This is a genomic window from Gemmatimonadaceae bacterium, assembly GCA_040882285.1.
Lineage (GTDB): Bacteria > Gemmatimonadota > Gemmatimonadetes > Gemmatimonadales > Gemmatimonadaceae > JACDCY01.
The window spans coordinates 57,672-115,342 of record JBBEBQ010000006.1 but is presented as its reverse complement, the minus strand read 5'-3'; the positions used below and the strand labels follow the sequence as shown (position 1 = coordinate 115,342).

Sequence of the window (57,671 nt, the reverse complement as noted above, 5' to 3'; positions counted from 1 at the left end):
GGCGCTGCGCGATCTCGCGGGACGCAACCGCGTCCTGGACGACGATGAACTGGTCGCCCGCCATCGCGACGCCCGTCATGCCCAGCACCTGCACCGGGATCGCCGGTCCCGCTTCCTTCACAGCCTTACCGCGCTCGTCCAGCAGCGCACGCACGCGGCCGCTGAACATGCCGCAGATGAAGTCGTCGCCCACGCGCAGGGTGCCCGAGGACACCAGCACCGTCGCGACCGGCCCCTTGCCCGCGTCGAGCGACGCCTCGACCACCGCGCCGATCGCCGGCCGGTCCGGGTTCGCCTTCAGCTCCAGCAGCTCCGCCTGCAGCAGAATCTGCTCGAGCAGCGCGTCGATCCCCGCGCCGGTCTTGGCCGAGATCTCGGACGAGAGCGTGGTGCCGCCGAACTCCTCCAGCACGACGCCGTGCTGCAGCAGGTCCTGCTTCACCTTGAGCGCGTTCGCCGACGGCAGGTCCACCTTGTTGATGGCCACGATCATCGGGACGCTCGCGTTCTTCGCGTGCGAGATCGCCTCGATGGTCTGCGGCATCACCTGGTCGTCGGCCGCGATCACGAGCACGACGATGTCGGTCACCTGGGCGCCGCGCGCGCGCATCGCCGTGAACGCCTCGTGCCCCGGCGTGTCGAGGAACGTGAGGTTCCTGCCGCCCGGCAGCAACACGTGGTACGCGCCGATGTGCTGCGTGATGCCGCCCGCCTCCCCGGCGACGACGTTCGCCTTGCGGATGTGGTCGAGCAGCGAGGTCTTGCCGTGATCGACGTGTCCCATGATCGTCACGACCGGCGGGCGCGGCTTGAGGTCCTCCGCCTTGTCGGCGGGGACGTCCCCCGCGTCCGCGGCGAACTCCTCCTCGCGCACGGCCCGGAAGCCGAACTCGCTGGCGATCAGCTCGATCTGATCGAAGTCGAGCCGCTGGTTGATCGTCACCATGAAGCCGAGGTTCTTGAGCGCGAACCCGACGATCTGCGTGGGCGGGATCTTCAGGATCTCCGCGAGCTCGCTGACGCTGATGAACTCGTTCACGCGAACGGTCTTCTTCTCGCGCTCCTGCTCCGCGGTCCGCTGCGCTTCGATCTCCTCGCGCGACAGCGCGTCGTCGGCGCGGCGCGCTCCGCCGCGGCGCGGGGGCGCGCCGCGGATGGCGGTCATCGTCTTGAAGATGTTGTCGGACACCGCCTGCTGATCGACGGCGCCGCGCTTACCGCGCTTGCCGCGGCCGCGCGTGTCGTCGGTGCGGGCGCCGCCCGTGGGGCGGTCGTCCCGCCGCGTCGGAGTGCCGGCGCCGGGTGAGGCGGAGGCGATAGGGCGCGCGCCGTACGGAGTGCCGCTCGCAACCGGGCGCGGGCGCGGAGCGCCGGGCACGATCGGACGCGGGCGCTGGCGCTCGGGAATGGGCGGCACCGTCGGGGCCTGCGTCCCACCGGCCGCGGCCGGTGGCGGCGCGGCTGGCGGCGCTGCGCGTGGAGGCGGCGGCGCCGCGGCGGCCGGTGCGGGCGCGGCAGGCGCGGCGGCGGCCGCGGGTTGAGTCGGAGCGGGCGCGGCCGGCGCCGCGGCCGCCCGCCGGCGCACGGCGGGCGCTTCCTCGACCGGCGCGGGCGGAGGCGGGGCCGCTTCGACTTCAGGGGCGACCTCCGCGGTCTCGGTCACGGGCGGTGCGGCGCGGCGTCTCCGGCGCGGGCCGCCCTCGGCTTTCGGCTCCGGAGCGGGGGGCGCTGCTTTCTCCGCCGCGGCCGAGCTGCGGCGGCGGCGCGACGTGGTGGCTGGCTTCTCCGCGCGAGCGCGCTTCTCGCGCTCCCAGCGCGCCCTCAGCCGCGCGACCTGATCGTCGGTCAACGCGCTGACATGGCTGCGCACGGGCACGTCCATCTGTCGCAGGAGGGTCAGAACCTCCTCGCTCGAGATGCCGAACTCGGCCGCCATTTCGTGAACTCGAAGTTTGCTCAACTGGTGGTTCTCCACTGCTTAGAAATGTGACTAGTGACTAGTCACCAGCATGCCCTTCAGTCACCAACATCCCCCTCGCCAGCTGCGCATCGAGAACCCCGACCGCAGCCGTTGATGCTCTACCCACCGCCGCGCCCAGCTCCCGCGCGCTCGGCGCTTCCATCACCCGCACGTGCCGCGCTTCCAGCAGCGGCAGCACCTTGTCCAAGCTGTTGCGCGCGGCGTCAGGCGCCACCACCGCCAGCTTCACTTTCCCCTTCAGCACCGAGCGCCTCACCTGGTCCACGCCGATCACGACCGTGCGGCCGCGGACGCCCAGCCCGATGAGACGAAGCAGCTTCGCGGAATCGGTGGCGATCAGCCCTCCGCCTTCACTTTGCCTTTCGCCTTCGGCTTCGCCTTGGGCTCGGCTTCAGCCAGCGGCTCGTCCTTGGCCATCTCGTTCGCGTCCTCTCCTCCGGGGACCGGCGGACCGAAGTCCTCGGTGTCGGCGGTTCCTTCGTTGATCTCGCGCAGCGCTTCCTCGTTGCCGGGGAGCGGCGCCGCGCGCGGATCGATCCCGACGGCGGACTCCCCGGCCGGATCCTCCGCCATCCCTTCGTTTTCCGCCGCCTCGCCCGCGGCGCCGGCCGCCGCTTCGGCCGCGGCGTCGGCCGCGGCGTCGTCGGTGGTCAGCTCGTTGATGATGGACATGAGGCGGTCGGCCTCCTCGGGCGCGATTCCCGCGAGTCGCAGGAAATCTTCCCGCTCGAGATCGATAATGTCGTCCAATCTCTTGTAACCCGCTTCCTCCAGCACGGCCGACGTCGCCGCGGAGATACCGTCGATCTCGGCGAGACGCGGGTTGACCGCGGAATCCTCGGGGAGCGGCGCGAAGATCGGCTGATCGCCGGCGCGCTCCATCCACTCGCGGCTGGAGTAGAGATCGATCTTCCACTCGGTGAGCTCGGACGCGAGCCGCACGTTCTGCCCGTTGCGGCCGATCGCGAGCGACAGCTGGTCCTCGTCCACGACGGCCTGGATCGTCTTGGTGGCGGGATCGCTGAACACGCGCGCAACGCGCGCGGGCGCGAGCGCCAGCTTGGCGAACCGCTCGGGGTCCTGCGACCAGGGCACGATGTCTATCCGCTCGCCGGCCAGCTCGTTCACCACGGCCTGTACGCGCGAGCCCTTGATGCCGACGCACGCGCCCACGGGATCAACGGCGTCGTCCCGGGAGAACACCGCGATCTTGGTGCGGCTGCCCACTTCACGGGCCGCGGCGCGAATCTCCACGATTCCCTGCTGGATCTCCGGGACCTCGAGCTTGAACAGCGCCTGCACGAACATCGCGTCCGAGCGGCTGAGCACGAGGCGCGGCCCCTTGGGCGTCTCCTCGACGCGCTTCAGCACGGCGCGCACGGGCTCGCCCTGATGGAAGTGCTCGCGGTGGTTCTGCTCGCGGTACGGAATGATTGCCTCCGCCTCGCGGAACTTGTTCAGCATGACGACGAGCTTGCCGCGCTCGATCTGCTGGACTTCCCCGGAGAGCAGCTCGCCGACGCGGCTGGTGAACTCGTCGCGGATGCGGGTGCGCTCGCCTTCGCGCACGCGCTGGATGATGCGCTGCTTGGCCGCCTGCACCGCCGTGCGCCCGAACTCGGCGAAGTTCACCGGCTCCTCCATCATGTCGCCGACCTGGAACTCCTCGTCGGTCATCCGCGCTTCCTCGAGCGCGATCTCGCGCGCGGGGTCGGTGACTTCCTCCACGACCGTCTTGAGCAGCACGATCTTGATCGACCCCTTCGACTCGTCGATGTCCACTTCGGCCTGGACCGTAGGCCCGTGCCGCTTGGCGAGGGCGGCATAGATGCCGTCCTGAATCAGTCCGTGCAGCTCCGAGCGGTCCAGCTGCTTCGAGTTGGTCAGCTCGCGGAGCGCGATCAAAATATCTGCCGACATCTGGGCCTCTATCGATTCCAGTTAAACGCGAGGCGCGCTTCCCGCACTTCGTTGAGCGGCAGCCGCAGCTCCTCGCCCTTCGCCGTGCGCACGACCGCGATCTCGCGCCAATCATCGTGCTCGATTCCCACTATCTCGACCTCGGCCAATCCGCCAAGCAGGTCGCTCTTCACGTTCGCCTTCTTCCCCACGAACCGCTTCCAGTCCGCCGCGTCCCGCAGCGGCCGTTCGATCCCCGGCGACGACACCTCCAGCACGTACCGCAGCCCGTCCTCGTCCACGTCCAGCTTCGCCTCGATCGCCCGCGACGCCCGCGCGCAATCCTCGATACTGATGTTCTGCCCGTCGGTCCGGTCGATCCGCACGTCGACGATCGGGCGATTCCGGGTGCCCCCGCGACGTAGCTCAAAAAGCTCAAGCCCAACCTCTGCAAGTGCGTCCTTCACAATTGGTTCCAGCTCTGACTTCATTTACTTTATGATGTAGTTCCAGAGAACAAAAAAATGTGGGGCGAACTTCCCCCACATTCGTCTCGCAACGATCAGCGCGACAACCTTAATAATAGTCTTCGAGCGGCGTTGCCGCAATCAGGGGAAGAGCGCTGCGTGCTGCGCTTTTCCCCGAGCCCTCTACAATCTCAGCGTCATCACCGCGACCTGTCGGCCTGCATCCCCCGCCCGGTACGAGAAGAACCGCTCATTGTCATGCCGCGTGCACCACGGGCTCATGCTGATTTGCCGCACGCCGGCGGCCGAGGCTTGCTCCGCGAGGAGTGACCGCAGATCCACCTGCCCCGGCCGGGTGGCCGGGTTCCCCGTGAGCTGCTCCCTGACGTCCGCGCCGACCTCGTAGCAGCGCCCGCAGATAGCCGGGCCCAGGTGCACGCGCAACTCCTCCGGCGGCTTGCCGAGCATCGAGAACGCGGCAGCGGCGCGCGTCACGAAGCCCGCGGCGGTCGCTTTCCATCCGGAATGCAGCAGCGCGATCGTCCCCGACGGGTGCGCCATGAACACCGGGACGCAATCCCCGATCGACACCGCGAGCGCGAGGCCGCGCTCCGAGGTGATGTGCCCGTCGCCTTCTCCCACGCGGACCCAGCCCTGCTTGCCGCCGTCGTGCTCGAGGATCTTCGTGCCGTGCACCTGCCGCGCGAGCACGATGGCCGTAGCCTCACCGGCTATCTCCCGCTCCAGCGCCGCCCAGCGCCCCAGCGCCTCGCTCTCGGGGTCGCCGCCGGACAGGCCGAACGTCCCGGCCTCGCGGGTCGTCGTGAAGGCGCGGATGCCGAGCTCATCGAGCTCGGCGACTGGCTCGTGCGGGACCGTCAGACTACGCGCCCGGCGGGCGGCTCCCCGCGCCGATCCTCCACCCGGCGGATGTTGGCGCCGAGCGCGTTCAGCCGCTCGTCGATCCGCTCGTAGCCGCGCTCGATCTGCTGCACGTTGTTGATCCGGCTGGTCCCGTCCGCGCACATCGCCGCGAGCAGCAGCGCCATGCCTGCGCGGATGTCGGGCGAGTCCATGTACGCGCCGTGCAGCCGCTGCGGCCCGGTGATGAGCGCCCGGTGCGGGTCGCACAGCACGATGCGCGCGCCCATCGCGATCAGCTTGTCGACGAAGAAGAGCCGCGACTCGAACATCTTCTCGTGCATCATGATCAGCCCCTTGCACTGCGTCGCCGTCACGATCGCGATCGACATGGTGTCGGCGGGAAACGCGGGCCACGGCTGGTCCTCGAGCTTCGAGATGTGCCCGCCGTGATCCGGCTGAATCTCCTTGGACTGCGTCGCCGGCACGATCAGGTCGTCGCCTTCCACGACGCACTCGACGCCCATCTTGGCGAAGCCCATGCGCGTCGAGCGAAGGTGCTCCACGCCGGCGTCCACGATCCGGAGCTCCGAGCCGGTCACCGCCGCGAGCCCGATGAAGGAGCCGACCTCGATGTGGTCGGGGCCGATGGCGTGCGTGACGGGCCCGTTGCCGAGCTCCTGCTGGCCGTGAATGGTCATCGTGTTGGTGCCTATGCCGTCGATCTTCGCTCCCAGCTTCCCGAGAAACCACGCCAGGTCCTGCACGTGCGGCTCGCTCGCGCAGTTCCGGAGGACCGTGGTCCCCTCGGCGGCCGCGGCGGCCATCAGCGCGTTCTCGGTGGCGGTCACGCTCGGCTCGTCGAGGAAAACGTCCGCGCCCGTGAACTGCTTGGCGGAAAGCTCGAACTGGTCGCTCGCGTTGATCTTCGCGCCCAGCGCCTGGAGGGCAAGGAAGTGGGTGTCGAGCCGCCGGCGCCCGATCACGTCGCCCCCGGGCGCGGGAAGCGAGACCTCGCCGCACCGCGCCAGCAGCGGCGCCGCAAGCAGAATCGACGCGCGGATCGTGGCGCACAGAACCGGGTCCAGGTTGCCGCCGTCCAGCTTGGCCGCGTGCACCTCGAGCGTGTTCCGTCCCTCCCAGTCGATGGTCACTCCCATCGAGCGGATCAGCGCGACGAGCGTCTCCATGTCGCGGATCCGGGGGACGTTCTCGAGCCGGACCGGATGGCGCGACAGGAGCGCGGCCGCGAGTATCGGCAGTGCCGCGTTCTTGTTGCCCGACGGCCGGATGGATCCCTTGAGTGTCGCCCTGCCTTCGACTACGTACTGGACTGCGGGCATGGATTTCTGGATGGAGGTGATGCTGAAATATCTACGAGAAGCAGCCGTTGGCTATTGGCTCTTGGCTATTGGCTTGACTGCGCCGCGGACCGCAGCCAGTAGATTTCGTCGCGGAGACCAACAGCTAACAGCCAACAGCCAAGAGCTTCAAGTGGCCCTTCCCTTGCACACATCGTGCGCGTGAACACCTGGACGATGGCGATCATCGATTTGCTCGCGCAGCAGGCCGCGGCGCTGCCCGACACGATCTTCACCAAGCAGGTCGCGGAGGACCCGAGCTGGTGGCAACGCGTCACGGGCATCGCGAGCTTCGTCCTGTCGCTGACCGTCCTGGCGCTCGCGGCCGCGCTCATCCCGGCCGCGCTGAACGTGAGGAAGACGCAGAAGAAGATCAGCGACATGTTGGACCGGATTTACGGCGACATCAATCCGATCATGCGCCACGCCAGCTCGATCACCGACAACCTGGACTACATCTCGACGTCGCTCCGGGTGGACGTGCAGCAGGTGAATCAGACGGTCGCGTCGGCGAACCAGAAGCTGCTGAAAGCGGCGGAGCTGGCCGAGGACAGGATCAACGAGCTGAACGCGCTTCTGGAAGTGGCGCAGGAGGAGATCGAAGCGGTGTTCGTCGCGTCGGTCTCGACGATCAAGGGCGTCGGCACGGGCGCGGCGACGTTCGCCAAGGGGCGGGCGCGGAAGGGCCGGCGGCGGCGCACGCTGCGCGATCCGGGGCTGGTGGAGGCGGTGGAGCGGGTGGGTGACGCGCTCGATGAATCTTTCGCAGACGAGTCTTTTGACGAGGAGGGGCTGGACAATGGTGGCATCATCGGAGACCAAGGGGCCGACGGCCGGTCAGAAACGCCGCGCATCCGCCCCCGTGGATGATTTCAGCGACGACGATCGCGAAGAGCAGTTCGATCTCCTGACCGCGGCGGTCATCGGAGTGGCGATCGGCGCCGGCATCGCGCTGCTGGTGCGCCGAGGGCCGAGCGGAAACCGGCCGCTGCGGCCGGTGATGGACGCGGTCGGCCGCGGCGCGAAGTGGAGCGGGGCGATGGGACTCGAGGGCGCGCGGTGGGCGGGCGACACGATCCCGCCGTACGCCAGGCGCGCGCGCAAGACCGCGACCCGCGGCGCGCGCTGGGCCCGCGAGCACAGCGAGCCGTTGCTCGAGCGGCTGCCCGCACTGGACGAGGTGACGGATACGGTGCGTGATTACGTGGATGCGGCGCGCGAAGCCATCAACGAGACGGTCGAGCACGAAGCGCGTGATCTGCGCAAAGCCATCCGGCGGCAGCGAAAGCGGATCGGGATTTAGGGTTCGTCGCGCAGGCCGGCACCGGCGCCATCCCCTTCGGTCGCTACGCTCGCAAACCGCGCGAGCTAAGACGCGACCTGCGGGGACGGAGCCGGTGCCGGCCCTCCGCATCGTAGCATTGTCCAGACTTTTCGCGTTCGCGGGCCTTGCCGCGGTAGCTCTCCTCGCCCTCACGCCCGACGTCGCGTACGCGTGGACCCCGGGCACGCACATCTTCCTCGGCGAGGCGCTGCTGAAGTCGCTGCACCTCGTGCCGGGGAACATCGCGGCTCTGATCTCCGCGTTTCCCCACGACTTCCTGTACGGGTCCATCGCAGCCGACACGAGCATGGCCAAGAAGTACGCGCTGGCGGGCCGGCACTGTCACTCGTGGAAGGTCGGGCTGGAGATTCACGAGCGCGCGCGGAACGACCCTGTCCGCAGCTTCGCGCTGGGCTACCTGGCGCACCTCGCCGCCGATTCCGTGGCGCACAACTACTTCGTCCCGCGCCAGCTCACCGTCACCTCCACTACCAGCGCCATCGGGCACAGCTACTGGGAGAGCCGGTTCGAGATGCACCTGGGCGAGCGGTTCTCACGGCTCGCGCGGGAGGTGATCCTGCGCGACCACGAGCACTCCGACGCGCATCTCGACCGCATTCTGAGCCCCACGATCTTCAGCACGCCGACCAACCGGCGGATTTTCCGCGGCATGGTGCGAGTAGCGGACTCCGACGGCTGGCAGCGCATCTTCCAGATGATCTCGGAGAACAGCCGCTGGGACCTCGGCGAGCAGGAGTCGGGCGCGTACATGGACCGGTCGTTCAACTACATCGTGGACTTCCTGAGCCGGTTCGGCTCGTCGGAGGTGTTCGCGCTCGATCCGGCGGGCACGAGCCCGCTCCGGCAGGCGAAGCGCATCCGCCGCGCGGCGCTGAACAAGGGGGGCGGCGAGGAGAAGGTGGAGAGTGCCGCGCTCAAGCACTTCGCGATGCCGGCCACCGAGCTCGCGTACGTGGACAAGGTGGGCGGCTCGATTTACGAGCTGGCGAAGGGCGGCTCGGCGACCTAACCATACCAAGGCGGATGCGCTTCGAGCCGCAGCCCACCCTCGCGGGGGAGCTCGCCGAGCTGCGACCGCTTCGCCCGGAAGACCGGGCGGATGATCGGATCAACCCGCTCTCACGGTTACGATCCAGCTGCGGGGGAGATCGAGATCGGGTGGACGTTCCTGGCGCGGGCTCACTGGGGCGGTCGGGAGAGTCTCGTCTTCGAGATCACGTCGAAGAATTGGCAGCCACGAACAGCGTCTGCGTAGGATACGCGAACTCGATTCCCTCCGCCTCGAACTGCTCGTGCACGCGCAGATTGACGGCCTGCTGGATGTCCATGTAGTCGTTGAACTCCCGCGACAGCACGTAGTACACGGACTCGAAGTTCAGGGAGAAATCGCCGAACTCCTTGAAGTGCGACCTGTCGAACCGCGTCTTCTCCTGCTCCTCGATCGCCGCGCGCACGATGGCGGGGATCAGCATGAGCTTGTGCCGCGGTGTCTGGTACGTGACGCCGACGGGAAACACCACGCGGCGATGCGCCATGCGCCCGAAGTTGCGCAGGCGGCTGCCGAGCAGATCGCTGTTGGAGAATACGAGCTGCTCGCCCGACAGGCTGCGGACACGCGTCGTCTTGAGCCCGATGTGCTCGATGTTCCCCATGAGATCGTCCACCGCCACGAAGTCGCCGAGCACGAACGGCTTGTCCAGCACGATCGACAGCGACGCGAACAGGTCGCCCAGAATGTTCTGGGTGGCGAGCGCGATCGCGATTCCGCCGACGCCGAGCCCGGCGACCAGCGCGGTGATGTTGATGCCGAGGTTGTCGAGCGCCAGCAGCAGAATCACCGTCCAGAGCACGAGCCTGATGGCGAAAGCCAGCGCGCTCATGGTAGTGGCCGCCGCGGCGTCGCCGGTCATCTCGCGCGCGGTATAGCGCCGGAGCCACCCGCCGAACCCGGCGGAGGTCCACAGTCCGAGCTGCAGCAGCAGCGACAGCACCGCCGCGATCTCGACGACGTTGCGAAAGCGAGCCGGCACCTCGAGCGCGCCCAGCGCCGCCGACAGCGACAGTATCGGAATGAAGAGCGGGTGCGTCTTGGCCAGCGCCAAAACGACGACGTCGTCCCATCCGGTCGTGGTCCGGGCCGCGTACTTGGCGGCGCGGCCGCGTATGATCCGTAGCGCAAGGCTCAGCGCGAGGAAGGTTGCGAGGCCGACGACGAGTGCCAGCGCCCACTGGCGCGGCGAGTTGGCGACGAAGATCGCGTCGAGAATCGTCATGCGTGGCTCCTTGGCTTCAGGTAACTCGCAAGATAGACCGTGGTCCACCTCGGCTGACACTGCACCGCGACACGCAGGCGGAGGAGGCGGCGAGGAGGGCGCGTTCGCCGCTTGATCAGCCCGGCTCCTCAGCCATTGACAAGCGGTTGCTTTGTAGTGTAAAGTACTTGGCGTGACGGTTATTTCACCGAAAGTACCATGACCGAGTCCGTGCTGACTTCCACGCCTCGCCCGCGATGGTGGAAGTGGATCTTCATCATCCCGCCAATCGCCGGCTTGGTGATCGCCTTGCTGGTCGCGGAGCCGCGCCGCCGTGACGACCTCACCCTGCTCGCCGGCTCCTGAAACCTCCGGCGCCGGCGCGCGTAGGTAGCCCAGTGAGATGACCACGCCCAGGCGGGCCGCTCCCCGGAAGACGTCACCAACAACGCGAGAAATGTCATGAAGCGCCCAATCGTTGCCCTGCTCGGGCTCGTAACCCTGATCGCCGCCGCGCCAGTTCAGGCTCAGGCGCCCGCGAGACCCGCCGGCCCGCCGCCGGCCGGTCCCGGCGAAGTCCGCGGCACCGTCCTGACCGAGGGCGACAACGCCCCCGTCGCCGGTGCCACGATCACCGTCCGCAGCAAGCGCGATTCTTCCCTGGTCACCGGCGCCATCGCGGGCGACGACGGCAGCTTCCGCGTGCAGGGACTGCGTCCGGGAACGTATTACCTCCGGATCACCCAGCTCGGCTATGCTCCGCGCACCACGCCCGATTTCAGCGTGACGCCGGAGAAGCCGTCCACGACCATCACCGGCATTCAGCTTCCGCGCGTCGCGATAGAGCTGTCGACCGTCGAAGTCTCGACGGAGCGCGCGGCCGTGGTGATCGAGCCCGACCGCAACAGCTACCAGGCCAAGCAGGTTGCGCCCGCCGCCACCAGCGCGAGCGAAGTCCTCCAGGCCACTCCGTCCGTCGAAGTCGACGGCGACGGCAAGGTCAGCCTACGCGGTAACGAGAACGTGGCGATCCAGATCAACGGCCGCCCGGCTCCGATCCGCGGCGAGCAGCTCGGCGCGTACCTGAAGGGGCTCCCCGCGAACATCGTCGAGCGCATCGAGGTCGTACCGACGCCATCCGCCCGGCACGATCCCGAAGGAATGGCCGGCATCATCAACATCGTGCTCAAGGACAACGTGGACCTCGGCCTGAGCGGCGGCTTTATGGCCGGCGCTTCGCCGTCGCAGCGCTACAACGCGAGCGGCAACCTGGGCTACCAGGAAGGACGGCTCACGCTCTTCACGAGCTACGGGTTCAACTCCGACAAGAGAGACATCGTCGGAATCAACGACCGCGAGCGGTACGACGCCCTGTCAAACCCGCGCTCGTTTACCGAGCAGGACATCGCCAGTGAGGCGGGCAACGCTGGACACAACTTCAACGTCAACCTCGACTTCAAGCCGAACAAGCGTGACGTCATCTCCAACATCCTGTCGGTAAATCGGCGCCGTTCCACGGACGAGTCCATCAATGGCTACACGGAGCGGGACGGGTCGCGGACGGAGACGGACCGGTACAACCGGGTCCGCGACGCGGGAGTCACGGGCTTCGTCGCGGACTACACGCTCGCGTTCAGGCGGACGTTCGAAGCGCGGAAGCACGAGCTCGGCGCGGAGATGAGACTCAACCGCTCGTCGGACGACGACGACAACACGCTCTGGCACCAGGCGATCCCCGGCAACGCGCGGACCGAAGGCGAGCGCAACGAGCTCGACGCCGTCACCAGGCAGGCGATCGCGCAGGTGGATTACACCCGCACGCTTCGCGAGCGCACCAAGCTCGAGACGGGCTACAAGGGCACGGCCCGCTGGCTGGACCGCGATTACTCGGTCTTCAAGGACGCGGCCGGCTCGGGTGACTGGACCCTGGACGGAAGCCTGACCAATTCCTTCCAGTTCGACGAGCAGGTCCATGCCGCGTACGGCGTGCTCAGCCAGGGCGTGGGCAAGTTCGAGCTCCAGGGAGGGCTCCGGGCCGAGCGTGCCAACCGCGATTTCCAGCTGGCGGACGAGAGCTACCCGTACAACTACACCAGCCTCTTCCCGAGCGCGGTGGTGAGCTATAAGGTGAGCGACGCCACGCAGCTCAAGCTGGCGTACTCGCGCCGCGTGCGCCGTCCCGGCACGCAGGAGCTGAACCCGTTCCCGCAGTTCTTCGACGTGCAGAACGTGTTCATCGGCAACCCGGATCTGAACCCGGAGTACACCGACGCGTTCGAAGCCGGCTACACCCGGATGTTCAAGCTCGGCACGATGCAGGTGTCGCCGTTCTATCGTCGCACGACCGACATCATCCGCGTCGAGATCGACGCCAACGACACGTTCCAGGGACGGGAGGTTACCTCGATCAACTTCAAGAACCTGGCTACGGGCACGTCGTGGGGGACGGACGTGAACGGCTCGCTCAGACTCGGTCCCAAGTTCACCGGCTTCGGCGGATTCAACATCTACAAGATGGTGACCGACGGCGGCTCGCAGTCGGCGCTGGCTTCGGGTGGAGTGACCTGGGCGGCGCGCATCAACGGCACGACCCAGCTTCGCCCGGACCTGAGCCTGCAGGCGATGTACTTCTATCGCGCGCCGATGCAGGCGGAAGGATACAAGTTCTCGGGGATGCAGTTCGCGAACATCGTCCTGCGGAAGAAGATCAACGGCGACAAGAGCAGCGTCGCGCTGCGCTTCACGGATCCGTTCAACTCCCAGCTCTTCCGTGCGAAGGTCAGCAACGACGACCTCACGCAGTTCACCGAGCGCAGGTTCGGCCTGCGGGCGGTGTACCTGTCGTACCAGATGACCTTCGGGCAGGCGCCGAGGGTTCGGCAGCCGACGATTCAGACGCCGCCGGAGCCGCAGACCGGGTTCGCGCAGTAAGAATAACTGCCACTTAGAACAGCCAAGCTGCGAGCAGCCAGCCGGAAGCTCGCAGCTTGGCTGTGCTATGTCGTAGCTTCGCGCCCGCGTCTGCTCGCAAACGCAATGACAAACGCCACGATCAGGGGGACGAGCCGCTCCATCCAGTCCCCCGGAGTATCCGGCAGCAGGTAGAACACGACGGTCAGGCCGAACCCCGCCACGATCGACGCGAGCACTCCGCGCGCCTCGAGCCGGTACCCGGCCAGTCGCAGCACCAGCACGGGGCCGAATGCCGAGCCGAGCGCGTGCCAGGCGAACAGGACGCGCGAGAAGATCGCCGCCGGCGCAACGATCGCGAGCGCCATCGCGAGGAGGCTGAGCACCACGACGACGACGCGCGACGTCCCGAGCCCGCCGATCTCGCTCACCGGCCGCCGCGCCGCGCGCCGCAGGTCCCAGGACACGGACGAAGCCGCGACGAGCAGTTGGCTGTCGGCGGTGGACATGATCGCCGATAGCACGGCCGCGATCATCAGTCCCGCCACCATGGGCGGTAGCGTCGCGTTCGCGGCGTGAAAGATGACCTGCTCGCCATCCGGCAGCTCCCTCCACAGCGCCCGCGCGCACAGGCCTACCAGCAGCATTCCGCTGTAGATGACGACCGCCCACGTGATCGCGATCGCGCGTCCCTGCGCCAGCGAGCGCGTATCGCGCAGTGCCATGAACCGGTTCACCACGTGCGGCTGCCCCGGATAGCCGAGCCCGATCCCCATCGTGCCGAGCACGAACGCCAGAGCCAGAACGCCACGATACTCGCGAGTGAGCGACGCGCCCGACTCGCCGGCGGCGAGCCGCAGTCCTTCCCCCAGCTCGGCGAAGCCGCCGAGATGCACCAAGGCCGCGACCGGCAGGATGACGGCTGCCAGAGCCATCAATCCTCCCTGCAGCATGTCCGTGACGCTCACCGCCCAGAAGCCGCCGAGCAGCGTGTACGAGAGGATCACCGCCGCGCCGACGGCGATGCTGAGGGTGCTCGACAGGCCGAACGCGGACGCGAACGCGTGCCCCGCGCCCTGGAACTGCGACGCGATGTAGAACATGAACGCCACGAGCACCGCGGCGGAGCAGAACCGGATCGTCAGCGGATACAGGCGGTGCGTGGAATCGCCGGCTATGAACTCCGTCAGCGTCAGGCTCGCGCGCGCGCGGCTCAGCCGCATCAGCCGGGGCGCGACCCAGACCCAGTTGATCAGAAAACCGGTGAGCGTGGCCGGAAACAGCCACAGCGCCGAAAGCCCCCAGGCGTACGCGGCGCCGCTGACGCCGAGCAGCGTCCATGCCGACGACGAGCTGGCCGACGCGCTCAGCCCCGCGACCCACGCGCCGAGTCGCCGTCCGCCGAGAAAGAAGTCGCCCTCGTCGCGCGTCCGGCGGCTGGCCCACAGCCCCATCGCCACGAGCGCCGCATTGTACGCGACGAGTGTTATGAGAATGGCCTGGCCGCGTGACATCGCGGAATTGTACGCGCTCGCGCCCAGCCGCGAAACGTGGCGGAGGGCCATGCAGCAGGTCAGTTCGTCGGCGTTGAAGGTCCCTACCGGGCGGCGCGCGTTCGCGATACTGGCACTCGGATTGCCTCTGGAGGGTCATCGGACTTTCTTAACGAGCGCCATCCCGGAGGCCATTATGCGCAGGACGTACATGCTCGCACTCGGCGCCGCTCTGCTGGTAACGGGCGGCTGCAGCAATCTCGGATCGATCGGCAACATCCTCGGCAGCGTCCTCGGCGGACAGGGCGCGCAGCAACAGCAGATCGACGCCGAGATCCAGCAGGTCGACGCCAGCGGTGGACGACTGTACGTTCGGACGCAGGACGGCCAGACGGGGACGATCCGTGTGGACAGCCGGACGCAGGTTGTGTACAACAACCAGCAATATCCCGTGACGGCGCTCGAGCGCGGCGACATCGTGCGGATCCAGCTGCAGCAGACGCAGAACAACGAGCTGTACGCCACGCGCATCGACGTGCTGCGGAGCGCGAGATAGCACTTTCAGCTCGCGCTGACCGGCGCTAGCGTTATGCCATGATCACAGCGCGGGCTTTCCGTGCGCTCTGCTGCGGCGTGCTGGCCGCGGCTGGGTGCGCGGCGCCGGAGGACGCGCCGGCTCCGGCGAGCGCGTACTCCGACGCCGCGGAGATGGAAGACTCCGAGCCGACGTCCGGTTCCGGCTTTCTCGATCCGAATCTGGCGACCACCGCGGCGCTCAGCTCGCTGCCCGGCATAAGCGACTCGGTGACGCTGGCGGTTATCGCCGGCCGGCCGTACAGCAGCAATCTCGCGCTCGACAGAGTACTCTCCCGCCACCTGAGCGCCCCGTGGCGGGACTCGGTGTACGCCCGCCTGTGGATTCCGTTGGATCTCAACACGGCGAGCTCCGACGAGATCATGCTCATCCCGGGAGTGGACACGCGCCTCCGGTACGAGCTCGAGGAGTATCGGCCGTACGACGGAATCGAGGAGTTCCGGAGGGACATCGGCGAGCAGCTCGGCCCGGAAGAAGCGGCGCGTCTGGAGCGGTACATAATCCTTCCCTGAGCGATTGCGGATTGAGAACTTTTCTGGCCTCAGTCAGAAGTCGCAAGCCGCGCCATTGCGCGGGCGGCCCGGACACGTTCTATTCGTCCCCGCTGGCGTCCCGTTAGGGCTGTGCCCACCGATCTGCCGAGGAGGCCTCATGGTTTCGCTGACGTCGCTGTGGATCCCGATTCTCGTGTCGGCTGTCGTCGTGTTCCTGGTGAGCTTCGTCCTGCACATGGTCATTCCGTTCCATAAGAACGACATCAGGAAGGTTCCGCGGGAGGACGAGTTCCTGGCCGCGATCCGCGGGTTCAATCTGCCGGCGGGAGACTACGCCGCGCCGCACGCGGACTCCCCAGCGGCGATGAAGGATCCCGCGTTCCTCGAGAAGCGCGCAAAAGGGCCGACTGTGATCATGACCACGAGCCCCGGGGCTCCGCCGCCGATGTCAGTCACGCTCACCAAGTGGTTCATCTACTGTGTCGTCGTATCGCTGTTCGCCGCTTACGTCGCGAGCCGGACGCTTTCCCCAGGCACCGAGTATCTGCAGGTGTTCCGCATCGTGGGTACGGCGGCGTTCATGGGGTACGCGCTCGCGCTCGTGCAGAACTGGATATGGTACATGAAGGACGGCGGCGCGACGTTCCGCTCGATCATCGACGGCCTGGCGTACGCGCTGGCCACCGCGGGCGTGTTCGGCTCGATGTGGCCCGCGGCATAGCGCCGCGAAAAACGCGCGCGTCGTCGGGCGCGTCGCTTATAATGCTTTGATGCCGCAGGTCACCGATAATCAGGACGGAGCGGAGGCTCTCTAATTGGCGAGAAAACCCAACTACGATTTCGAGAAGCGCAGAAAGGAAATGGACCGCAAGGCGAAGAAGGACGCCAAGCGTGACGAAAAACTGCGACGGAAGGAAGCAGGCATTGTGGATGAAGAGTATCCGCCCGCGACAACCGAGTCCGAGGATCCCGGACCGGCGACGCCGGATCAGGACTGAGGACGAGCGAGCTCCGGCTTCGCCGAACGGCGCGTGCCTTCCGCCTTCGAGATTCCACCTGGTGAGCTGACGGTGAGGGCTTCCCGCGCTTCCGGCGCCGGCGGCCAGCATGTGAACAAGACGTCTTCGCGCGTGGAGGTGGTCTGGAACGTCGCCTCCTCGCGCGCGCTCTCTCCGGAAGACCGCAGCTGGCTGCTTCGCAAGCTCGCCAGCCGCCTATCGGCCGACGGCGGCCTGCGCGTCGTGGTCAGCGACACGCGCAGCCAACTGCGCAACCGCGACATCGCCATGGACCGGATGGCCGAGGTCGTGCGCGCCGCCCTGACGCGGCCCAAGAAGCGAAAGCCCACCAAACCCTCGCGCTCGGCGCTCCGCGCTCGAGTCGAGGCAAAGAAGCGGCGGTCGCTGAAGAAGAAGCTGCGCCGCGACACCGGCGACGAATGACGCCCAAGCCGATCGATCCTGCCCAGCTCCGCGCCGCGGTGGAGCTGCTCGAATCCATAGTGGACGACCGCGCCACGCTCGCCGGAATCCCTGACGACGAGCGCAAGCGGCTGCTGCAGGCCGCGGGCAAGGTCTCGCGCCCAGACGCGATCGATCGCCGGCGGCTGCTCAAGGCGTCGAACCGCAAGCGCAAGGCGGAGAAAGTCCAGCGCGAGGAGAACACTTTTGCGGCCACCGGCATCCGCAAGCTCCGCAGCGCGCCGGTGTTCAACACGCCGAATGCGACGGCGCCGGCCGACTTCGAGCAGCGGGAAGTCGAGGATGATCCGGATTTCCGAGAGACACTGGAGCCGCAGCACTGCTACGTCTGCAAGAAGCACTACTCGCGGATCCACCACTTCTACGACCAGCTGTGTCCGGAGTGCGCGGAGTTCAACTACTTCAAGCGCACCGAGCTGGCGGACCTGAGCGGCCGCGTCGCGCTGCTGACGGGCGGACGCGTCAAGATCGGGTATCAGGCGGGCATCAAGCTGCTCCGCTCCGGCGCGCGGCTCATCGTCACGACCCGCTTCCCGCGCGACTCGGCCGCGCGCTACGCGCGCGAGGCCGACTTTGCCGAGTGGGGCGACCGGCTGCAGATCTTCGGGCTCGACCTGCGGCACACACCGAGCGTGGAAGCGTTCTGCCAGCATCTGCTAGCCACGGAAGAGCGACTCGACTTCATCATCAACAATGCCTGCCAGACCGTTCGGCGTCCGCCCGACTTCTACGAGCACATGATAGAGGACGAGCAGGTCGCGCTGTCCACGCTGCCGGAAGCGGCGCGCCGGCTGCTCGGCGCGCACGATGGGCTGCGCAGCGCGAACATCCTCGGCGGCGGCGAAGCGCCCGTCCCGCGGCGAGCCGCGGGCGAGCTGATCGGTCTGACGCACGCGGCGGCACTGTCGCAGGTGCCGCTGCTCCCGGAAGACATCGCGGCGGACAAGCGGCTCTTCCCCCAGGGCCAGCTCGACAAGGACCTTCAGCAGGTGGATCTCCGAGGCCGCAACTCTTGGCGGCTGCTGCTGGACGAGGTGCCGTCGGTGGAGCTGCTCGAGGTGCATCTGGTGAACGCGATCGCTCCATTTCTCCTCAACGCGCGGCTCAAGCCGCTGATGACGCGCACGCCGGAGCGCGACAAGCACATCGTGAACGTGTCCGCGGTGGAGGGACAGTTCTACCGCCGGTTCAAGACTACGCGCCACCCGCACACCAACATGGCCAAGGCCGCGCTGAACATGATGACGCGGACCTCGGCCGCGGACTACCACGCCGACGGCATCCACATGAACAGCGTGGACACCGGCTGGGTGACGGACGAGGATCCGGTGGAGATCGCGGCGAGGAAGACGGCGGAGCACAGGTTTCATCCGCCGTTGGACATCGTGGACGGCGCGGCCCGGATCGTGGATCCGATTATTGCGGGGTTCAACGACGGGGAGCATGTGTGGGGGAAGTTCTTGAAAGATTACGTGCCGACAGACTGGTAGAAAAGCGCTGCGTGCTGCGTGCTGCGTGCTCGCGGCATCGAGGCGCGGGAGGCAATGGTGGTGCCTCGCAGGGGAAAAACAGTAACGAGTCGTCAGTTATCAGTTGGCAGTGATGAGTGAAGATTCGGCGCGCGAGTCCCTGCCCCGGTTCCTCGCGCAGCGCGCGCGGAACGCTTCGGACGGCCGGTTGGCGCTCGACGTGGCCGGAGGACTCATCGCGGTAGCCGCGGCGGCGACGGTAGCCCGCTCGTCCGCGAGCCTGCTCCTGGCAGCCGCCGGAACTTGCTTCGTCGCGTTCGGTCTCTGGGGGATCACCGACCGGGAGCTCGCCGAGCGCCGGGCAACAATCGGCCCCATTGGAGGCGGACTACTGCTTACGGCACGGGCAGCGGCGATGGTCCTGGGTGTGATCGGGGGCTTGGCGCTGCTATTTGGCTTCCTCGCGGTCATGCTCGGCACCTGGATCAGCTAAAAAGCGCCGCTTGCTGCGTGCGCGCGAGTACGGCGCGGGGAAAAGGATTGTGCGATTCCACTGACTGCTGATAGCTGATAGCTGATAGCTGCTTTTCCCCTGCGAGGCACCACCGTCGGCTCTGCCCGCCCTGATGCCGCGAGGACGCAGCACGCAGCACGCAGCACGCAGCACGCAGCGCTTTTCCATGCAATCCGGATAACATTCAGTAGATGGACTCGAACCAGCCTTCTCCCTCGGAATCGCAACGCGCCGCTATAGAAGCGGCCGTCGGCCCGATGCTCGTCCTCGCCGGCCCCGGCGCCGGCAAGACGTTCTGCCTGATCGCTCGCATCCAGTATCTGATCGAGACCCTCGGTATGGCCCCCGAGCGGATCTGCGCGTTCACCTTCACCAACAAGGCCGCCGGCGAGATCGCCTCGCGCCTCGAGCGCCAGCTCGGCGAGCGCGCCGAGCACATCAAGCGCGGCACCATTCACTCGTTCTGTGCTGAGCTCCTCCGCGAGCTGGGCTCCCACATCGATCTGGAGCCGGGGTTCGGGATCGTGGACGAGGATTACCAGCGCTCGGTGCTGCGGCGGCTCGAGGGCCACCGGCCCTGGCATCGCAGCGTGCTCACGCGCTTTTCGGCCCACCGGTTCCGCGGCGACGAGCTCCGGCGCAACGACCAGGAGCTGTACGACAAGTACCGCCGCTTTCTCGAGCAGCGCAACCTGCTCGACTTCGACATGCTCGTGCTCAGAACCGCCGAGCTGCTGCGCGACAAGGAAGCGGCGCAATTGATACGCTCGCGCTGGGACTGCGTGCTGGTAGACGAGTTCCAGGACCTCAATCGCATTCAGTACGGGATCATCCGCGAGCTGGCGCGCGAGCATCGCAACATCTTCGCCGTCGGCGACGACGAGCAGTCGATCTACTCCTGGGCCGGCGCCGACCCGGAAGTCTTCGTTCTGTTCCAGGAGGATTTCGGCGCCGCGCGCGCGGAGCTGGGGGAGAACCGCCGCTGCCCGCGCGAGGTCGTCACGCTCGCGCGCCGCCTGGTCACGATCAACACGCCGATCTTCCGCGACCGCGTGCATGCCGAAGGAGCTGATCGGGAGTCACCGTTCCCGGTGGTGGCCTGGTCGTTCCCCGACGACGACTCCGAGATCGCCTGGGTTTTGGAGGACGTGCGCCGGGATCGGGAGCAGCATTCGCTCCCCTGGGACGAGTTCGCCCTGCTCTACCGCACCAACGAGATGGGTAGCGCCGCCGAAGCGGCGTTCCTGTCCGCGGGGATTCCCTGCCGCCTCGCGCAGGGGCGCGCGCTCTCCGAAGACCCCGTGGTGGGCTACGTCATCGCCGCGCTGCGCGTCATTCTGCAGCCGGAGGACGAGATTCACCAGGAGAATTTCCTGCAGGTCGTGCTTCCCAAGGCGCTGTTCGACGACGTGCGCGCCCAGGCGGAGGAAACCGGCCGGGAGCTGGTGGACAAGCTCACCGAGCTGGCCCGCGCGCTGCCCCGGGACCACGGCGACGCGAAGAAGCTCTGGCGCGCGCATTACGCGCTCGAGAATCTCGCGGCGCTCGGCAGCAAGCACACCGAGCTGGGATCGCTCGTGGAGGAGCTGCTGTCGCAGCGTGTCGGCGAGTACCGGACCGTGCTGGAGGAGCACCACGACGAGTTGTCCGATCCCGCGGAGGATCCGGACGTCGTGCGCCTCGCCGGACGGCTCTCGGACGCGTTGGCGACGAGCCGGCCCGTGTGGCTCGCGCCGATGGGCGGCGCGGAGATCGCGCTCAAGGGAATGCTGCTTGCCATTGGACTGGTCGACGTGCGGTTCGGCGGCGCTCCTCCGGCGAACGCGGAGGTCGTTACGGCCGGCGCCGTCCCCGAGCTGGGCATCGCGCTCGGCACGTTCAAGGCGGCGCAGCTCATTCGCACCAGCGGATTCAGCAACCGGTTCCGCGACTTCACCGCCATCGATCTCGAGACGACCGACAAGGACATCGCGACCGCCGAGATCGTGGAGATCGCCGCGGTTCGCGTGCGGGACGGCAAGATCGTCGACGAGCTGGGGACGCTGGTGAAGCCAAGGGTGCCCATCACGGCGGGCGCGCGGCGCGCGCACGGAATCAGCGATGACGACGTCGCGGCCGCGTCGCACTTCGAGGAGGTGTGGCCGCGGTTCCGCGAGTTCTGCGGCGCCGACGTGCTGGTCGCGCATAACGGGTATCGGTTCGACTTCCCGGTACTGCGTCGGATGACCGCCGCGCTGGACGCGCCGCGGCTGTGCACGTACGACACGCTTCCGCTTGCGCGGGAGCTGCACCAGGGCAGCGCCAAGCTCCCCGACGTCGCGGGCCGCTACGGCATCGACACCGGCCAGTCGCACAGAGCGCTCGACGACACGCGTACGCTGGCGCGCGTCTTCCTCGCGCTGGGTGAAGGCAAGGTGGCGCGCGCGCGAAAGACCGCGCTGGTGAACCTCCTCGACCAGCTCGGCATCGCGCTCGCGCTCGCCGATCAGGAAACCCTCTGCGCCGAGGCGAAGCTCCTCCGGCGGCTTACGCCCTTCTACTCCCTGAGCAAGCGCAGCGACTGTCTGGAGCTGTATCGCGGGGAGCGCGAGCTCGCCGGCGACGACCGGCTTCCGCCCGTGGAGGACGTGATCGAGCTGCTGGGCGGCGAGAGCCGGATGGCCAAGATCCAGTCCGACAAGAGCGCCGAGGACCGCTATCCGGCGGCGATGAACCGCCTGCGGCCGCTCATCGAGCAGTTCGCCGACAAGCCGCTGCGCGAGCAGATCTCCAGCTTTCTCGAGCGGGTCGTTCTGTCCAGCCGCGACGTCGAGCTGAGCACCGGCCGCGTCAACCTGCTCACTCTCCATTCGACTAAAGGGCTGGAGTTCTCGCGCATCTACATCGTGGGCGTCGAGGATGCGCAGTTGCCTGGGGGACTGGGGAGAAACCCCGGGCCGAGCAAGCGCGAGATCGAGGAATCCCGCAGACTGCTGTACGTGGGGATGACGCGCACCAAGGACCGCCTGGTGCTCACGCGGGTGGACGTTCGCCGGGGAGCGCCGACGGGCGGCAAACGTTTCCTCGACGAGATGCAGGTCGTCCCCCGCCCCGCGATCTGAAAAGGCTTGACACACGCGGCGGGTGCAGGACATATTTAGACCGTTGGCTAATTATGTAAGTACGCCGCCCGTAACTCCGGACACCATGAACGACGTTTTCCGCGCGCTGGCCGATCCGACCCGGCGCGAGATCCTCGAGCTGCTGCGCAAGGGACCTCGCACGTCGGGCGAGATCGCCGAAGAGTTCTCCACCAGCTGGGCCACCGTGTCGCGCCACCTGAGCGTGCTGCGCGACGCCGACCTGATACTGGCGGAGCGCGACGGACAGCACATCGTGTACGAGCTCAACACCACCGTCTTCCACGAAGTCGTAGAGCACCTCGTCAAGTGGCTCAAGCCCGGGAAATGACCATGCGCAAATGGATTCCTTTCGTCGTCATCGTGCTGGCCTTCGGCGCCTCCGTCGCCGTCTACTCCCAGCTTCCGGACCGCGTCCCCTCGCACTGGAATCTCGCGGGCGAGGTGGACGGCTGGATGAGCCGCGAGTGGGGCGCGTTCATCATGCCGCTGATCCTCGTGGGCTTGCTGGCGATGTTCCACCTGCTGCCGAGGATCGACCCCAGGGGGCCCAACTATGCCAAGTTCAAGGGCACTTACGAGACGCTGATTCTCACCTCGATGGTATTCATTCTTGGCGTGCATCTGGTGATGCTCGCCGCCGCGCTCGGCAAGGACGTGTCGGTGAACCGCCTCATGCCCGCCGGCATCGGCCTACTGCTGATAGTGCTGGGCAACCTCATGCCGCGGACGAGGTCGAACTGGTTCGTGGGTATCCGCACGCCATGGACCCTGTCGAGCGACCGCGTGTGGGAGCGCACGCACCGGTTCGGCGGCCGGCTCTTCGTGGCGACGGGCGTGGTCATCGTGCTCGCCTCGTTGTTTTTCCCATCGATCTCGAACGCCGTGCTGGTCACGGGCGCCGTGTGTATCTCGGTCCTGGTGTTCGCTTACTCGTACGTCATCTGGCGCAACGATCCCGACGCCCGAAAAAACACCGCGAGCCGAGCATGACGGGGGGATAAGACTTAACTTCCGGGGTGTAGCGCCACCGCGACACTCACCCGGGAGTTGCCAGTGACAACGCTGATCGTGATCCTCGTCGTCGCCGCACTGCTCGTGTTCGGCGTCATCGCGCTGTACAACAAGCTCGTCGGCCTGCGGGTCCGCGCGCAGAACGCGTGGTCGGACATAGACGTGCAGCTCAAGCGGCGGGCCGACTTGATTCCCAATCTCGTGAACACGGTGAAGGGCTACGCCTCGCACGAGCGTGGAACGCTGGACGCGGTCACGCAGGCCCGCACGCGCGCGGTGGCCGCCCAGGGAGCCGGACCCGCGGAGCGCGCCGTCGCCGAGGCGCAGCTCACGTCCGCGCTCCGCGGGCTCAGCATCGCGGTGGAGGCGTATCCTGAGCTGCAGGCGTCGGGCGGGTTTCGCGATCTGCAGGCGCAGCTCACCACCATAGAGGAGTCGGTGCAGAGCTCGCGGCGGTACTACAACGCGGTCGTGCGGGATCTCAATACCTCCATCATGACGTTCCCGTCGAACATGCTCGCGGGGCCGATGGGGTTCCAGCCTCTCCAGTTCTTCGAGGCCGAGGCGGAGGACAAGGTCTTGCCTCAGGTGCAGTTCTAACGAACGCGGCCGGGAAAAGCGCTGCGTGCTACGTGCTGCGTGCTGCGTGCTGCGTGCTGCGTCCTCGCGGCATCGAGCCGAGAGTAGAGTGAGGCGCTGCGTTTCGGCTTGGGCGGCTGCACTGGTTGCGGCCGTGCTCCTCGCGTCCGTCCCGGGCGCGCAGGAGAGGTCCATCCGGCTCTCCGAGTTCGATGCAGTGCTGGAAGTCGGCGCCGACGGGGTCATGGATGTCACGGAGCGCCTGACTGTCGCCTTCAGCGGCCAGTGGAACGGAATCGTTCGCGAGCTCTCGCTGCGGCACAACACGGCCCAGGGCCGCGCGGTGCGGCTCGATCTCGACGTCGGCGAGATCACGGACGGCGCGGGAAGCCCTCTGCACGTGGAGCGCGAGAGCGGCGACGGGACACGCAAGCTGCGCATCTACGTGCCGGGCGCGGCAGACGCCGAGCGGCTGGTCGTCATCCGCTACCGCGTGTCGAACGCGATTCGTTTTTTCTACGATGACAGCGACGCGGGCGCACTGGACGAGCTATACTGGAACGTCACCGGCAATTTCTGGGACATGCCCATCGCGCGCGTCCGTGCCAGGGTGACGCTGCCGCCGGGTGTGCGCCCCACGCGGGCCGCGGTCTACACCGGCGGGCTCGGCTCGACGGCCGCAGAGGCCGACATAGATACGGCGGGCAGCGTAGTGACGTTCACGAGCAGGCGGGAGCTCCAGCCTTTCGAGGGAATGACGATCGGGGTGGGCTGGCCGGCAGGACACATCGCGTCGCGTCCCTCCGAGACGGAGTACGCGGCACGCGAAGTACTGCGCTGGTGGCCGGTTTTGCTTCCCTTCCTCGCCTTTTTTCTCGCCTTCAGGACGTGGCGCAAGCGCGGCCGTGATCCAGCGGAGCAGTCCATCGCCGTCACCTACGAGCCCGTCGGGAATCTGTCGCCCGCGGAGATCGGCACGCTCGTGGATCACCGGGCCGAAATGCACGACATCACGGCCACCCTCGTCGATCTCGCGGTGCGCGGGTTCGTCAGGATCGAGGAGCACAACGAGAAGAGGCTGCTCGGCCTCCTGACCGATACCGATTTCGAGTTCTTTCTGCTGCAGCCGCGCAGGACGTGGAGCGGGCTGACCAAACACGAGGAGCGGTATCTCGACGCGCTCTTCGCCGGCGCCGACTCCGTCAGGCTCTCGGACCTGCAGAACAAGTTCTACAAGTCGCTGCCGGAGATTCGCGAAGCCCTGTACGAGCAGCTGATCGAGCACGGGCATTACGTGCAGCGACCCGACACGGTCAAGAACAACTGGCTCGGCCTGGCCGGTCTCGTTCTCGTGATCGGCGGAGCGCTGGCGTTTTTCTCCGCGAGCCGCGGGTGGGAGTGGATCTCTCCCGTAGCGATGTTCGCCGCAGCGGCCGTAAGCGCGGTGATGCTGGCCGTGTTCGCCAACCTGATGCCCGCGCGGACGGAGTCCGGCGCGCGGGCGCGTGAGGCGTCGCTGGGCTTTCGCGAATTTCTGAATCGGGTCGAGAGCGACCGATACAGGCGGATGATCACGTCGCCCCAGATGTTCGAGCGGTTCCTGCCCTACGCGATGGCGTTCCAGGTGGAGGAGAAGTGGGCGCGAGCGTTCGAGGACATCTACCGCGAGCCGCCGAGCTGGTACACGGGAAGCAGGATGGGACATTTCAGCGCCGCCGACTTCTCGTCGAGAATGAGCAGCCTTTCGAGCGCGGCCAGCAGCACTATGTCGTCGAGCCCGAGCTCGTCCGGGTCGGGAGGCGGAGGGTCGAGCGGCGGCGGCAGCGGCGGCGGCGGTGGCAGCGGGTTCTAACGCGACAAACGACGACACCAGGAGAAACGATGAGCAAAATCATTGCGGTTGCGGGCGCGACGGGCGCGCAGGGTGGCGGCGTCGTGCGCGCGATTCTCGCCGATAGGAGCGGCGGATTCGCTGCGCGCGCGCTCACGAGAGATCCGGGCTCCGACAAGGCGAAAGCGCTCGCCGACCTCGGCGCGGAAGTGGTGCAGGCCGACCTGCACGATCCGGCCAGCGTCAGACGGGCATTCGAGGGCGCGTATGGCGCCTATTGCGTGACGTTCTTCTGGGCGCACATGTCCACCGAGGCGGAGCTGGCCGAGGCGCGCAGCATGGCGGAGGCCGCGAAGAGCGCCCGGCTGCAGCACGTGATATGGTCCACGCTCGAGGACACGCGAAAGCTCGTGCCGTTGAGCGACAACCGCATGCCCACGCTCATGGGCAAGTACAAGGTCCCCCACTTCGACGTGAAGGGGGAAGCGGATGCGCTGTTCGCGGCCAGCGGCGTGCCGGTGACGTATCTGGTCACGTCGTTCTACTGGGAGAACTTCATCTACTTCGGCATGAACCCCAAGAAAGGCGCCGATGGGAAGCTCACCCTCTCGCTCCCGATGGCCGGCGCGAAGCTCGCCGGAATCGCCGCGGAGGACATCGGCAAGACCGCGTACGCGATCTTCAAGAAGGGACCGGCCGCGACCGCCGGCAAGCGGATCGGAATCGCGGGAGAGCACCTGTCGGGCGCGGAGATCGCGGTGAAGATGTCCAAGGCGCTCGGGCAGGACGTCACATACACCGCCGTTCCGTTCGAGGTGTTCAGGAATCTTGGCTTCCCCGGCGCGGACGACCTCGGCAACATGTTCCAGGTCTACGCGGAGTTCGAGCAGCCGCTCGCGGACGCGCGTGACCTCGCGAAGACGCGAGCGCTCAATCCGGAGCTGCAGACGTTCGACCAGTGGCTGGCGCGCAACAAGGAGAAGATCCCGCTCGAATAGGCGGAGGCGCCACATGAGCGAGCTCAATCCCTCCGCAGCCGACGCGCGGTTCGTCGACAGCGTGCCGGAGATCTACGACTTGCATCTCGGGCCGCTGTTCTTTGGACAGTACGCGCGCGATCTGGCGACACGTTTGGCCGCGAGCGAGCGACCGGTCAGAAAGGTTCTGGAGATCGCGGCCGGCACCGGCATACTCACCGAGCAGCTCGCGCGGCTGCTGCCGGCGGAGGCAAGCATCGTCGCGACTGACCTGAATCCGCCGATGCTTGCCGTGGCTCAGAAGCGCTTGCAAGGTGAAGCTTCCGGCTCGCGCATCGAGTGGCGCGAGGCGGACGCGACGACTCTCCCTTTCTCCGACGGCTCTTTCGACGCCGTCGTCTGTCAGTTCGGCTGCATGTTCTTCCCGGACAAGCCGCGGGCAGCGAGCGAGACGCATCGCGTGCTCGCGCCGGGCGGCCGCTGGCTGTTCAACGTGTGGGGCAGCCTGGAAGAGAATCCCATTCCGCGCATCGCGCACGAGACGATCACCAGCTACTTCACCGACGACCCGCCCCAGTTTTACAAGGTGCCGTTCAGCATGCACGAGGAGGAGAGCACGCGCGAGCTGGTCGCGGGCGCGGGGTTCTCGGACGTCACCGTCATTCCGCTGCCATTCGCGGCCGAAGCGGCGTCGGCGCGGCACGCGGCGATCGGGCTGGTGCGGGGCAATCCCGTCCTGGCGGCGATCGAGGAGCGCGGCACGGTCGGCGCCGACGAGATCATCGAAGCCATCGCCGCGGCGCTCGCGCGCGAGCTGGGTGACGGGCCCCTGCGTGCGCCGATGCTGGCGTACGTCGTCTCAGGGCGGAAAGCGCCTGAATGAGGTAGGCAGTTGTGGAGTTTTGCCATTGCTTGCGACTTCGGATTGAGGACTTTGCGGCCTCAGGACCAACGGCCATTGCGGATCGGCGATTAAGTGAGGGCTGAGGATGAGCGGAACTCAGGGGGGGACGACGCGGCGAGACGCTTCTCTCCGCGGTCCTCATTTAATCGTCGATCGTCGATTGCGGTTAGTCCTGAGGCCGCAAAGTCCTTAATCCACAATCCGCAACCCTGCCAGGCGATCCCGTAGTCCTCGCCGTGGTTGCTCGACCCGCCCCAGAACGTGCCGTGCGCGCGGTCGAAGAAGATCGCGTTGTGACGGGAGCGGCGGTGGCGGCGGTTTTTTGAGGAGTTGCAGGAGCCTTACTGCACCGATCCGCCCGCCGCCGCAGCCCTCGCATTTCCATGCCGCTCATACCAGCTCATCATGTAGAGCTGCGTTCGCATCCAGTTCGACGGCTTTGATCCGGTGCCGTGATACTCGCCCTGGAAACGGAGTAGCTCGGACGGCACGCCGCGCATCTTGAGCGCGGCATAATACTCTTCGGTCTGCGACATCGGTGTTCGGAGATCGAGCTCCCCGGTCATCAGTAACGTCGGAGTTTTTACCCGGCCTACGTGCATCAGGGGCGACTGCTCGAGCCAGCGTGCGGGATCTTCCCAGAAAGGTTTTTCAAAGAAGTTGAACGTGAATAGCGGAATGTCCGTCTGCCCCGCCATGCTCAACCAGTTGGTCACGGGGCAGCGTACCGCGGCGGCGGCGAACCGGTCCGTGTGAGCGATTGCCCAGCTCGATAGCACGCCGCCGCCACTGCAGCCGCCCACGAACATTCGATTCGTATCGATGTACCCGCGCCTGACTAGCTCGTCGACGCCGGCCATGAGATCGTGATGGTCGACACTTGGATACGCGCGCTGAATCGCATTGCCGAACTCGGACCCATACCCCGTGCTGCCGCGCGGATTAGTGTAGATCACCACGTATCCGTGCGCTGCGAAGTTCTGGAACATGGGATTGAAGGCAACGCTGTACATCGCGTGCGGACCGCCGTGGATCTCCATGATCAACGGATACTTGCGCGATCCATCAAATCCGGGTGGCTTCACGATCCAACCCTGGATGCGCGTGCCGTCTTGCGATGGATACCACATTTCCTCGACTTCGCCGAGCCTGATGCCGCTGAGGAGGGTTCCGTTCACTCGCGTAAGCGGCGTCAGCTCGCCGGCGCGCCGCAAGTCGATCCGGACCACATCGGACGGGCTGTGGTAGCTGGCCGCGATCCCTGCGGCCGAACCGTTGCGCGCTAGCGATCCGAGGGTGAGCACATGCGTTCCGCGAGTGACCGGTCGAACCCCGCCGGCGAGCGAGGCGAAATGCACGTTGCGCGTACCGCGATCGTCGGCGGTGAAGTACACGCCGCTGCCATCGGGCGCCCAGTGTAGGCTCGACGCATCGCGGTCCAACCCACCCGAAAGCTTCCGCACGTCGCTCCCGTCCGCGTCCATCACATACACGTCGGATACGCGGTAACTGTATGACGCCGTCGGGGTGCCGACGAACGCAATCCTTCGGCCGTCCGGCGAAATTACCGGGGACTGCCATGCGCCCGTTTCGCGCGTAAGCCGCGTGATTGCACCGCTCGCGATATCCAGCGCGTAAATGTTGCCGCTGCGATACGTGCGCTGGCTCTCCGGTTCGCGGAAACCGTCAAAGAGAATGGTGCGACCGTCGGGAGACCAATCCCATCTGACACCCGATCCGTCGCCTTCCGCCGTGTAGCCGACACTCCATTCTCCGCGTGTTAGCTGGCGTATGGCGCCGCCGTCGGCGGAAACAGTGAAGAGATGGCGAAAGCCGGGCCGCAGGAACCCGCGCCGGTCGAACCGGTAGTGCAGCCTGTCAACGTGCCGGGGAGGCTCCGCCCACTTCGCACCCTGAGGCGCCGCGGGCAAATCGATCTTCCACGGCGCCTTCGCGGGCACGAACATACTGAAGCCGAGGTTGCGTCCATCGGGGGACCAGCGCAGGTCGCCGATCGACTCGGTCGCTCGCGTGACTTGCGAAGGCGCGCTCTCAACGTCCATCCACCGCACCCAAACTTGTGTCCCCCTGGGCTCCCCTTCCACCAAGTACGCGATCCGCGTCCCATCGGGCGACCATACTGCATTCGAGCCGCGCGTCAGGAACCGGTTGCGCGTGCCGTCGGCGTTCATGATCCAGAGCGCTGTCTTCCATTCGTCGTCCTGCTTGTCGACCCAGCGGCGTGTATAGACCAGTTGCGCTCCGCTCGGCGAGAGCTTGGCGTCGCTGACCGTCTCATAGTCGAGATACCTGGCGACGGTGAAAACGCTGTCGGAGGACGGCGCCTGCTGTGCGGGTGCTGGAGAAGCGACGAGCGTCACGGACGACGCGACGACTAGCAGAATGCAGGGGAGATGAGTCATCGGAAGGTCCATTTTTCGGGAAGGCCCGAGATCGTTAACGGGGAAAAATGCAGCGCGATTGATTACCACGCTATGCCGTAGTCCTCACCGTGGTTGCTCGACCCGCCCCACATGCTGCCGTGCTTGCGGTCGAACAGGATCGCGTTGATCGGGCCGGACGTGAGCCGCGCAAATTCCAGTGTGTAGCCCATCCGCGTCAGCTCGGTGCGCACGGAGTCGGGCGTCGACGTTGCGACGAGCATCCGCCCCGGCCGTGACTCGTGCGCGCCAAACGACGAGCGCATCTGGTAGCTGTTGATGTTCGCGGCCTCGCTCGCCTGCTGTACGGTCATGCCGAACTCGACGACGTTCAGGAAAAACTGCAGCAGGTTCTGGTCCTGCGAGTCCCCGCCCTGCACGGCGAACGACAGGTACGGCGCGCCGTCCTTGAGCGCCATCGTCGGTGTCAGTGTCACGCGCGGGCGCTTGCCCGGCTCGATCACGTTGTAAGGATTGTCCGCGGCGCGCGTGACGAACTGCTGCGCGCGCTGGCTGAGGCCGACGCCGGTCCGGCCCGCGATCACCGCCGGAATCCACCCGCCGCTCGGCGTGATCGAGACGACCCACCCTTCCGCGTCGGCAGCCTCGACCGTAGTCGTGCCGGCGTAGAAGCCGCGCATGAATGCGGCATCGTCGAGCGCGGTTCCGGGCGGCCGGTCCTGCCCGCCGCTCTTCGGCAACGTGTCGGGCGCGGGCGAGATCGTCCATCCCCTAAGCAGATCCGCGAACGGGTTCGTCCCGTTCTGGAACGGATACGGATCGCCCGGCTTCACGCCCGGATCGTTCCGCTCCCAGTTGATCTGGGAGAATCGCAGGCGCGCGTAGTCCTTGGACAGCAGCCCACGCACCGGCTCCTCCGGCGGGAAGTACGGATCGCCGTAGTAGAAATCGCGGTCGGCGTACGCGAGGTTCATCGCCTGGTAGATCGTGTGCATGTACCGCGGCGAGTTGTACACCATCGCCTTCACGTCCACGTTCTCCAGGATGTTGAGCGCCTGGAGCAGCACCGGCCCCTGCTGCCAGAAGGGGAGCTTGTACACGGTGATCCCCTTGTACGTCGTGCTGACGGGCTCCTCGAGGATCACGCGCCAGTCGGCGAGGTCGCGCATGGTGAACAGCCCGCCCTCCTCGCGCGTCCCGCGCACGATCTCCGCGGCGATGTCACCCTTGTAGAAGCGGTCGTACGCCGCGAGGATCGCCTCCCTGCGATTCTTCCCCGCGGCCCGCGCCTGCCGCTCGGCTTCGACCAGCTTGCGCAGCGTCGCCGCAAGATCCGCCTGCACGAATATCTCTCCGGCCTCCGGCGCCGCGCGCTCACGATTCGCGTGCGGGAGCATCACGGCGCGCGAATACTTCCACTGCGCGATCGTGTCGCGCATGCGATGGATCGAGTTCGCGGTCTGCGCCTCGATCGGGTAGCCGTCGGCGAGCTGAATCGCGGGCGCGAGAACTTCCTCGAGGGTCAGCTTGCCGTATTCGGCGAGCATTACCATCAGCCCGCCGGGAGTGCCGGGCGTGATCGCGGCGAGCGGACCGTACTCGGGCGGGTAGGTGAATCCTCTCGACCGGTAGTACTCCGCGGTTGCGCCCGTTGGCGCGACGCCGAGCGCGTTGATGCCGATGACCTTCTTCAGGCCGGGATGGTAGATGAGCGCCTGCGTCTCCCCGCCCCAATGCAGCACGTCCCACATCGTCGCGGTGGCGGCGAGCATGGCGCACGCGGCGTCCACGGCGTTGCCGCCCTTCTGGAAGATCATCGCGCCCGCGGTCGCGCCGAGCGGCTTGCCGGTGATGGCCATCCAGTGGCGGCCGTGCAACGGCGGCTTCATGGTGCGCTGGGCGAGCAGCGGCGAAGAGAGTGCGGCGAGTGAGACCGCCGCGGCGCAGAGCGAGAGGATTCTACGTGTTCTCATTGGTCGGTCCAAATTGAGAGGCGCTGCCTTGCGCGATGAAGTTAGCACGCAGCACGCAGCACGCAGCACGCAGCACGCAGCACGCAGCACGCAGCACGCAGCGCCTTACCTTGGCAGCTCCGACCTCTGCTTGACCAGCGACAGGTCCCGTACGGGCGCCTGCGTCGCCTCCGGCGGCCGCCCGTTGGTCATCGTGCACTGCCCTTCGAACAGCGCGCCCTCGGCGATGATCACCACGGGCGCGCTGACGTCGCCGTACACGCGACACTTTTCCTTCAGCTCGACGCGGTCCGACGCGACGACGTTGCCCACCACCTCGCCTGAGATCTGCACGATGCCCGCGCGGACGTTCGCGTTGACGACTCCTTTCTCACCGATGACCAGGTTGTCGTTGGAAACGATCTCGCCGTGGAGCCGGCCGTTGAGCACGACCGTGCCGGTGAAGCTGAGCTTGCCGTCGATCTCCGATCCTTCCTCGAGGTAGGTCGTCGGTCCGGCTTCCTTCACCTGCGGCTTGTCCTGCTTCCTCCAGGGCACTTACCGCCCTCCGCGATCAGCGCGAGCCGAACTGCTGCTGCGGTCCGGTGTTGCGCTTCTCGTCGATCGCGATGACGCGCTCGGCCTGCTCGTTCATCTTGGTGATGTTGCCGTTGAAGAAGCCGCCCTTCGAGATCACCAGCGAGTCCGTCTGGATGTTGCCGGTCACCCGTCCCATCTCGGCGATCTCGACGTTGCCGGTCGCGACCATGTTGCCCTCGTAGTGGCCCATGATGATCGCGTCGACCGTCTGCACGTTGGCGTTCACGACGCCCTTCTGGCCGATGACGAGCTTGCCGCCGACGTTCAGCTCGCCGCCGACCTCGCACTCGACCTGGATCGAGTCGGTGATGTCGAACTTGCCTTCCATGCGGGCGTGCTCGCCGACGACGGTGAGCAGAGTGATCGATACCGGCTTGCCGTTCTCGGGCGTGACGGCAGGCATGGCCTTGTGGGGGGTCTTCTTGTCCCGGAACATCAGCTTCTCCTTGCGGTGGCAGCACCGCCCAAATGAGCGAGTTCCCCGTGGCGGGGGGAGCCAGAAGTACGGCCGCGGAGAGCGGGTGTCAACCCTGGAGGGCAGCTACCTCGCGTGCCGGGCGCTTAACTACTCGTTTTTGGCGGTCGGCTGGTCCGGCACGACGGCGCCGCGGCTGGACGCGAGGAACTGGATCGGATCCACGGACCGCCCCCGCGTAAGGACCTCGAAGTGCACGTGCGGGCCCGTCGCCACGCCCGTGGCGCCGACCGTCGCGACCGCGGTACCCATCTCGACGCGGTCGCCTGCCTTCACCAGCGCCCGGCCACAGTGCGCCAGACGGGTGACTACGCCGCCCGAGTGCTCCAGCTCGACCGTGAGACCGTACCCAACGCGCCAGCCAACGTAGCGAACGCGGCCGGAAGCCGGCGCGACGATTCGCGTCCCGTGCGGCGCCGCGAGGTCGACTCCCTTGTGCGCGCGGAAGATGTCGAGGATCGGGTGCATGCGCGACGTGGCGAAGCGGCTGGAGATCCGGCCCGAGACCGGCATCACCATGTTGCGGGGAGGAAGGCGCGCGGCGCGCTCTTTCGCCACTATTGCCCCCAACGCGTCCACGCTGTCGAGCAGACCGACCACCAGCCGCTGCGACTCGGCCAGCTTGTCGGCGCTGGCGGCCGCGATGAACGTCGTCTCGCGAGTCCAGGTCGCCGCCGTTGCCACGGTAACGAAGAGCAGGCTTCCGAGCACACCGACGGTGCGCGCGCGAATGCTGAGCTGACGGGTGGGGGCGCCGGGACGCGGCGGGACGAGGATGAGCGTCCACGAGCGCCTGCGCTCGCGCCTCGGTGCTTTTCTCAAACGCGGGCCCTGACGGGCTGCGCCGGCGTCTGCGCGAGCTCCAGCCGGCGCGACGCACCGGGCGTAGCCGTGGACACCGGCGCGGCGCCGATCGAAACCTGGCCGTGCAGCATCGCCCCTTCGCGCAGCAGCATGTTGTTGGCGCGGATCTCTCCGTGCACCGCGGCGCCCGGCTCGATCTCGACGCGGCCGGTCGCGTGCACGTTGCCGTGTATCGTGCCGGCGACGATCACGTCGCCCGCCTCGACGTCGCCGATGACACCGCCGCCCGACCCGACGATGAGCATTCCGGCGCGATGCACGCCGCCCTCCACATGGCCGTCCACCCGGATCGTGCCGTCGGTGTCGATCTCGCCTCGCAGAGTGAGGCGGTCATCGATGATCGAGAGTCCCGGGGGACGCTTTTGCGCACGCGCACCAAAAAGCTTCATTGTCTGCCGTCCTCCACGTAAAACCGCTTCGCGTGAGTCACCAGCTTGGGTCACGGAGCCGGTCTTCGCCAGCCCCCACGCGCCTTGTGTGCCGAAGACGTTTTTTTACGGAATAGGCAACAGTTTTTCGTGGACAAACGGACGAATCAGCTGGCGGCGCTGCCAAGAAATGTGATGCATGCCGGGCACTCGCATCGTGTTAACGCGCTGTCTGCGCGATCGCGCGCTCGAACCGTACGAACGAGGCTTCGAGACCGCCCATTAACCGTGTTTTCGTGAACTCGTCGGCAAACGAGTGGCGCAGCGACGCCCGGGCCATCGCCTTGAGCTGGGGATAGCCCGGCAACTGCTCCTGCACCGCGCGAACGTATTCCATTGTCATCTCCGACCTCGCGACACCCTCGTCGTCGGTGGACAGCGCGACCGGTACTCCGGCCCTCAGGTACGCGCGCAGAGGATGATCCCTGCCCTTCACGCCAAGGATCACGTCATTGCTGGTGAGGTTGATCTCCACGAGTACGCCGCGCCGCGCCATTTCCGCGAGCAGCTCGTACGGCCGGTCCTCGTGCATCACCGACACGCCGTGCCCGATCCGCGACGCGCCGGCTATCTCGACGGCTTCGCGCACGTGAAAGCGCAGTCCTTCCGGGGGAACGAGCCCGCTCGCCAGCTCGCCCGCGTGGAGCGAGACCCGGACTCCCGGATACAGCGGCGGCGATAATGCGCGGCATCGATCCGAGTCGCGAGATGCTCAAGCGCGCGCCCGCTCCGGCAGTAGCTGATTCACTTTCCTGGGATCGGCGCGCCCCTTCGATTTCTTCATGACGAGTCCCACGAGCACGCCCTGCAGCTTCGTCTCGCCGCTCCGATAGCGCGCGGCTTCGGCCGGATTTTCCAGCAGCACCTCGTCGATCCACCCCACCAGGGCAGCGTCGTCGCCGACCTTCTGGAGTCCTTCTTCCGCGGCAACCTGCGCGGCGGGCTTGCCGGTCTCCACCATGCGTGCGAAGACGCGCTTCGCGGCCGTATGACTGACCACCTCCTCGCGCACCATCCGCAGCAGCTCAGCCAGATCGGCGGGACGCACCGGGAATTCGTCGATCGGCACTCCGGCGGCGTTCACCGCGGCCGACACCTCGCCCATCACCCAGTTGAGCGCGGCCTTCGGGTCGAGCGACGCGCGAGCGACCGCCTCGAAGTACTCGCTCATCCCCGCGCTCGCGGTGAGCAGCTCGGCGTCGGCGGCGGAGATCTCGTAGTCCTCGATCATGCGCTTGCGCCGGGCGTCGGGCAGCTCGGGAATCGCGCGACCGACGCGCGCCACCCATTCCATGTCCAGCACCAGCGGCGGCAGATCCGGCTCGGGGAAGTAGCGATAGTCGTGGCTCTCCTCCTTGCTCCGGGCCGGGCGGGTCTCGCCCTTCGCGCCGTCCCACAGCATCGTCTGCTGCGTCACCGTGCCGCCGCTCTCGAGGAGCGCTACCTGGCGCGCGAACTCGGCGTCGAGCGCACGCTCCACCGCCGAGAACGAGTTCATGTTCTTGACCTCGGTCTTCGTGCCCAGCTCCGTTGTCCCGCGGATGCGCGCGCTCACGTTGGCGTCGACGCGCAGACTTCCCGCTTCCATGCTGACGTCGCTGACCCCGGAGTAGCTGAGTATCTGCTTGAGCAGCCGCAGGTACGCGCCCGCGTCAGCCGCGGACCGCATGTCGGGCTCGCTCACGATCTCGATTAGCGGCACGCCGGCGCGGTTCAGGTCTATCGCGGTGGCGCCGGCATACCTGTCGTGCACCGACTTGCCCGCGTCCTCCTCCATGTGCACGCGCGTGATTCCGACCCGCACCGGCGTCCCGTCGTCCAGCTCCCCGATCGTCAGCCACCCCTTCTCCGCAAGCGGGCGATCGTACTGCGAGATCTGGTAGCCCTTGGGAAGATCCGGATAGAAGTAGTTCTTGCGCGCGAAAACCGATGTCGCGTTGACCTTGCAGTCCAGCGCGAGCGCCGCGCCCACCGCGAGCTCCACCGCGTGCTGGTTGAGCACGGGAAGCGCGCCCGGCAGCGCCAGGCAGACGGGACACACGTTGGTGTTGGGCGGCGCGCCGAAATCCGCGGAGCAGCCGCAGAAGGCCTTGGTGCGCGTCTTGAGCTGCACGTGCACTTCCAGGCCGACGACCATCTCGTAGTCCGCGCTCGCGGCCGCGCTCATGCGCTCTTCTCTCCGGGGAGGAGCTCGCCGGCCAGCGCGCGCTCGAGCCCGAACGCGGCGCGGAACATCACCGACTCGGCGAAGTGCGGAGCGATGATCTGTCCGCCGACGGGAAGGCCCCTCGCGCCGCCGATCGGAATCGACATCGCGGGAACGCCGGCGAGGTTGGCGGACGCGGTGAAGATGTCGCTCAGGTACATCTCGTACGGGTCCTTCACCGCGCCCAGCTCGAACGCCGGCGTAGGCGTGGTCGGCGTAAACAGCACGTCCACCCCGCTCGCGAACACGTCCCGGAAGTCCTGCGCGATGAGCGCGCGCACCGACTGCGCCTTCTTATAGTATGCGTCGTAGTAGCCGGCCGAGAGCACGTACGTGCCCAGCAGGATGCGCCGCGTCACCTCGGGGCCGAAGCCGCGCGCGCGCGTCGCCTCGTACATCCCGGTGAGGCCGCGCTCCGACGGAACGCGCAGACCGTACCTGACGCCGTCGAAGCGCGCGAGGTTGGACGACGCTTCCGCCGGCGCGACGATGTAGTACACGGGAATCGAGTACGCCGTGTTCGGCAGCGACACCTCGCGCACTTTCGCGCCCAGCTCGCGATACGCCTCCAGCGCGCGCTCGCATTCCTGCGCGATGCGCGGGTTGAGACCCTCGGGGAAATACTCGCGCGGCTTTCCGATCACGAGCCCCTTCAGTCCGGCGTTCTTCTCCAGCTCGTACCTCGGCACCGGGACGTCGGCGCTGGTGGAGTCGAACTGGTCGCAGCCCGCGATCACCTCGAGTCCGATCGCCGCGTCCTCCACGGTGCGGGCCAGCACTCCGACCTGGTCGAGCGAGGAGCCGAAAGCGACGAGCCCGTACCTGCTCACTCGCCCGTACGTCGGCTTCACGCCGACGATGCCGCAGAACGACGCCGGCTGCCGCACCGATCCGCCGGTCTCGGAGCCCAGCGCGAGCCGGACTATTCCGCCGGCAACCGCGGCGGCCGAGCCCCCGGACGAGCCGCCCGGCACCCGCCGGATGTCCACGGGATTCCTGGTCGGGCCGTAGGCGCTGTTCTCGGTGGACGAGCCCATCGCGAACTCGTCCATGTTGGTCTTGCCGATGATCACCGCGCCGTTGGCGCGCAGCCGGCGCACGACCGTCGCCTCGAACGGGCTGACGTAGCCCTCGAGAATCCGCGAGCCGCAGGTAGTGGGCATGTTCAGCGTCGCGATGTTGTCCTTCACCGCCACGGGAACGCCCGCGAGATTGCCCGGCGCTTCCGCGCGCCCGATGAGCGCGGTCAGCTCCTGCGCGTGCCCGGTCGCGCGGTCGCGATCAGTGGCGAGAAATACGTTGAGCGATTCGCCGCCGGCGCCGATGTCGTCCGCGCGGTCGAAGGCGGCGCTCACCAGATCGGACGGGAGCGCCGCGCCTTCGCGAACGCTGGCGACGCATTCGGTGAGCGGCCGCGACAGCAGCTTCGCGGCCGAGGCCGGCGCGCGCGGTGGAGGTGACTTCACGGGGTGCGCTCGGACGATCCCTCGTGGGTGGCCAGCCGCGGTACGATAATAAATCCATCGCGCATCTCGGGCGCGAAGGTCGCGGGCGCGTGCACGAGTGCATCCGCCGGGCCGTGATCGGCACGGAGACGCTGGCCTCCCGAGCTGAGCCCCTCGGCGGGAAGAATGCGCTCCGTATTCACCTTGGCGAGCTGTTCCATGTGCCCGAGAATCAAATTCAGCTCGCGCGCGAGCGCCTCGAGCCTGCCTTCGTCGACCGCGAGGTTCGCCAGCTTCGCGACCTTCAGGACGTCCTGCCGCGTGACGGCCATCAGCCCAGTCCCCTCTCGAGAGTGGTGTACGCCAGCTTGATCGTCTTCCGGCCGACATTCTCGTCGTCGAAGTCGATTACCGCTTTGACGTCGCGCCCGACGCCGGTGATCTCGGCGATGGTACCGCCGCCGAACAGCTTGTGCTTGATCCGCTCGCCGCGCACGTACTGCGCCTCGTCCTGCGACGCGTCGATGTCGGGATCGCGCGCGGGCTTCCGCCACTCGGGGGTGCCGTGGTTCCGTCGCTGGGCGCGCTCGCCCCACGTCGCGCGCGACGGCGCGTCCACGAACATCGACCGCCGGCCGAGCGAGCGGAGCTTGATCGTCTTGCGCTCCTCCAGCATCCCCGCCGGAATCTCCTTGAGGAAGCGCGAGCGCATCGACGGCATCGTCTCGCCGTTCCGTCGCCGCGTCTCGGCGTGCGTGAGGTACAGCTTCTTCTCCGCCCGGGTCACGCCCACGTAGAACAGGCGGCGCTCCTCCTCCAGCAGCGCGGGCTCGTCGATCGACTGGCCGAGGGGAAACAGGCCGTCCTCGAGCCCGGCGACGATCACCAGCGGGAACTCCAGGCCCTTGGCGTTGTGCAGCGTCATGAGCGTGACCGCGTCGGCCGAGGAGTCGAGCACGTCCACGCCCGCGATCAGCATCGCGCGCTGGAGGAAATGGTCCAGCGGCGTCAATCCAACCTCGCCGCCCTCCTCGATGACGAGCTCGGCGGCGCCGTTGATCAGCGCGTTGACGTTGTCGCTCCTGTCCCGCGCCGATTCCGGACCCTCGGCCTGGAGGTACGCGCCATACTGGATCGCGTCGATGATGTCGCGCAGCAGCTCGTCCACGCTCGCGTCCGCCGCCATGATGCGGAACGTACCGATCATGCCGGCGAACTCCGCCAGCGCCTTTCTCGCCGCGGAGCGGAGCGCGTCGACCAGATCCGCGCGGCGGGCCGCCTCGAGCATTGGCAGTCCCGCCTTGCGCGCGATCTCGGAGAGCATGTCGATGCTGGTCTCGCCCAGCCCCCGCTTCGGGACGGAGATCGCGCGACGGAATGCCTCGTCGTCCCAGGGGTTGGCGATGAGCTTGAGGTAGCTCACGAGATCGCGGATCTCGCGCCGGTCGTAGAAGCGGACGCTGCCCACGAGACGGTACGGCAGCGCGTGCCGGCGGAACGAGTCCTCCAGCGCGCGGCTCTGCGAGTTGGTGCGATACAGCACGGCGGCGTCGCTCAACGCTATTCCCTCGCGATTCTGCCGCGCCTTGATCTCCTCCACGATCCACTCGGCCTCGTCGCGCTCGTCCAGCGTCGCTACCTCGGTCACCGGCTCCCCGCCCGGGAGCGTGGCGCGCAGCGTCTTCCCCTTGCGCCCGACGTTGGCGCTGATCGCGGCGTTCGCGACCGCCAGGATGTCGGGCGTCGAGCGGTAATTCTCCTCCAGCCGCACGACCCGCGCGGAAGGAAAGTGCCGCTCGAAGTCGAGGATGTTGCGGATGTCCGCGCCGCGCCACCCATAGATGGACTGATCGTCGTCGCCCACGACCATCACGTTCGTGTGCGAGTGCGCGAGCGAGCGGATGAACTGGTATTGCGCGCGGTTCGTGTCCTGGTACTCGTCCACCAGCACGAAGCGGAAGTGCTCCGAGTACCTGTCGCGGATGCCGGGGTGGTCGCGGAAGATGCGCACCGGCAGAACGAGGAGGTCGTCGAAGCTCACCGCGTTGCCGGCGCGCAGCTCGGGCTCGAGCTCGGCGAACACCGCCGCGGCCGCGCGCGTGATCGGATCGAACGCCGAGGCGGCCAGCTCCTCGGGGGTGCTCAGCGAGTTCTTCGCGTCGGAGATCTTGCTGGCTATCGCCTTGGGAGCGACGTCCTTCGGGGAGATCCGCAGCCGCTCCATGATGCGCTTGACCACGCCGAGCGTGTCGGTCTCGTCGTAGATGGTGTAGTTGGGCGTGCGTCCCACGCGGTCCGCGTGGCGCCGCAGCATGCGCGCGCCGATCGAGTGGAACGTGCCCGACCACATGCCGCGCGGCTCTTCGCCGAGCAGCCGGCCGATGCGCTCGCGCATCTCGCCCGCGGCCTTGTTGGTGAACGTCACCGTCAGGATGCGCGACGGATCGACGCCGTGGTGCTCGATGAGATTGGCGACGCGCGCGGTGAGCACTCTGGTCTTCCCCGAGCCGGCGCCGGCGAGCACGAGGATCGGGCCCTCGAAATGCGCGACCGCTTCCCTTTGGGCGGGGTTCAATCCGGTGGAGACATCAACGGTCGCGAGAGGAGACATCGATCAAAGATAAGATGCCGTCAGAGAGGGAGAGTCCTGGGATTCGTCAAGGGAATCCAAGTTTGGAGTGTGGCAGTTTGGAGGGGTCAGTTCGGAGCGATACCGCTCAACCCCCTACTGCCAACTCCGAACCGCCACACTCCGAACTTGGATTCCCCGTCCAAATCCCCGGAGTACGCCTACCCAAGAATGATGTCAAACGTCGCGCCCGTCTCCGTCGGCACGAGAGTGAGCTTCCCCCCGTGATTGTCCCGCACGATCCTCCGCGCGAGCGACAACCCGATCCCCCATCCCTTCTCCTTCGTCGAGAACCCCGCCTCGAATATCTCCTTGCGGATCTCGCGCGCGACTCCGGGCCCGTCGTCGGCGATGCGGACGCGGACACCGCCCTCCGGCAGCGTCGTGCTGGAGATCGACACGCGGCCGCCGCGGCCGCCGAGCGCGTCGATCGCGTTCTTGGTCACCGCCTCGATCGCCCATTCGAGGAGAACCGGATCGCCCTCGACGATGGCCGTGCCGTCGCTGGACGACTCGATCGTGACGCGCTGCGCCAGCGTCGGAACGCGCCGGCGGAAGTACTGCGCGACGCGCTCCGCGATCTCGGCCACGTCCACGCGCTCGTTCTTGGGAGGCCGCCCGATCCGCTCGAAGCGATGCGAGATCCGCCCGAGCCGCTCGAGATCGCCGGCCATGTGCGCGACGGCGTTGGTGGTGATCGAATCGGTGTCCTGCTCGCCGAGCAGCTCGATCCAGCCGCTGAGACTGGACAGCGGAGTCCCCAGCTGGTGCGCCGACTCGCGCGCCATGCCGGCCCAGATCTGCTCGCGATCGGCGCGCGACCGCGTGCGCAGGGCATACGCTCCCGCGATCAGCAGGGTAAGGAGCACTCCGGAGAGCAGGTACGGCACCACCTTCAGCCCGCGCACCAACGGAGTGTTGCCGTAATGCACCGTGCCCACACCGGGCTCCGTCACCGGCGTGTTCTCGATGTCGAGCCGGCGGACGTACTCCTTCACCCGCTCCGGATCGTACGGCTCCTCGAACGGAAGATTTACCGCGTGCGTCGGGATACCGGCGGTGTCCGTGAGGACCAGCGGCACGCCCGCTTCGCGTATGTGCATCGACAGGTCGAGCAGCGCCGAGTTGGCCGCGTCAGGATTGGTGTCGTTCAGCGCGTCGTACACGCGGGCGTACATCTGTCCCACGCGCGATGCCTCGCGGCGCAGATCGCGCACCACCGTCTGCGTGTACACGACGTACCACGTCAGCAGCGCGATCACTCCAACGATGGCGAGCATTGCCGGAGCGCTGCGCCGCATCTGCTAGGTCAGCCGGTCGGTCCGGGCGTACGGGCGGAGTGCTTCCGGAAGCAGCACGCTCCCGTTCGCCTGCTGGCCGTGCTCGAGCAGCGCCGCGATGATCCGCGGGAGCGCCAGCCCCGACCCGTTGAGCGTGTGCACGAAGCGCGGCTTGCCGCCGTCGGCCGGCCGGTAGCGGATGTCGGCGCGGCGCGCCTGGAAGTCGGTGAAGTTGCTGCACGACGAGACCTCGAGCCACTTCCCCACGCCCGGCGCGAACACCTCGAGGTCGTAGGTCTTGGCGCTCGCGAAGCCGGTGTCGCCCGCCGCGAGCAGCACCACCCGGTACGGCAGCTCCAGCAGCTGCAGCACGCGCTCGGCGTGTCCGGTCAGCAGCTCCAGCTCGTCCCGGGACCGCTCCGGCACGGCGTAGCGGACCAGCTCGACCTTGTCGAACTCGTGCACGCGCAGCAGACCGCGGGTGTCCTTGCCGTGGGATCCAGCCTCACGCCGGAAGCACGGCGAGTACGCGGCGAAGCTCTTCGGCAGGTCGGACTCGAGCAGGATCTCTTCGCGGTACAGATTCGTCAGCGGGACTTCCGCCGTGGGGATGAGGAAGAGGTCGTCTTCCTTGAGCGCGTACATGTCGTCCTCGAACTTCGGCAGCTGCGACGTGCCGGTCATGGCCGCGCGGTTCGCGAGGACCGGCACCCACGTCTCCTCGTAGCCGTGCTCGCGCGTGTGCAGATCGAGCATGAGGTTGAGCAGCGCGCGCACGAGCCGGGCGCCTTCGCCGCGGAAAACGATGAAGCCGGAGCCGGCGATCTTCGCGCCGCGCGCCATGTCGATCAGGCCGAGCTTCTCGCCGACCTCCCAGTGCGGCGCTACGCCGTCGGCCGCGCGCGGCCTCCCCCATTCGCGCACGACCTTATTGCTCTCCTCGCCGCCGGCGGGCACGTCGTCGAGCACGGCGTTCGGGAGCTGGAGAAGCAATTGCTCGAGCTCGCCCTCGGACGCGGCCAGCTCCGTCTCGAGCCGGGCGATCTCTTCGCCGAGCGCACGGGAGCTGGCCTGCGCGTCGTCGGCAAGCTCCCCCGCTTTCTTCCTGCGCGCTACTTCGTGGCTGAGCGCGTTGCGCGCCGCCTTGCGCTCCTCTACGGCCTGGATCGTCGCGCGGCGGTCGCGGTCCAGCTCGACGGCGCGGTCGATCGTCGGGGCCAGCGTCTGCTCCTGCCCGCGGTGACGCATCGCCGCGCGCAATTCACCGGCCTGCTCGCGCAGCGCGCGAAGGTCGTGCATTCAGTTCTTGGGAAGGCCCGGGGCGAGGGAGCGGAAGCCGCAGTTCGGGTTCGCGACCAGGCGGAACCAGATCGCATTCGTGCCCGCGGACACGCTGTCCACCACGATCTTGGAGTAGACGTTGGGCGACAGCGAAAAGCTGCAAAGGTCGTTCTGCCGGTTGCGGCGCGCTTCGATCACTACCACCTCCCCGACACTCACCGTCAGCGGCTCTTCCGTCTCGTAATCGCCGGTGGGCGCTCGCTGGACGCTCTCGAACGAGCCGGCGACCTTGAGCAGGCCGACCTCGTTGATCCCGGTCAGCGGCAGCACGATCAGCTTGACCGGGTAGATGACTACGCGCCGCTGGGAGTCGAGATCGAAGACGACGTCGAAGTTGGCGGTGGAGTTGATCGGCGTGACGGTCCCGAACGGCGTGTTGAGCGCCGTCGGCGTCAGCGTGCCCGACCCGGTGAGCGGAAAAACGGTGAGCGTGTCGAGCCGGGTCTCGGCCCTGGCTTCGATACCGGTGACGTCACCGCAAGCCGCGATGACTCCCCCGGCGAGCGTGAGCGAGAAGACTGTGGCAAGAGCGCCGACACGGGCGCGAGCGACGCGCGAACCGCAGCGCATGCGCGGATTGGAAACGGTTGACAGGTGTGGCTCCGGTTAAGAGTTGTAACGTATTGCCTAAGTCACGGCACTTCAAGCGATTGCAATTTGACAACTATCCGAGTCCCCCGGTTGTTACCCGCTGTTAGTTTTGGACTATCGGCGCGGCGCCAGCGGAGACGGGCCGAGCCACCTCTTCCATTTGACACCGATGCCTACGCTCCCGGCGGTGGTCTGGCTCACATGACGGCTGCTACCAGCGGGAAGCGGCGGATTCTGGTGGCTGACGACGAGCCGCACATCGGCCGGATCATCCAGATGAAGCTGGAACAGGGCCCCTTCGAGGTGCTGCTGGCTGAGGATGGAGAGGCCGCTCTGGAGGCGATCGAGCGCGACCCCGCCATTTCCCTGGTCGTCCTCGATCTGATGATGCCGAAGCTCAGCGGGCTCGATGTGCTCGCCCGCGTGCGCGCCAACGAGGCGACGCACGCGCTCCCGACCGTGATCCTGACCGCGGCCGGCGAGGAGGAGCAGCAGCGCAAGGCCATGCGGCTGGGCGCCACGGAGTTCCTCACCAAGCCGTTCAGTCCCAAGAAGCTGTACACGATGGTCGCCCAGCTGCTCGGAGTTCCGGTGCCGCCGTCGACCACCGGCGAGCAGTCCAGCCTGGACAAGGGCTGATGCGTCGCGTCGCAGCGGGGACCCGGCGGTGACGAGGTGGGCGGTGATACTGGCCGGCGGCATCGGCTCCCGCTTCTGGCCGCTGAGCACGCCGTCGCGCCCGAAGCAGCTCCTGCCGCTGATTAACGGAGAGCCGCTGCTGGCCAACGCCGCGCGCCGCATGGCGCTGGTCGCGGAGCCCGCCAACACGCTGGTGCTCACCAACGCCGAGCTGCGGGACGCCGTCGTGCGCACGCTCCCGCAGATCCCGCCGGAGAACGTCATCCCCGAGCCGCGGCCGAGCGGGACCACCGCAGCGCTCGCGTGGGCGGCGTCGGAGATCGTCGCGCGCGAGAAGGACGGCACGATGATCTGCATTCACGCGGACTGGGCGATCAGGGACGACGCCTTGTTCGCGGAAACGCTGCGAAACGCGGCGACCCTCGCGGAATCGAAGCGCGCGCTGGTGACGGTCGGAATCGTGCCGACCCGGCCCGACACGGGATTCGGCTACATCGAGCCGGGAGCGGCGGTGGACGCAGGGTTCCGGGTGCGGCGGTTCATCGAGAAGCCGGACAGTGAGGGCGCGAAGCTGCTCGTCGGATCCGGCGCGCTGTGGAACTCGGGGATATTCTGCTGGCGGGCCTCCGATTTCATCGACGAGCTGCGGCGACACTCGCCGGAGGTGACGCCCGCGCTGGAGCGGCACGCCCTCCCGCGCGGACGCTCGCGCGACGAGTTCTTCGCGTTCGTGAAATCCGTGTCGGTGGACGTGGGCGTGCTCGAGCGCAGCTCGAACGTGCTGGTCATGCGCGGCGAGTTCGGGTGGGACGACATAGGCACGTGGAGCGCGCTCCGCCGCGCGCGCGCGGCGGACGAGGCGGGCAACGTGCGGAGCGGCCGCACGCATCTGCTCGAGGCGCGCCAGAATGTCGTGCACGCCGAGGGCGGCGCGGTGGTGATGTATGGCGTGGACGGCCTGGTGGTGGTGAGCCGGCCGGGATTGACGCTCGTAACCACGGTGGAGAAGTCCGGGGATCTGAAGAAGCTCGTCGACTCCCTGCCGCCGGAGATCAAGAGCATCTCATGAGCGACTTCTTTCTGTACGACGATGCGGCGGCGCGCGCGTTCGAGCCGTTCGCGCTGACGCGTCCCGCGTCCGAGCTACGGGCCGGTGCCGAGCTGATCCGGAAAAGATGGGAGCGCGCGTTCGGCGTGAAAGTCACGGGATTCATCGGCGCGGCGCACCTCGCGGCGTTCGACGAGCCGGAGGCGCCGCCCGCCGTATGCTCGGACTCGGACGTCGTGCCGGGCAGTCTCGTAGCCAACTCCCGCTTCGTGCCCGCGTTGAGGGCCGCCAAGGTCGATCCGAAGACGCGAGTCTGGAAGAACGGCGGCAAAGTCGTCGCCGTACGCCTCAACTCCAGCCATCACGCATCCCGGTTCGGCGAGGGACAGCTTTCGCTGGAGGAGCTGGCGCAGGAGCGCGCAAAGGGTGTGGAGGTCGCCGGCCGGTGGATCGAGAACGTCTGGGATCTCATCGGCACGCTGGTGGATCAGCTGCAGGAAGACATCCCGATTCTGGGTATCGAGCTCGAGGTGGCGACTCCGCGCGACTGCATCGTGCTCGGCGAGCACCCGTTGTTCTGCGAAGCGGGCGCGAAGGTCGAGCCGCAAGTGGTGTTCGATCTCACGAGCGGACCGGTTCTGATCCGGCGCGGCACCGAGGTCCCGGCGTTCACGCGGATCACTGGGCCGTGCTACATCGGGGAGAATTGCGTGCTCGTCGGCGACCGGATAGCGTCGAGCTCGCTCGGCGAGGTGAGCAAAGTGCGCGGCGAAGTCAGCAACACGATCGTGCTCGGCCACAGCAACAAGGGACACACCGGCTTCCTCGGCCACTCCTATCTCGGCCGCTGGGTCAACCTCGGCGCCGGCACGACCACAAGCAACATGAAGAACACCTACGGCCCGGTGCAGCTGCAGACCGCGAACGGTCTGCAGGGGACGAAGCAGCAGTTCCTCGGATCTTTCTTCGGCGACTACTCCAAGACCGGCATCGGCACGATGCTGACGACCGGCACGATCGTGGGCGCGGGCGCGAACGTGTTCGCCACGGGCATGCCGCCGAAATCGGTGCCGCCGTTCGCCTGGGGCGACGGCGAGCGGTACGAGATCGACAAGTTTCTGGTGGTGGCGGAGAGGATGATGGCGCGGAGGCATGTGGAGCTGAGCGCCGGCGCGCGCGAGATGCTGCGGGCGGCGCACGGGAAAACCGGTGACTAGTCACTGCTGTTCATGCGCCAGCCTAATGTGCGCGATATGGTGCTCGCCGTGCCAGGCGTACATCGCGAGCAGCTGATCGACGGACATGGTGCCGTTTTCGGGGTGATCGATGGTCCGCGCGAAATCCTTCGGCTTCAGCGAGCGTAACAGCGCCACCCAGCGCGAGTGCAGCGCCTCGAGCAGCTCGAGCGAAACTTCCACGGGCAGCGTGCGCGCGTCCTCCAGCTCGGCCCACTTCCCTTCGTCGTACGGCTTTATCCTGGGGTGATCCTCCGTCAGCGCCAGGCGAAAACGAGTGTAGGAATTGACATGGCTGTCGGCGAGGTGGTGCACCACCTGTCGCAGCGTCCAGCTCCCTTCCCGGTAAGTGCTGTCGAGCTGCGCGTCGGACATGCCTGCCACCGCGGCGCGGAGCGTCGCGGGCATCGCGTCGATCTTCGCGATGGCCGCCACGCGCTCGGCTTCAGAAAGCTTGTCGGGCTGCTGAAACTCGCCGATGGGGAAACGCGGGTTCGTCATGGCTCCCTTTGGTGCATGGTTTATCAACGCCCGCTGCCCTTACTAGTCACCAGTCACTAGTCACTAGTCACCGTTTCTAAGGTCTCCTCGCCCGCGACGACCAGTGAATCGCGCTGATCTTCCAGCCGGCTTCCGTCCGCCGGAGCACCATCAGCTCGGCGCCGGCGGAATTGACCGCCCTGCCGTTGAACTGCCCCTGCATGACGCTCGTGGACGAGACCCACGCGGCGTTACCCTCGACGCGCACGCGCATCGGTCCGCGATTGGCCGGGACGGCGCGCGCGAACGCGATGTCGGCCGGGAGATGGTGCGACCTGTACTCCTCGCGCGTCTCCACGCCGCCGGACTCGAGCACGACGACGTCCCCGTCCAGATACGACAGCGCGGCCGCGCTGTCACCGGCCGCGAGCGCGGCGTGAAAGCGCTCCACCGCGCTCACGACCGCGGCGGAATCCAGCGCGAATCCCGGCGGGAGCAGCGGAAAGAGCGGCTCCGGATGGATGCGTGGCTCGGGAGGTTGCCGCACCTGCTGCGCGACGGCGCGGCTGTACACCTGGCGGCCGCCCACGAACGTCGCGACCACGTTGGCGGAGAGGATCTGATTCGCCGGTACCGTCATTATGTCGCGGTCGAGCACGGTGAAGTCCGCGAGCTTCCCCGTCTTGATCGAGCCGATGAGCGACTCCTGAAAGCCCGCGAACGCCGGCCAGATCGTCATCGCCTTCAATGCTTCGGTCCTGGTCATGCGCTCGGCGGGATACCAGCCGCCGGGCGGGTAGCCGCTCTCGTCCTGCCGCGTGACGGCGGCGTAGAACGAGATGAGCGGATTCACCGATTCCACCGGCGCGTCGCTGCCGTTGGGAATGATCACGCCGGTCCGCAGCAGCTTCCTCCAGGCATACGCGCCGCGGATCCGCTGCGGTCCCACCCGCTCCTCCGCCCAGCGCATATCGCTGCGCTGATGACTCGCCTGCATGGACGGGATGACTCCGAGCCGCGCGAACCGGGGAATGTCAGTGAGCGCGATCACCTGCGCGTGCTCCACGCGGAAGCGGTGATCGCGCGCCGGCGCGCGGCGGAGGCCCGCCTCGTACGCATCCAGCGCTATGCGGTTGCCGCGGTCGCCGATCGCGTGCGTCGCGACCTGGAAGCCGGCGGCGAGCGCGGAGTGCACGAGACTCTGAATGCGCTCGGGCGGAGTGACGAGCAGCCCGGTGTTGCCCGGGTCGTCGGCGTAAGGCGCGAGCAGCGCGGCTCCGCGCGAGCCGAGCGCGCCGTCGGCGTACACCTTGACGGAGCGGATCCAGACGCGGTTGCCGTGCGCGCCGTTCACGAGCCCGCGGCTGAAGTAGTGCCGCTCGTCCGCGGTGTCGGCCGAGATCATTATGTAGGTGCGCAGATCGAAGTCGCCTTGCGCCGCCATGGACTCGATCAAGTCGATCGTGCCGCGCGACTCGCCGGCGTCGTGCACGCTGGTCAGCCCCCATTTATGCACTTCCCGCGCGGCCGCGAGCAGCCGCCGTCGCGTCTGCGCGGGCGTGGCACGCGGCACTACCCGGTTGACCAGGTTCTTGGCGTTGTCGACGAAGACTCCGGTCGGCCGGCCGGATGCGTCGCGGACGATCCGGCCGCCCGCGGGATCACGGGTCGCGGCGGTGATGCCGGCGAGCTCCATCGCGCGCGCGTTCGCCAGCAGCGCGTGTCCGTCCACGCGCGTGAGCACGACCGGGTGATTCGGTACCGCGCGAGTCAGCGCGTCGTGAGTCGGAAAGTCCTTCACCGGCCAGCGCGTCTGATCCCACCCGCGGCCCAGGATCCATTCGCCGGGCGGAAGCGCCGCCGCGCGCTCCACGACGCGCGCTATGACCTCCTCGTAGGTGCGCGTTTCGTCCAGCCGCACGCGCTCGAGCGCCGTGCCGAGTCCACTGATGTGCGCGTGCGCGTCCGCCAACCCTGGGTAGATGTACGCGCCCGGGAAATCCATGGAGCGCGTGTTCGGCCCGCGATACCGCTCTACTCCCTGCCGCGAGCCCGCGTACACGAAGCGCCCGTTCGAAATGGCGACGGCGTGGACGTGCGGCCCCGGCTCGACGGTGTAGATGCGATCCGCCGTGACGATGAGCTCGGCGGGGGATTGGGCGCGGAGTCCTGTCGCTATACAGGCGGATGCGAGGCTGACGAGGAGGAGTCGGTTCATTGACTGGTGACCATTCATTGGTGACTAGTGACTAGTGACTTGTGACTAGTCACGTGCAGCCCCCGCCCTCGCAGCGGCCACAATCTCCGCCACCTCGCGCAACAACGTGGGGCCGTGATAGGGAATTCCATCCTTGATCGTCCATTCGATACCGCCGGTTCGGATCGCCTTTCCGTCCCGAATTTCCTCCACGCCCGTCGGATACAGCACCTTGAGGTTGGCCAGCGGATTCCCGTTCACGACGATCAAGTCGGCAAGGTAGCCGGCGCGGATCCGCCCGAGCCGGTGCTCCTCGCCAAGAATGCGCGCGTTGTTGCCGGTGGCGTGCTGAATGACCTTGATGGGGTGGAAGCCCGCTTCCTCGTGCAGCTCCAGCTCGCGGATCAGGCCGAAGCCGTACATCTGGTAGATGAACCCCGCGTCCTCGCCCGCGCCGATGAGTCCGCCTCGCCGCTCGAAGTCGCGCAGCGCGCGCATCCAGATGCGGTAATTCTCCTTCCAGAAAGTCTCGTCGGTGGTGGTCCAGCCGAAGAAGTACGAGCCGTGGTTGGCCGGGTCAGGGCGGAAGTAGCGCTCGAGCGTCGGGTGCAGGTAGTCGGCGAACCACGGCTGCGTCTGCGCGCGCTGCAGGTCCCTGCTCGCTTCGTAGATGACGAGCGTGGGCACCCAGGCAACTTTCGCGGCGACCATCGAGTCGAGCACCGCTACCAGTCTCGTGGAGTCCGCCTCGCGCCAGAGGCGGCCCGCGTAGCGGAAGCGATCGACCTCGTCGCGGTAATCGTAGTCGGCCGGAAAGTTCTGCACCCCGCCGGGGATCGCGGCGTCGGGGACGCCGTACCAGTGCTCGATGCTGCTGGTGCCGCCGCGGATGTCGTCCCACGCATTGCTCTCCTCGACCCCGGCGTGGTGCGCAACTTTGAGCCCGACCTTGCGCGCTTCATCGAGCAGCGCGGCAAGTATGTCGCGGTCGATTCCGGTCGTCTTGATGCCGTCCACGCCGAGCGCCTTGAGCTCGCGCACGCGCGCGCGGGCCAGCGCCGGATTCGTGGGCGTCGGGCGGCGGCCGAACTGCGCGTACACGTACAGCCGGGGCGCGGCGATCTGGTTCTGGCGGCTCTGCTCTCGCAACGCGAGAGTCCGCTCCGTGGGCGACCCCACGTCTCTCACCGTGGTGATGCCCGACGCGAGCCAGAGCTTGAGCTCGTAGTCGAGCGGCTGGGGGATTCCGCCGCGCTCCTCCTGCACGTGCCCGTGGGCGTTGATCAATCCCGGCAGCACGAACTTTCCGGTCGCGTCGATCTCGGCGTCCGCCGCGGGGCGGCGGGCCCTGCCCTCGCGCACGGCGACGGGATCGAGCCAGACTATCTCGGCGATCGTGTTCCCCTGGATCACTATGTCGGCGGGGCCGGAAGCGGGTGTGCCGTTGCCGTTGACGATCGTGGCGTTGCGGATCGCGAGGCGGTCGTAGCGTTGGCCGGAAGCGACCTGCGCGCCCGCGGGAGACAAGGCACCAATGCCCGCCACAACAAGCCCCGCGAGAAGCGCGTTCCGCGCAATCAGTTGTCGATCAAATCTGTTCACGTTACACGTCACCGTTCGGGACTTGCCGCGATTGGCTGAAACTACGCCATGGGCTGCCCTCCGGCCAAGAAGAAAGGCTTTCGTTTCGTGCCCCGCTCTTCCTCCGTCCTCACTTAATCGTCGAGGAGCGCTTCCGCGTCGAGTTCGAGCCGACCGACCTCGGCCGCCTGCGAACGCTCGAGGAGCTCGTCCTTCGCGTCAGCCGCGCCAATCGGCCGGAGTCGGCAGGCTCGCGCGTTGCGTGACGTACCGGAGAATCGCCGCGAGCTGCCCCTCGCCGTCGAGGCCGGCCTCGGCGATGACCCGATCCCCCGGCCCGCTCCCCGGATACCGTCCGTGGTAGAACGGATGCAGCGTCAGCGACCTGCCGAGATCGGAGCGAATCCAGCGGTACATCGTCGGGAGCGTGAACCCGGTCAGTCCCATCGCCTCCATCGCGACCCGCTCGGGGAACACCTCCTCGCGCTCCAGCGGTGAGCGCAGATCGAACAGCTCCGCGCTCGCGACGTAGTACACGTCGAGATTGATTCCCCACGCGGCGAGCAGCGGGAGCGTCTGCTCGACGAAGGCGTACGCGACGCCGGACTCCTGCAAGACTATCGACCCTTCGCGCTTCCCGTTCGCGCTCAGCAGCTTGTACACGCCCTGCACCGCATCCGACGCCGGCGCGAGGCCGAGCGCCTTCCTGTCCGGCACGAGCTCGGTGGGGCGGCTGACGAACGGCGCGATGACCGCCGGCGAGCTGCGCAGCGCCGCGGCCATGAGCGGCCAGATCTCCTGCGGCTCCCACGGGGTGAGCGTGATCATCGCCCCCGTCGGGAAGTTCTCCTGCAACAGCTGCAGCGGCTGCGGATCGGCGTGCGTCGGTCCGTCCTCGCCGGTCTTCAGTCCCGCGTGCGCGCAGACGAGTATGAACGGGCGATATGGACCGGGGTCGATCGCCTGCCGCGCCTGGTTTCCGATGGCGTGGAGCCGGGCGGCGATGTGTCCGAGCGGCGCGATGAAAGCGGCGTAGGACGAGCCCACTCCGATGTGGTGCCCGAACGTGGAGACGCCGGACAGTATTCCGGCCGTGGCGTCCTCGCAGATTCCGCCAAGAGCGAGCGTGCGGGACGCGGGGTTGGTGCGCGCGTTGAAGTAGCCCGGCGCCAGACCAACGGTCGCTTCGTTCAGGCTCGTCGAGCCGAGCAGATCCGCGGCGGATATGAACAGCGCGCCGTGGCTCTCGCGGTTGAGATAGCCGAACACCTTGCCGAGCTGGCCGCGCAGCGTCGTAGCCGTGCCCGGCGCGAGCTCGAGCGACGCCGGCGGACCGTCCTCCTGCGCCAGCGCGAACACTCGGAGAATGTCCGGCGACGACTTCGAGAGGCGTCTGCCGCGGTCGTACAGCCGCTCGCGGGCCGCCGCTATGCGCTCGACCATTCGCGCTACGAGCTGCCGGTTCTCCGCCAGCGCTTTACCGATCGCGGACAGCGCCTGCCAGTAGCATCCTTCGACGATCTCGGGGCGCGCGCCGGCGCCGCAGCGAGGATTCGCCGGATCGCACGCCGGCAGACCAGCGGGGCTCTCCGGGAACAGCGGCGACATGGCCTCGTAGAAGCCCGCCGCGCACAGCTTGTGCCCCGCGCCGTGTGAGGCGCGGCCTTCGATGCCGTACCGCCAGCCCTTGGTCGTGCGATAGATGATCGCAGTCGGCTGGCCGTTGTCGATGCTGAGCGCGGCTCGCTGCGCGGCCACGATCTGCTGGAAGCTGGTGCCGTCCGGAACGGAGATGACGTTCCAGTCGTTGAGGTAGAACAGCTCGCCCGGCGTCCACTGCACGTAGTCGCCGGGAGTCACGCCTTCGCGCGTGACATGATCGGAATCGATCGACGCCTGATTCCAGTCGAGATGCACGACGACGTTGCCGAGCGAGGCGGTGCCCGCGGCGGCGAGCGCTTCGGCGACGCGTCCCGGCGTCAGGCCGCCCTCGCCTTCCACGATGTGCACGCGCGGAGGATCGTCCGGGTAGCAGTCGGCCGCGGCGAACGCGAGTCCGATGGACGACGCGAGTCCGACTCCCGACGCACCGGTCGCAAGCCGCACGAACGGAGTCGCCGGCGTCGGGTGCCCGTCCAGCGGCTTCGACGCGAACGAGCGCGCGAGCGGCGCGGGTCCGGCCGGATTCCGGCGGAAGCCGAGCAGGTCCTCAAGGCGCAGCTGCAGGGCGACGTCGGACGGCAGCAGCGACGCGTCGCCGATGCGGATGATCTCGTTCCTGAGCGCCCACATGGAGTACAGACCGAGCGCCTTGTGGCCGGCCGCGTAGGATATGATGTCCGCGCGCTCGCACAGCGGGTCGGAGAAATCGTAATCCATCGCGTCGAACAGCAACGCGGCCACGAACCGTCCCGACGAGATCGATCCGCCGGGGTGCCCCGAGGTCGGAACGTAGTTGTACATCATCGCGCAGAGCGCGCGGTAGATCGAGTCGAGCAGCTCGAACGCCTCGACTTCCTGCTCGCTCAGCGGCCCGGGCGTGTCCTGGCCGATGCAGATCCAGCGGCTCCGGCGCGCGCCGAACGGAACCGGCGAGCCGCCGTTCCTGAGCATCTGCCGCGACGCGATTCGAAGCGGGTCCACCGTAGCTGTCAGCACAGGTTGCGCCCCTCCTTCACGAACGCGCGGAAGCCGTCGGCGTCCCGGCTCGCCCGCTCGATCCGTTCCATTCCCAGCTGGAGCTGCTGGAGCGAGGTCGCGATCGAGAGCCGCAGGTAGTGCTTGCCCTCGCTGCCGAGCCGGCCGAACGACTTCCGGTCGAGCGTCGCCACGTGGTGCCTGAAGAGCAGGAACCGCTGAAAGAGCGTTGCCGGACTCGTGGCGTCGCGCATCGCGGGCGGCAGGGCTGCGTGGGCCTCGATCGCGCCCAGGCTCTCGCACACGCCGGCGATGTTCGGGAAGACGTAGAAGGCGCCCTTCGGGTTCTGGCAGCGAATGCCGTCGATCGCGTTCAGCGCCGCGACGACGACGTCACGCCGCTGCGAGAACGCCGCCACCATCTCGGCGATGGCGACGTCGCTCTCCGGCGATTCCAGCGCGACTTTGGCGCCCATCTGGTTGTAGCCGGGAACGCACGAGAAATAGTTGATGTTCAGGTTCTTGAAGACAGCCGCTTCGCGCGCCGTCGGAAAGACTGCCCAGCCGATCCGGCCGCCCGTCCAGGAGTACGACTTCGAGACGCCCGACACGAGGATCGTGCGCTCTTCCATTCCCGGAACCGACGCGATCGACTCGTGCTTCCCGCCGTCGAAGACGATCCGCTCGTACACCTCGTCCGAGTACACGCGGACGTCGGGCGCGGTCTTCGAGAGAACTACGTGTGCGATCTCCTCGAGCCGCGCCCGGCTGGCTACTCCGCCGGTGGGGTTCGAGGGGGAGTTGAGGTAGATGAGCTTCGTGCGCTCGGTGACGAGGCGGTCGAGATCCGAGCCGCGGAAGTTGAAGCCCGTGCTCTCTTCGAGGTGGAGCGGGACCGCGGTGGCTCCGATGTAGCGGACGAACGATTCGTAGATCGGAAAGCCGGGGCTCGGATAGATGATCTCGTCGCCCGCGTTGCAGTACGTCTGCTGCGAGAATCCGATGGGCGGCTTGGCGCCGGGAAAGACCACGACGCGGTCCGGCGTGATGCGGAGCCCGCGCGCCTCGCCCATTGTGTGCGCGATCGCTTCGCGCAGCGGGAGCATGCCTTGCGGATCGGTGTAGTGCGTGTTGTCGTTGTCTATCTGCCGCTTCACTTCCTCGGCGATGTGCCGCGGGAGCGGAAAGTCGGGCTCGCCGAGGTTGCAGCGCACCACCTGGTGCCCGGCGTCCTCGACCTCCTTGATGAACGGGCCGACCTTGAACGCGTTCTCCGTATCGATCATCGCGACGCGGTCCGCGAACAGCGAACGCGTTGTATGCGAGGGGGTGGCAGCCGTGGCCATCGATGTTTTCCGGGTGAAATGGGGGTGATTCGCCTCGATGGTGTAGTCTGACCCAGTCAGGGCTGCTCCCGCTGTAGGGCGAAGCGCGGAAGCGGGGTGAGGGATGCCCTGACTCAGGGCAAAAAAAAGGGCCCCGGTTTCCCGGAGCCCTTTTCAGCTGTTGGCTCCTGGCTGTTAGCTGTTGGCTTAGCTAAAAGCCAACAGCCAAGAGCCAATAGCCAATAGCTCTTTAGTACATGCCGCCCATGCCACCGCCGCCCGGCATCGCCGGAGCGGAGCCCCTCTCTTCCTTCTTCTCCACGATCAGCGCTTCAGTCGTGAGCAGCAGGCCCGCGATGGAAGCGGCGTTCTGCAGCGCGGTACGCGTGACCTTGGTCGGGTCGATGACGCCGGCCTGAACCAGATCCTCGTACTCGTCGGTCTGCGCGTTGTAGCCGTAGGCGGCGACCTTCGAGGCGCGCACCTTCTCGACCACGATCGACCCTTCACCGCCCGCGTTCGCGACGATGATGCGCATCGGCTCCTCGATCGCCTTGCGGACGATCTCGACGCCGATCTGCTCGTCGGAATCTTCCAGCTTCAGCGCCTTGAGCACGCCCTGCGCGCGGATGAAAGCCACGCCGCCGCCGGGGACGATTCCTTCCTCGACCGCCGCGCGCGTCGCGTGCAGCGCGTCCTCGACTCGCGCCTTCTTCTCCTTCATCTCGCTCTCGGTCGCCGCGCCGACGTTGATCACGGCCACACCGCCCGCGAGCTTCGCCAGCCGCTCCTGGAGCTTCTCCTTGTCGTAGTCCGACGTCGACTTCTCGATCGTCGTGCGGATCTCCTTCACGCGACCCTGGATCTTCTCCGAGTCGCCGCCGCCGTCGATCAGCGTCGTGTTGTCCTTGTCCACGACAATGCGCTTGGCCGTGCCGAGGTCGGTGACGACCGCGTTCTCCAGCTTGAAGCCGACTTCCTCGGAGATTACCTGTCCGTTCGTGAGCACGGCGACGTCCTGCAGCATCGCCTTGCGGCGGTCACCGAAGCCCGGGGCCTTGACCGCGCAGACGCGCAGCGTGCCGCGGAGCTTGTTCACGACCAGCGTCGCGAGCGCCTCGCCCTCGACGTCCTCGGCGACGATGAGCAGCGGCTTGCCCAGCTGCGCGACCTTCTCCAGGATCGGGAGCAGATCCTTCATCGAGGAGATCTTCTTGTCGTGGATCAGGATGAGCGCGTCCTCGAGGATCGCTTCCATCTTGTCCGGGTCCGTCACGAAGTACGGCGAGAGGTAGCCGCGGTCGAACTGCATTCCGTCGACCGTCTCCAGCGTTGTCTCGAGGCCCTTCGCCTCCTCGACCGTGATGACGCCGTCCTTGCCGACCTTCTCCATCGCCTCGGCGATCAGATCACCGATCTCCTTGTCGTTGTTGGCGGAGATGGATCCGACCTGGGCGATCTCCTTCTTGCCCTTGGTGGGGACGCTGATCTTCTTGAGCTCGTCGACGACCGCGGTGACGGCCTTGTCGATGCCGCGCTTGAGCGCCATCGGGTTGACGCCGGCCGTGACGTTCTTGAGGCCTTCGCGGAAGATCGCCTGCGCGAGCACGGTGGCGGTGGTGGTGCCGTCGCCGGCGAGATCGGACGTCTTGGTCGCGACCTCCTTCACCATCTGCGCGCCCATGTTCTCGAGCGCATCCGAGAGCTCGATCTCCTTCGCGACGGTGACGCCGTCCTTGGTGACGGTCGGCGCACCGAACTTCTTGTCGATGACGACGTTCCTGCCCTTCGGTCCGAGGGTGACCTTCACCGCTTCGGCCAGCTGATCCACGCCGCGCTTGAGGGCCGCGCGCGCTTCGGTGTTGAAATGAAGTTCTTTGGCTGCCATGGTTGATCTCTCTGGTTAGCTGATGACCGCGAGCACGTCCGATTCACGCAGAATCAGAACCGTCTCGCCGTCGATGGTGACTTCGGAGCCGCTGTACTTGCCGTAGAGGACGCGGTCGCCCGCTTTGACCTCCATGGGGACACGCTTGCCTTCCTCGAAGCGGCCGGGGCCGACGGCGAGGATCTCGCCCTGCTGCGGCTTTTCCTTGGCGGTGTCGGGGATGAAGAGGCCGCCGCGCATGGTTTCGGTCTCTTCGAGCGGACGGACGACTACACGATCGGCCAGCGGGCTGACCTTCGTGGCTGTGGCGGTTTTGGTTGCCATAGGGTGCTGAATCCTCCAGAACGGTTGTTGGTTTTTGGTTCTTGGTCCGGGGGAAAAGCGGCGACCAATAACCGATCAATTGCGTCGTTAGCACTCGCGTTTTCAGAGTGCTAACAGAGGGAATGTAGACGTTGGCGCGAGACAAGTCAACGCCTGTCGCACCAGTGCTGAGACTCAGCGAAGTTCCGCTAAATAAGCGACTTGCGTCAGACACTTAAAGTCGTTTCTACATGCGGGCGATTTACCACGGCGATCGTGCGGCGGAACCGTGCACATGCATGCTCGATCCAAGGCTCAAGCTGGGTTTGGAACAGTCCCCGATTGCATGCTATAAGTAATTACTTATATTTCATCTAATGGAGAAGCCGCTCGTGTGGATGGGTCAGACTCTCAAGGATCTACGCAAGATGCCAGAGGCAGTGAAGGACGAGTTCGGGTACGCGCTTGGAGTGGCGCAGCGTGGCGGCGTGGCCGCCTCGGCGAGGCCAATGAAGGCAAACCTTCGCGACGTTATAGAAGTCGTGACTGATGAGGACGGGGACACGTACCGCGCGATGT

At 67.2% G+C, this 57,671-nt stretch carries 52 protein-coding genes (2 of these 52 cut by a window edge); 23 read left to right on the top strand and 29 right to left on the bottom strand.

The window, feature by feature from the left end; all coding sequences use genetic code 11:
* The 6 genes from infB to murA form a co-directional block, all read right to left on the bottom strand.
* Positions 1 to 1,960, bottom strand: partial view of a translation initiation factor IF-2 gene (gene infB / locus WEA80_03895; GenBank protein MEX1185711.1) — the 5' portion only. The gene continues 725 nt to the left of window position 1, outside the view; the window shows 1,960 of its 2,685 coding nt (coding positions 1-1,960); its start codon is at positions 1,958 to 1,960; its stop codon lies beyond the left edge, outside the window.
* Between the two features lie 37 nt (positions 1,961 to 1,997).
* The gene (locus tag WEA80_03890; GenBank protein MEX1185710.1) at positions 1,998 to 2,279 is read right to left on the bottom strand and encodes a ribosomal L7Ae/L30e/S12e/Gadd45 family protein; all 282 of its coding nucleotides are present in this window, start codon (positions 2,277 to 2,279) and stop codon (positions 1,998 to 2,000) included.
* Between the two features lie 38 nt (positions 2,280 to 2,317).
* A complete protein-coding gene (gene nusA, locus WEA80_03885; GenBank protein ID MEX1185709.1) occupies positions 2,318 to 3,901 on the bottom strand; it encodes a transcription termination factor NusA in 1,584 nt (527 codons plus the stop codon).
* A gap of 8 nt (positions 3,902 to 3,909) precedes the next feature.
* Positions 3,910 to 4,371 (bottom strand): hypothetical protein, encoded by a 462-nt coding sequence (locus WEA80_03880; GenBank protein MEX1185708.1) that lies wholly within the window; start codon positions 4,369 to 4,371, stop codon positions 3,910 to 3,912.
* 159 nt (positions 4,372 to 4,530) lie between these two features.
* The gene (locus tag WEA80_03875) at positions 4,531 to 5,142 is read right to left on the bottom strand and encodes a polyphenol oxidase family protein (GenBank protein ID MEX1185707.1); all 612 of its coding nucleotides are present in this window, start codon (positions 5,140 to 5,142) and stop codon (positions 4,531 to 4,533) included.
* A gap of 83 nt (positions 5,143 to 5,225) precedes the next feature.
* Positions 5,226 to 6,551 carry a UDP-N-acetylglucosamine 1-carboxyvinyltransferase gene (gene murA / locus WEA80_03870; GenBank protein MEX1185706.1) on the bottom strand — a complete coding sequence of 442 codons (1,326 nt, stop codon included), beginning with the start codon at positions 6,549 to 6,551 and terminating at the stop codon, positions 5,226 to 5,228.
* A gap of 180 nt (positions 6,552 to 6,731) precedes the next feature.
* Here murA and WEA80_03865 point away from each other — a divergent pair, with 180 nt between their 5' ends.
* From WEA80_03865 to WEA80_03855, 3 genes are all read left to right on the top strand, one after another.
* Complete coding sequence (locus WEA80_03865) at positions 6,732 to 7,439, top strand: hypothetical protein (GenBank protein ID MEX1185705.1); 708 nt, start codon at positions 6,732 to 6,734, stop codon at positions 7,437 to 7,439.
* Positions 7,432 to 7,872: a hypothetical protein gene (locus WEA80_03860; GenBank protein MEX1185704.1), complete on the top strand. Its 441-nt coding sequence runs from the start codon at positions 7,432 to 7,434 to the stop codon at positions 7,870 to 7,872. The genes WEA80_03865 and WEA80_03860 overlap by 8 nt, the downstream gene beginning before the upstream one ends.
* Before the next feature lie 118 nt (positions 7,873 to 7,990).
* Entirely contained in the window at positions 7,991 to 8,923 is a 933-nt protein-coding gene (locus WEA80_03855) for a zinc dependent phospholipase C family protein (protein MEX1185703.1), read from the top strand.
* A 205-nt stretch (positions 8,924 to 9,128) separates the two neighbouring features.
* Here the strand turns inward: WEA80_03855 and WEA80_03850 are convergent, their stop codons facing one another.
* On the bottom strand, positions 9,129 to 10,187 hold the full coding sequence (locus WEA80_03850) for a mechanosensitive ion channel family protein (protein ID MEX1185702.1): 1,059 nt from the start codon (positions 10,185 to 10,187) through the stop codon (positions 9,129 to 9,131).
* 198 nt (positions 10,188 to 10,385) lie between these two features.
* On the opposite strand from WEA80_03850, the gene WEA80_03845 reads away from it, so the two are divergent.
* Both WEA80_03845 and WEA80_03840 read left to right on the top strand, forming a co-directional pair.
* Complete coding sequence (locus WEA80_03845) at positions 10,386 to 10,532, top strand: hypothetical protein (protein MEX1185701.1); 147 nt, start codon at positions 10,386 to 10,388, stop codon at positions 10,530 to 10,532.
* Between the two features lie 96 nt (positions 10,533 to 10,628).
* The gene (locus WEA80_03840) at positions 10,629 to 13,097 is read left to right on the top strand and encodes a TonB-dependent receptor (GenBank protein MEX1185700.1); all 2,469 of its coding nucleotides are present in this window, start codon (positions 10,629 to 10,631) and stop codon (positions 13,095 to 13,097) included.
* Positions 13,098 to 13,162: 65 nt separating this feature from the next.
* Here WEA80_03840 and WEA80_03835 read toward each other — a convergent pair whose 3' ends face one another.
* Positions 13,163 to 14,641 carry a sodium/proline symporter gene (locus WEA80_03835; GenBank protein ID MEX1185699.1) on the bottom strand — a complete coding sequence of 493 codons (1,479 nt, stop codon included), beginning with the start codon at positions 14,639 to 14,641 and terminating at the stop codon, positions 13,163 to 13,165.
* 124 nt (positions 14,642 to 14,765) lie between these two features.
* On the opposite strand from WEA80_03835, the gene WEA80_03830 reads away from it, so the two are divergent.
* The 14 genes from WEA80_03830 (at position 14,766) to WEA80_03765 (ending at position 27,525) form a co-directional block, all read left to right on the top strand.
* A complete protein-coding gene (locus WEA80_03830) occupies positions 14,766 to 15,125 on the top strand; it encodes a hypothetical protein (GenBank protein ID MEX1185698.1) in 360 nt (119 codons plus the stop codon).
* A gap of 38 nt (positions 15,126 to 15,163) precedes the next feature.
* Positions 15,164 to 15,676: a hypothetical protein gene (locus WEA80_03825; GenBank protein MEX1185697.1), complete on the top strand. Its 513-nt coding sequence runs from the start codon at positions 15,164 to 15,166 to the stop codon at positions 15,674 to 15,676.
* 139 nt (positions 15,677 to 15,815) lie between these two features.
* Positions 15,816 to 16,379 (top strand): hypothetical protein, encoded by a 564-nt coding sequence (locus WEA80_03820; GenBank protein ID MEX1185696.1) that lies wholly within the window; start codon positions 15,816 to 15,818, stop codon positions 16,377 to 16,379.
* Positions 16,380 to 16,473: 94 nt separating this feature from the next.
* A complete protein-coding gene (locus WEA80_03815) occupies positions 16,474 to 16,656 on the top strand; it encodes a hypothetical protein (protein MEX1185695.1) in 183 nt (60 codons plus the stop codon).
* Between the two features lie 33 nt (positions 16,657 to 16,689).
* Complete coding sequence (gene arfB, locus WEA80_03810; protein ID MEX1185694.1) at positions 16,690 to 17,100, top strand: alternative ribosome rescue aminoacyl-tRNA hydrolase ArfB; 411 nt, start codon at positions 16,690 to 16,692, stop codon at positions 17,098 to 17,100.
* The gene (locus WEA80_03805; protein ID MEX1185693.1) at positions 17,097 to 18,629 is read left to right on the top strand and encodes an SDR family oxidoreductase; all 1,533 of its coding nucleotides are present in this window, start codon (positions 17,097 to 17,099) and stop codon (positions 18,627 to 18,629) included. Before arfB ends, WEA80_03805 begins: the two co-directional genes overlap by 4 nt.
* A gap of 112 nt (positions 18,630 to 18,741) precedes the next feature.
* On the top strand, positions 18,742 to 19,101 hold the full coding sequence (locus WEA80_03800; GenBank protein ID MEX1185692.1) for a hypothetical protein: 360 nt from the start codon (positions 18,742 to 18,744) through the stop codon (positions 19,099 to 19,101).
* Between the two features lie 212 nt (positions 19,102 to 19,313).
* Positions 19,314 to 22,223, top strand: coding sequence for a UvrD-helicase domain-containing protein (locus WEA80_03795; protein MEX1185691.1), 2,910 nt, complete (start codon positions 19,314 to 19,316; stop codon positions 22,221 to 22,223).
* An 85-nt stretch (positions 22,224 to 22,308) separates the two neighbouring features.
* Positions 22,309 to 22,572, top strand: coding sequence for an autorepressor SdpR family transcription factor (locus tag WEA80_03790; GenBank protein ID MEX1185690.1), 264 nt, complete (start codon positions 22,309 to 22,311; stop codon positions 22,570 to 22,572).
* 2 nt (positions 22,573 to 22,574) lie between these two features.
* Complete coding sequence (locus tag WEA80_03785; GenBank protein ID MEX1185689.1) at positions 22,575 to 23,234, top strand: DUF1648 domain-containing protein; 660 nt, start codon at positions 22,575 to 22,577, stop codon at positions 23,232 to 23,234.
* 63 nt (positions 23,235 to 23,297) lie between these two features.
* Positions 23,298 to 23,855, top strand: a complete 558-nt coding sequence (locus WEA80_03780; protein ID MEX1185688.1) for a LemA family protein — start codon at positions 23,298 to 23,300, stop codon at positions 23,853 to 23,855.
* A 133-nt stretch (positions 23,856 to 23,988) separates the two neighbouring features.
* Positions 23,989 to 25,686, top strand: coding sequence for a DUF2207 domain-containing protein (locus WEA80_03775; GenBank protein MEX1185687.1), 1,698 nt, complete (start codon positions 23,989 to 23,991; stop codon positions 25,684 to 25,686).
* Positions 25,687 to 25,715: 29 nt separating this feature from the next.
* The gene (locus tag WEA80_03770) at positions 25,716 to 26,663 is read left to right on the top strand and encodes an NmrA/HSCARG family protein (GenBank protein ID MEX1185686.1); all 948 of its coding nucleotides are present in this window, start codon (positions 25,716 to 25,718) and stop codon (positions 26,661 to 26,663) included.
* Positions 26,664 to 26,676: 13 nt separating this feature from the next.
* On the top strand, positions 26,677 to 27,525 hold the full coding sequence (locus WEA80_03765) for a methyltransferase domain-containing protein (protein ID MEX1185685.1): 849 nt from the start codon (positions 26,677 to 26,679) through the stop codon (positions 27,523 to 27,525).
* Positions 27,526 to 27,887: 362 nt separating this feature from the next.
* Here WEA80_03765 and WEA80_03760 read toward each other — a convergent pair whose 3' ends face one another.
* The 14 genes from WEA80_03760 to WEA80_03695 form a co-directional block, all read right to left on the bottom strand.
* Positions 27,888 to 29,969 (bottom strand): S9 family peptidase, encoded by a 2,082-nt coding sequence (locus WEA80_03760; GenBank protein ID MEX1185684.1) that lies wholly within the window; start codon positions 29,967 to 29,969, stop codon positions 27,888 to 27,890.
* Positions 29,970 to 30,031: 62 nt separating this feature from the next.
* On the bottom strand, positions 30,032 to 31,921 hold the full coding sequence (locus WEA80_03755; GenBank protein MEX1185683.1) for a gamma-glutamyltransferase: 1,890 nt from the start codon (positions 31,919 to 31,921) through the stop codon (positions 30,032 to 30,034).
* Positions 31,922 to 32,026: 105 nt separating this feature from the next.
* Entirely contained in the window at positions 32,027 to 32,458 is a 432-nt protein-coding gene (locus WEA80_03750; protein MEX1185682.1) for a polymer-forming cytoskeletal protein, read from the bottom strand.
* A gap of 16 nt (positions 32,459 to 32,474) precedes the next feature.
* Positions 32,475 to 32,936 (bottom strand): polymer-forming cytoskeletal protein, encoded by a 462-nt coding sequence (locus tag WEA80_03745; GenBank protein MEX1185681.1) that lies wholly within the window; start codon positions 32,934 to 32,936, stop codon positions 32,475 to 32,477.
* A gap of 129 nt (positions 32,937 to 33,065) precedes the next feature.
* Positions 33,066 to 33,797 carry a M23 family metallopeptidase gene (locus WEA80_03740; GenBank protein MEX1185680.1) on the bottom strand — a complete coding sequence of 244 codons (732 nt, stop codon included), beginning with the start codon at positions 33,795 to 33,797 and terminating at the stop codon, positions 33,066 to 33,068.
* The gene (locus tag WEA80_03735) at positions 33,794 to 34,228 is read right to left on the bottom strand and encodes a polymer-forming cytoskeletal protein (GenBank protein ID MEX1185679.1); all 435 of its coding nucleotides are present in this window, start codon (positions 34,226 to 34,228) and stop codon (positions 33,794 to 33,796) included. The genes WEA80_03740 and WEA80_03735 overlap by 4 nt, the downstream gene beginning before the upstream one ends.
* A 199-nt stretch (positions 34,229 to 34,427) precedes the next feature.
* The gene (locus WEA80_03730) at positions 34,428 to 34,937 is read right to left on the bottom strand and encodes a hypothetical protein (GenBank protein ID MEX1185678.1); all 510 of its coding nucleotides are present in this window, start codon (positions 34,935 to 34,937) and stop codon (positions 34,428 to 34,430) included.
* A 42-nt stretch (positions 34,938 to 34,979) separates the two neighbouring features.
* Positions 34,980 to 36,434 (bottom strand): Asp-tRNA(Asn)/Glu-tRNA(Gln) amidotransferase subunit GatB, encoded by a 1,455-nt coding sequence (gene gatB / locus WEA80_03725; protein ID MEX1185677.1) that lies wholly within the window; start codon positions 36,432 to 36,434, stop codon positions 34,980 to 34,982.
* Positions 36,431 to 37,939 carry an Asp-tRNA(Asn)/Glu-tRNA(Gln) amidotransferase subunit GatA gene (gene gatA, locus WEA80_03720; GenBank protein ID MEX1185676.1) on the bottom strand — a complete coding sequence of 503 codons (1,509 nt, stop codon included), beginning with the start codon at positions 37,937 to 37,939 and terminating at the stop codon, positions 36,431 to 36,433. Before gatA ends, gatB begins: the two co-directional genes overlap by 4 nt.
* On the bottom strand, positions 37,936 to 38,250 hold the full coding sequence (gene gatC / locus WEA80_03715; GenBank protein ID MEX1185675.1) for an Asp-tRNA(Asn)/Glu-tRNA(Gln) amidotransferase subunit GatC: 315 nt from the start codon (positions 38,248 to 38,250) through the stop codon (positions 37,936 to 37,938). The genes gatA and gatC overlap by 4 nt, the downstream gene beginning before the upstream one ends.
* The gene (locus tag WEA80_03710) at positions 38,250 to 40,529 is read right to left on the bottom strand and encodes a UvrD-helicase domain-containing protein (protein MEX1185674.1); all 2,280 of its coding nucleotides are present in this window, start codon (positions 40,527 to 40,529) and stop codon (positions 38,250 to 38,252) included. The genes gatC and WEA80_03710 overlap by 1 nt, the downstream gene beginning before the upstream one ends.
* Before the next feature lie 179 nt (positions 40,530 to 40,708).
* Positions 40,709 to 41,827, bottom strand: a complete 1,119-nt coding sequence (locus tag WEA80_03705; GenBank protein ID MEX1185673.1) for a HAMP domain-containing sensor histidine kinase — start codon at positions 41,825 to 41,827, stop codon at positions 40,709 to 40,711.
* A 24-nt stretch (positions 41,828 to 41,851) separates the two neighbouring features.
* Positions 41,852 to 43,126, bottom strand: a complete 1,275-nt coding sequence (serS, locus tag WEA80_03700) for a serine--tRNA ligase (protein ID MEX1185672.1) — start codon at positions 43,124 to 43,126, stop codon at positions 41,852 to 41,854.
* A complete protein-coding gene (locus WEA80_03695) occupies positions 43,127 to 43,738 on the bottom strand; it encodes a hypothetical protein (GenBank protein ID MEX1185671.1) in 612 nt (203 codons plus the stop codon). It lies immediately after the preceding gene.
* Positions 43,739 to 43,960: 222 nt separating this feature from the next.
* Here WEA80_03695 and WEA80_03690 point away from each other — a divergent pair, with 222 nt between their 5' ends.
* From WEA80_03690 to WEA80_03680, 3 genes are read left to right on the top strand one after another with little or no spacing between them, the layout of a single operon-like run.
* Positions 43,961 to 44,398, top strand: a complete 438-nt coding sequence (locus WEA80_03690) for a response regulator (GenBank protein MEX1185670.1) — start codon at positions 43,961 to 43,963, stop codon at positions 44,396 to 44,398.
* Positions 44,399 to 44,426: 28 nt separating this feature from the next.
* Positions 44,427 to 45,467, top strand: coding sequence for a sugar phosphate nucleotidyltransferase (locus WEA80_03685; protein ID MEX1185669.1), 1,041 nt, complete (start codon positions 44,427 to 44,429; stop codon positions 45,465 to 45,467).
* Positions 45,464 to 46,663, top strand: coding sequence for a putative sugar nucleotidyl transferase (locus WEA80_03680; GenBank protein ID MEX1185668.1), 1,200 nt, complete (start codon positions 45,464 to 45,466; stop codon positions 46,661 to 46,663). The genes WEA80_03685 and WEA80_03680 overlap by 4 nt, the downstream gene beginning before the upstream one ends.
* Here WEA80_03680 and WEA80_03675 read toward each other — a convergent pair whose 3' ends face one another.
* The 7 genes from WEA80_03675 to WEA80_03645 form a co-directional block, all read right to left on the bottom strand.
* Positions 46,664 to 47,182 carry a putative metal-dependent hydrolase gene (locus WEA80_03675; GenBank protein ID MEX1185667.1) on the bottom strand — a complete coding sequence of 173 codons (519 nt, stop codon included), beginning with the start codon at positions 47,180 to 47,182 and terminating at the stop codon, positions 46,664 to 46,666.
* A gap of 76 nt (positions 47,183 to 47,258) precedes the next feature.
* Positions 47,259 to 49,379 (bottom strand): amidohydrolase family protein, encoded by a 2,121-nt coding sequence (locus WEA80_03670; protein ID MEX1185666.1) that lies wholly within the window; start codon positions 49,377 to 49,379, stop codon positions 47,259 to 47,261.
* Positions 49,380 to 49,424: 45 nt separating this feature from the next.
* Positions 49,425 to 50,903 carry an amidohydrolase family protein gene (locus WEA80_03665; GenBank protein ID MEX1185665.1) on the bottom strand — a complete coding sequence of 493 codons (1,479 nt, stop codon included), beginning with the start codon at positions 50,901 to 50,903 and terminating at the stop codon, positions 49,425 to 49,427.
* A gap of 255 nt (positions 50,904 to 51,158) precedes the next feature.
* Positions 51,159 to 53,597 carry a hypothetical protein gene (locus tag WEA80_03660; protein ID MEX1185664.1) on the bottom strand — a complete coding sequence of 813 codons (2,439 nt, stop codon included), beginning with the start codon at positions 53,595 to 53,597 and terminating at the stop codon, positions 51,159 to 51,161.
* Positions 53,591 to 54,922 carry an aminotransferase class I/II-fold pyridoxal phosphate-dependent enzyme gene (locus WEA80_03655; GenBank protein ID MEX1185663.1) on the bottom strand — a complete coding sequence of 444 codons (1,332 nt, stop codon included), beginning with the start codon at positions 54,920 to 54,922 and terminating at the stop codon, positions 53,591 to 53,593. The genes WEA80_03660 and WEA80_03655 overlap by 7 nt, the downstream gene beginning before the upstream one ends.
* 229 nt (positions 54,923 to 55,151) lie before the next feature.
* Positions 55,152 to 56,789 carry a chaperonin GroEL gene (groL, locus tag WEA80_03650; protein ID MEX1185662.1) on the bottom strand — a complete coding sequence of 546 codons (1,638 nt, stop codon included), beginning with the start codon at positions 56,787 to 56,789 and terminating at the stop codon, positions 55,152 to 55,154.
* A 15-nt stretch (positions 56,790 to 56,804) separates the two neighbouring features.
* A complete protein-coding gene (locus WEA80_03645; GenBank protein ID MEX1185661.1) occupies positions 56,805 to 57,113 on the bottom strand; it encodes a co-chaperone GroES in 309 nt (102 codons plus the stop codon).
* A gap of 356 nt (positions 57,114 to 57,469) precedes the next feature.
* Here WEA80_03645 and WEA80_03640 point away from each other — a divergent pair, with 356 nt between their 5' ends.
* A protein-coding gene (locus WEA80_03640) for a type II toxin-antitoxin system RelE/ParE family toxin (GenBank protein ID MEX1185660.1) crosses the window boundary here: on the top strand, positions 57,470 to 57,671 show its 5' portion. The gene runs 149 nt beyond the window's last position; the window shows 202 of its 351 coding nt (coding positions 1-202); its start codon is at positions 57,470 to 57,472; its stop codon lies beyond the right edge, outside the window.

Bases quoted from the DNA above. Each gene is read 5' to 3' on its own strand.
- nusA (MEX1185709.1), bottom strand. From the start codon at position 3,901: ATGTCGGCAGATATTTTGATCGCGCTCCGCGAGCTGACCAACTCGAAG.
- WEA80_03880 (MEX1185708.1), bottom strand. From the start codon at position 4,371: ATGAAGTCAGAGCTGGAACCAATTGTGAAGGACGCACTTGCAGAGGTT.
- murA (MEX1185706.1), bottom strand. From the start codon at position 6,551: ATGCCCGCAGTCCAGTACGTAGTCGAAGGCAGGGCGACACTCAAGGGA.
- WEA80_03850 (MEX1185702.1), bottom strand. From the start codon at position 10,187: ATGACGATTCTCGACGCGATCTTCGTCGCCAACTCGCCGCGCCAGTGG.
- WEA80_03845 (MEX1185701.1), top strand. From the start codon at position 10,386: ATGACCGAGTCCGTGCTGACTTCCACGCCTCGCCCGCGATGGTGGAAG.
- WEA80_03840 (MEX1185700.1), top strand. From the start codon at position 10,629: ATGAAGCGCCCAATCGTTGCCCTGCTCGGGCTCGTAACCCTGATCGCC.
- WEA80_03835 (MEX1185699.1), bottom strand. From the start codon at position 14,641: ATGGCCCTCCGCCACGTTTCGCGGCTGGGCGCGAGCGCGTACAATTCC.
- WEA80_03830 (MEX1185698.1), top strand. From the start codon at position 14,766: ATGCGCAGGACGTACATGCTCGCACTCGGCGCCGCTCTGCTGGTAACG.
- WEA80_03825 (MEX1185697.1), top strand. From the start codon at position 15,164: ATGATCACAGCGCGGGCTTTCCGTGCGCTCTGCTGCGGCGTGCTGGCC.
- WEA80_03820 (MEX1185696.1), top strand. From the start codon at position 15,816: ATGGTTTCGCTGACGTCGCTGTGGATCCCGATTCTCGTGTCGGCTGTC.
- WEA80_03805 (MEX1185693.1), top strand. From the start codon at position 17,097: ATGACGCCCAAGCCGATCGATCCTGCCCAGCTCCGCGCCGCGGTGGAG.
- WEA80_03800 (MEX1185692.1), top strand. From the start codon at position 18,742: ATGAGTGAAGATTCGGCGCGCGAGTCCCTGCCCCGGTTCCTCGCGCAG.
- WEA80_03795 (MEX1185691.1), top strand. From the start codon at position 19,314: ATGGACTCGAACCAGCCTTCTCCCTCGGAATCGCAACGCGCCGCTATA.
- WEA80_03790 (MEX1185690.1), top strand. From the start codon at position 22,309: ATGAACGACGTTTTCCGCGCGCTGGCCGATCCGACCCGGCGCGAGATC.
- WEA80_03785 (MEX1185689.1), top strand. From the start codon at position 22,575: ATGCGCAAATGGATTCCTTTCGTCGTCATCGTGCTGGCCTTCGGCGCC.
- WEA80_03770 (MEX1185686.1), top strand. From the start codon at position 25,716: ATGAGCAAAATCATTGCGGTTGCGGGCGCGACGGGCGCGCAGGGTGGC.
- WEA80_03765 (MEX1185685.1), top strand. From the start codon at position 26,677: ATGAGCGAGCTCAATCCCTCCGCAGCCGACGCGCGGTTCGTCGACAGC.
- WEA80_03760 (MEX1185684.1), bottom strand. From the start codon at position 29,969: ATGACTCATCTCCCCTGCATTCTGCTAGTCGTCGCGTCGTCCGTGACG.
- WEA80_03755 (MEX1185683.1), bottom strand. From the start codon at position 31,921: ATGAGAACACGTAGAATCCTCTCGCTCTGCGCCGCGGCGGTCTCACTC.
- WEA80_03745 (MEX1185681.1), bottom strand. From the start codon at position 32,936: ATGTTCCGGGACAAGAAGACCCCCCACAAGGCCATGCCTGCCGTCACG.
- WEA80_03735 (MEX1185679.1), bottom strand. From the start codon at position 34,228: ATGAAGCTTTTTGGTGCGCGTGCGCAAAAGCGTCCCCCGGGACTCTCG.
- gatB (MEX1185677.1), bottom strand. From the start codon at position 36,434: ATGAGCGCGGCCGCGAGCGCGGACTACGAGATGGTCGTCGGCCTGGAA.
- gatC (MEX1185675.1), bottom strand. From the start codon at position 38,250: ATGGCCGTCACGCGGCAGGACGTCCTGAAGGTCGCGAAGCTGGCGAAC.
- WEA80_03710 (MEX1185674.1), bottom strand. From the start codon at position 40,529: ATGTCTCCTCTCGCGACCGTTGATGTCTCCACCGGATTGAACCCCGCC.
- WEA80_03705 (MEX1185673.1), bottom strand. From the start codon at position 41,827: ATGCTCGCCATCGTTGGAGTGATCGCGCTGCTGACGTGGTACGTCGTG.
- serS (MEX1185672.1), bottom strand. From the start codon at position 43,126: ATGCACGACCTTCGCGCGCTGCGCGAGCAGGCCGGTGAATTGCGCGCG.
- WEA80_03695 (MEX1185671.1), bottom strand. From the start codon at position 43,738: ATGCGCTGCGGTTCGCGCGTCGCTCGCGCCCGTGTCGGCGCTCTTGCC.
- WEA80_03690 (MEX1185670.1), top strand. From the start codon at position 43,961: ATGACGGCTGCTACCAGCGGGAAGCGGCGGATTCTGGTGGCTGACGAC.
- WEA80_03680 (MEX1185668.1), top strand. From the start codon at position 45,464: ATGAGCGACTTCTTTCTGTACGACGATGCGGCGGCGCGCGCGTTCGAG.
- WEA80_03675 (MEX1185667.1), bottom strand. From the start codon at position 47,182: ATGACGAACCCGCGTTTCCCCATCGGCGAGTTTCAGCAGCCCGACAAG.
- WEA80_03670 (MEX1185666.1), bottom strand. From the start codon at position 49,379: ATGAACCGACTCCTCCTCGTCAGCCTCGCATCCGCCTGTATAGCGACA.
- WEA80_03655 (MEX1185663.1), bottom strand. From the start codon at position 54,922: ATGGCCACGGCTGCCACCCCCTCGCATACAACGCGTTCGCTGTTCGCG.
- groL (MEX1185662.1), bottom strand. From the start codon at position 56,789: ATGGCAGCCAAAGAACTTCATTTCAACACCGAAGCGCGCGCGGCCCTC.
- WEA80_03645 (MEX1185661.1), bottom strand. From the start codon at position 57,113: ATGGCAACCAAAACCGCCACAGCCACGAAGGTCAGCCCGCTGGCCGAT.